Source organism: Streptomyces sp. NPDC046831, from assembly GCF_040645305.1.
Taxonomy (GTDB): domain Bacteria; phylum Actinomycetota; class Actinomycetes; order Streptomycetales; family Streptomycetaceae; genus Streptomyces.
On sequence record NZ_JBEYXZ010000046.1, the window covers coordinates 1 to 48,507 of the forward strand.

General features: G+C 73.6%; 37 protein-coding genes and 3 pseudogenes. 24 read left to right on the forward strand and 16 right to left on the reverse strand.

Translation table 11 applies throughout. The features are described from left to right. Positions 1 to 397: 397 nt before the first annotated feature. The 3 genes from ABZ920_RS27800 to ABZ920_RS27810 form a co-directional block, all read right to left on the reverse strand. Positions 398 to 631, reverse strand: a complete 234-nt coding sequence (locus ABZ920_RS27800; RefSeq protein ID WP_361510614.1) for a hypothetical protein — start codon at positions 629 to 631, stop codon at positions 398 to 400. Between the two features lie 104 nt (positions 632 to 735). Next, positions 736 to 1,542 carry an N-acetylmuramoyl-L-alanine amidase gene (locus tag ABZ920_RS27805; protein WP_361510617.1) on the reverse strand — a complete coding sequence of 269 codons (807 nt, stop codon included), beginning with the start codon at positions 1,540 to 1,542 and terminating at the stop codon, positions 736 to 738. A 181-nt stretch (positions 1,543 to 1,723) separates the two neighbouring features. Next, the gene (locus tag ABZ920_RS27810; RefSeq protein ID WP_361510620.1) at positions 1,724 to 2,224 is read right to left on the reverse strand and encodes a GNAT family N-acetyltransferase; all 501 of its coding nucleotides are present in this window, start codon (positions 2,222 to 2,224) and stop codon (positions 1,724 to 1,726) included. Positions 2,225 to 2,296: 72 nt separating this feature from the next. Between ABZ920_RS27810 and ABZ920_RS27815 the strand changes: the two genes are divergently transcribed. Then, positions 2,297 to 3,193: a TIGR01777 family oxidoreductase gene (locus tag ABZ920_RS27815; RefSeq protein WP_361510623.1), complete on the forward strand. Its 897-nt coding sequence runs from the start codon at positions 2,297 to 2,299 to the stop codon at positions 3,191 to 3,193. 204 nt (positions 3,194 to 3,397) lie between these two features. Then, complete coding sequence (locus ABZ920_RS27820) at positions 3,398 to 4,909, forward strand: FAD-dependent oxidoreductase (RefSeq protein WP_361510626.1); 1,512 nt, start codon at positions 3,398 to 3,400, stop codon at positions 4,907 to 4,909. Positions 4,910 to 5,177: 268 nt separating this feature from the next. On the opposite strand, the gene ABZ920_RS27825 is transcribed toward ABZ920_RS27820, so the two are convergent. After that, positions 5,178 to 6,638, reverse strand: coding sequence for a regulator (locus ABZ920_RS27825; protein ID WP_361510629.1), 1,461 nt, complete (start codon positions 6,636 to 6,638; stop codon positions 5,178 to 5,180). Positions 6,639 to 6,870: 232 nt separating this feature from the next. Between ABZ920_RS27825 and lipB the strand changes: the two genes are divergently transcribed. The 4 genes from lipB to ABZ920_RS27845 all read left to right on the forward strand — a co-directional run bounded on the left by lipB (position 6,871) and on the right by ABZ920_RS27845 (position 10,094). Then, positions 6,871 to 7,668, forward strand: coding sequence for a lipoyl(octanoyl) transferase LipB (lipB, locus tag ABZ920_RS27830; RefSeq protein ID WP_361510632.1), 798 nt, complete (start codon positions 6,871 to 6,873; stop codon positions 7,666 to 7,668). A gap of 119 nt (positions 7,669 to 7,787) precedes the next feature. After that, positions 7,788 to 8,753: a lipoyl synthase gene (gene lipA / locus ABZ920_RS27835; protein WP_361510635.1), complete on the forward strand. Its 966-nt coding sequence runs from the start codon at positions 7,788 to 7,790 to the stop codon at positions 8,751 to 8,753. 264 nt (positions 8,754 to 9,017) lie between these two features. Next, the gene (locus tag ABZ920_RS27840) at positions 9,018 to 9,221 is read left to right on the forward strand and encodes a hypothetical protein (protein WP_361510638.1); all 204 of its coding nucleotides are present in this window, start codon (positions 9,018 to 9,020) and stop codon (positions 9,219 to 9,221) included. 171 nt (positions 9,222 to 9,392) lie between these two features. Next, positions 9,393 to 10,094 carry a DUF4191 domain-containing protein gene (locus ABZ920_RS27845; protein ID WP_361510640.1) on the forward strand — a complete coding sequence of 234 codons (702 nt, stop codon included), beginning with the start codon at positions 9,393 to 9,395 and terminating at the stop codon, positions 10,092 to 10,094. A 608-nt stretch (positions 10,095 to 10,702) separates the two neighbouring features. Here ABZ920_RS27845 and ABZ920_RS27850 read toward each other — a convergent pair. Continuing rightward, positions 10,703 to 11,170, reverse strand: coding sequence for an RDD family protein (locus ABZ920_RS27850; protein ID WP_361510643.1), 468 nt, complete (start codon positions 11,168 to 11,170; stop codon positions 10,703 to 10,705). A gap of 207 nt (positions 11,171 to 11,377) precedes the next feature. Here ABZ920_RS27850 and glnA point away from each other — a divergent pair, with 207 nt between their 5' ends. From glnA to ABZ920_RS27880, 6 genes are all read left to right on the forward strand, one after another. Further along, positions 11,378 to 12,787, forward strand: coding sequence for a type I glutamate--ammonia ligase (gene glnA / locus ABZ920_RS27855; protein WP_361510646.1), 1,410 nt, complete (start codon positions 11,378 to 11,380; stop codon positions 12,785 to 12,787). A 212-nt stretch (positions 12,788 to 12,999) separates the two neighbouring features. Next, on the forward strand, positions 13,000 to 14,178 hold the full coding sequence (locus ABZ920_RS27860) for a PP2C family protein-serine/threonine phosphatase (RefSeq protein WP_361510649.1): 1,179 nt from the start codon (positions 13,000 to 13,002) through the stop codon (positions 14,176 to 14,178). A gap of 94 nt (positions 14,179 to 14,272) precedes the next feature. Continuing rightward, positions 14,273 to 14,530, forward strand: a complete 258-nt coding sequence (locus tag ABZ920_RS27865; RefSeq protein WP_361510653.1) for a hypothetical protein — start codon at positions 14,273 to 14,275, stop codon at positions 14,528 to 14,530. A 213-nt stretch (positions 14,531 to 14,743) separates the two neighbouring features. After that, positions 14,744 to 15,667 carry a zinc metalloprotease HtpX gene (gene htpX / locus ABZ920_RS27870; RefSeq protein WP_361510656.1) on the forward strand — a complete coding sequence of 308 codons (924 nt, stop codon included), beginning with the start codon at positions 14,744 to 14,746 and terminating at the stop codon, positions 15,665 to 15,667. 2 nt (positions 15,668 to 15,669) lie between these two features. Beyond that, the gene (locus ABZ920_RS27875; protein ID WP_361510658.1) at positions 15,670 to 16,254 is read left to right on the forward strand and encodes a hypothetical protein; all 585 of its coding nucleotides are present in this window, start codon (positions 15,670 to 15,672) and stop codon (positions 16,252 to 16,254) included. A gap of 361 nt (positions 16,255 to 16,615) precedes the next feature. Beyond that, positions 16,616 to 17,800, forward strand: a complete 1,185-nt coding sequence (locus ABZ920_RS27880; protein ID WP_361510661.1) for a winged helix DNA-binding domain-containing protein — start codon at positions 16,616 to 16,618, stop codon at positions 17,798 to 17,800. An 804-nt stretch (positions 17,801 to 18,604) separates the two neighbouring features. Here ABZ920_RS27880 and ABZ920_RS27885 read toward each other — a convergent pair. Then, complete coding sequence (locus tag ABZ920_RS27885) at positions 18,605 to 18,919, reverse strand: hypothetical protein (protein ID WP_361510664.1); 315 nt, start codon at positions 18,917 to 18,919, stop codon at positions 18,605 to 18,607. Between the two features lie 162 nt (positions 18,920 to 19,081). Here ABZ920_RS27885 and ABZ920_RS27890 point away from each other — a divergent pair, with 162 nt between their 5' ends. Together ABZ920_RS27890 and ABZ920_RS27895 are read left to right on the forward strand one after the other, a co-directional pair. After that, on the forward strand, positions 19,082 to 19,444 hold the full coding sequence (locus ABZ920_RS27890; RefSeq protein WP_361510667.1) for an arsenate reductase family protein: 363 nt from the start codon (positions 19,082 to 19,084) through the stop codon (positions 19,442 to 19,444). Positions 19,445 to 19,618: 174 nt separating this feature from the next. Continuing rightward, entirely contained in the window at positions 19,619 to 20,341 is a 723-nt protein-coding gene (locus ABZ920_RS27895) for a hypothetical protein (protein ID WP_361510670.1), read from the forward strand. Between the two features lie 26 nt (positions 20,342 to 20,367). Here the strand turns inward: ABZ920_RS27895 and ABZ920_RS27900 are convergent. Then, positions 20,368 to 20,919, reverse strand: a pseudogene (locus tag ABZ920_RS27900) (alpha/beta fold hydrolase); the annotation flags it as partial. A 46-nt stretch (positions 20,920 to 20,965) separates the two neighbouring features. Here ABZ920_RS27900 and ABZ920_RS27905 point away from each other — a divergent pair. The 4 genes and pseudogenes from ABZ920_RS27905 (at position 20,966) to ABZ920_RS27920 (ending at position 25,346) form a co-directional block, all read left to right on the forward strand. After that, positions 20,966 to 21,415 (forward strand): MarR family transcriptional regulator, encoded by a 450-nt coding sequence (locus tag ABZ920_RS27905; RefSeq protein ID WP_361510673.1) that lies wholly within the window; start codon positions 20,966 to 20,968, stop codon positions 21,413 to 21,415. Between the two features lie 408 nt (positions 21,416 to 21,823). Beyond that, complete coding sequence (locus ABZ920_RS27910) at positions 21,824 to 22,489, forward strand: winged helix-turn-helix domain-containing protein (RefSeq protein WP_361510676.1); 666 nt, start codon at positions 21,824 to 21,826, stop codon at positions 22,487 to 22,489. Positions 22,490 to 22,548: 59 nt separating this feature from the next. Beyond that, a pseudogene (locus ABZ920_RS27915) lies at positions 22,549 to 23,560 on the forward strand (SDR family oxidoreductase). A gap of 208 nt (positions 23,561 to 23,768) precedes the next feature. Next, positions 23,769 to 25,346, forward strand: a complete 1,578-nt coding sequence (locus ABZ920_RS27920; RefSeq protein ID WP_361510679.1) for a DUF1996 domain-containing protein — start codon at positions 23,769 to 23,771, stop codon at positions 25,344 to 25,346. A 76-nt stretch (positions 25,347 to 25,422) separates the two neighbouring features. Here the strand turns inward: ABZ920_RS27920 and ABZ920_RS27925 are convergent, their stop codons facing one another. Beyond that, entirely contained in the window at positions 25,423 to 25,845 is a 423-nt protein-coding gene (locus ABZ920_RS27925) for a hypothetical protein (RefSeq protein ID WP_361510682.1), read from the reverse strand. A 146-nt stretch (positions 25,846 to 25,991) separates the two neighbouring features. Between ABZ920_RS27925 and ABZ920_RS27930 the strand changes: the two genes are divergently transcribed. The 3 genes from ABZ920_RS27930 to ABZ920_RS27940 all read left to right on the forward strand — a co-directional run bounded on the left by ABZ920_RS27930 (position 25,992) and on the right by ABZ920_RS27940 (position 29,278). After that, on the forward strand, positions 25,992 to 26,513 hold the full coding sequence (locus tag ABZ920_RS27930; RefSeq protein WP_361510685.1) for a tetratricopeptide repeat protein: 522 nt from the start codon (positions 25,992 to 25,994) through the stop codon (positions 26,511 to 26,513). Between the two features lie 30 nt (positions 26,514 to 26,543). Further along, positions 26,544 to 28,460: a hypothetical protein gene (locus tag ABZ920_RS27935; protein WP_361510688.1), complete on the forward strand. Its 1,917-nt coding sequence runs from the start codon at positions 26,544 to 26,546 to the stop codon at positions 28,458 to 28,460. A gap of 128 nt (positions 28,461 to 28,588) precedes the next feature. After that, on the forward strand, positions 28,589 to 29,278 hold the full coding sequence (locus ABZ920_RS27940) for a TetR/AcrR family transcriptional regulator (RefSeq protein ID WP_361510691.1): 690 nt from the start codon (positions 28,589 to 28,591) through the stop codon (positions 29,276 to 29,278). A 299-nt stretch (positions 29,279 to 29,577) separates the two neighbouring features. Here the strand turns inward: ABZ920_RS27940 and ABZ920_RS27945 are convergent, their stop codons facing one another. The 7 genes from ABZ920_RS27945 to ABZ920_RS27975 all read right to left on the reverse strand — a co-directional run bounded on the left by ABZ920_RS27945 (position 29,578) and on the right by ABZ920_RS27975 (position 42,653). Then, positions 29,578 to 29,934, reverse strand: coding sequence for a 5-carboxymethyl-2-hydroxymuconate Delta-isomerase (locus tag ABZ920_RS27945; RefSeq protein WP_361510694.1), 357 nt, complete (start codon positions 29,932 to 29,934; stop codon positions 29,578 to 29,580). A 216-nt stretch (positions 29,935 to 30,150) separates the two neighbouring features. Continuing rightward, the gene (pulA, locus tag ABZ920_RS27950; RefSeq protein WP_361510697.1) at positions 30,151 to 35,553 is read right to left on the reverse strand and encodes a pullulanase-type alpha-1,6-glucosidase; all 5,403 of its coding nucleotides are present in this window, start codon (positions 35,551 to 35,553) and stop codon (positions 30,151 to 30,153) included. A gap of 193 nt (positions 35,554 to 35,746) precedes the next feature. After that, on the reverse strand, positions 35,747 to 37,129 hold the full coding sequence (locus ABZ920_RS27955) for an alpha-amylase family protein (RefSeq protein ID WP_361510700.1): 1,383 nt from the start codon (positions 37,127 to 37,129) through the stop codon (positions 35,747 to 35,749). A gap of 273 nt (positions 37,130 to 37,402) precedes the next feature. Next, entirely contained in the window at positions 37,403 to 39,142 is a 1,740-nt protein-coding gene (locus ABZ920_RS27960) for a glycoside hydrolase family 13 protein (RefSeq protein WP_361510703.1), read from the reverse strand. Between the two features lie 195 nt (positions 39,143 to 39,337). Then, positions 39,338 to 40,249 (reverse strand): ABC transporter permease subunit, encoded by a 912-nt coding sequence (locus tag ABZ920_RS27965; RefSeq protein WP_361510705.1) that lies wholly within the window; start codon positions 40,247 to 40,249, stop codon positions 39,338 to 39,340. A 13-nt stretch (positions 40,250 to 40,262) separates the two neighbouring features. Then, positions 40,263 to 41,267, reverse strand: a complete 1,005-nt coding sequence (locus tag ABZ920_RS27970; protein ID WP_361510708.1) for a sugar ABC transporter permease — start codon at positions 41,265 to 41,267, stop codon at positions 40,263 to 40,265. Positions 41,268 to 41,381: 114 nt separating this feature from the next. Further along, positions 41,382 to 42,653, reverse strand: a complete 1,272-nt coding sequence (locus ABZ920_RS27975) for an extracellular solute-binding protein (RefSeq protein WP_361510710.1) — start codon at positions 42,651 to 42,653, stop codon at positions 41,382 to 41,384. Positions 42,654 to 43,015: 362 nt separating this feature from the next. Between ABZ920_RS27975 and ABZ920_RS27980 the strand changes: the two genes are divergently transcribed. Next, positions 43,016 to 44,146: a LacI family DNA-binding transcriptional regulator gene (locus tag ABZ920_RS27980; protein ID WP_361510713.1), complete on the forward strand. Its 1,131-nt coding sequence runs from the start codon at positions 43,016 to 43,018 to the stop codon at positions 44,144 to 44,146. A 99-nt stretch (positions 44,147 to 44,245) separates the two neighbouring features. Continuing rightward, positions 44,246 to 45,097, forward strand: coding sequence for a phosphatase PAP2 family protein (locus tag ABZ920_RS27985; protein WP_361510716.1), 852 nt, complete (start codon positions 44,246 to 44,248; stop codon positions 45,095 to 45,097). Between the two features lie 29 nt (positions 45,098 to 45,126). On the opposite strand, the gene ABZ920_RS27990 is transcribed toward ABZ920_RS27985, so the two are convergent. Next, positions 45,127 to 48,132 (reverse strand): bifunctional [glutamine synthetase] adenylyltransferase/[glutamine synthetase]-adenylyl-L-tyrosine phosphorylase, encoded by a 3,006-nt coding sequence (locus ABZ920_RS27990; protein ID WP_361510719.1) that lies wholly within the window; start codon positions 48,130 to 48,132, stop codon positions 45,127 to 45,129. Positions 48,133 to 48,445: 313 nt separating this feature from the next. Here ABZ920_RS27990 and ABZ920_RS27995 point away from each other — a divergent pair. Next, positions 48,446 to 48,507 (forward strand): annotated as a pseudogene (locus ABZ920_RS27995) (response regulator); the annotation flags it as partial.

Sequence of the window (48,507 nt, forward strand, 5' to 3'; positions counted from 1 at the left end):
ACCCCCCAGGTCATCCCTTCGACAGGGGGCAACAGTCATGCCGGGCCCGGAGGCCAGCGGCCCTCTTGCAGGACCGCGAAGAAGATAACGGGGTGGAGCGGCGCGGGGCGGAGCGACTCAGCGCGGGCCGGGGCGCTCCCGCGGAACCGGCGGCTCAGCTCCGCGCGCGGCGGCTCGGCGAGGGGCGGGGCAGGTCAAGACGGGGCGAGGCTCAGCGCCGGATGAGGCGGCTCAGCGCGGGGCCGGCGACCACCGGCCAGCGCGTCTGCCGCTCGGCGACGCCGGGAACGGCCGCCCGCTGTTCGCACGCCTGCCGGCCGGCGGCGCCCCGTGACGGCCGGGCGGCGGCGCCAGCCGCCGCGTGCGTCAGCCGGCGTTCACGGGGCGCCGCCGCGGCTCACGTCGCCGTGCGCCGCCGGTCCGGGTGGGAGGCGAGACATGGCTGCGTCCGGTCGGCCCGCGGCCCGTCGTGCCGCAGCGGGGCCGCGTTGGCGCGGTCGAGGGCGGAGGCGGTGGCCGCCGCCGGCCCGAGGACGACCGTGGCGATCGCGCAGATGACCGTCCAGTAGCCGCGCAGGGCAGCCGCCCAGCCGGCCGGCCCGCTCTCGGCAGCCTCCGTGCCGCCCGTCACGCAGGTGACCGCCGGGCGGCGGGCTGCTAGGGCCCTGCCGCAGCGGTGCGGCCCCGCTGTGCGCCGCCGCCGGGGACCGGGCGCCGACGCCCGGGCGCGCCCGTTCACCGTCGCCCCTGCAGTCGGGCGGCGGCCTGGCGGATCTCCGGCAGCCGGGCTGTCAGGGCCGCGCCCGGGCAGCTGGTCTGGAAGCCGTCCCTGTGCCCGGCCAGGGCGGGCAGGGTGACGGCCGTGCCGGCCTTGTACCGGCTGAGGCTGCTGCTGGAGACCAGGTGGGCGCGGGACCGAGGGTCCACGTCCGCCAGGCCCAGCTTCCAGGCGGCCAGCGCGGCGATCGCGTCGGTCACGGCCCGGGGCACCTCCACCCCGGCCGTGAAGGTCCCGATGGCCGCTATGCCGGAGCTGCGGTGGTTGAACCCCTGGGCGTGCGCGCCGGTGACGGCACGGTCGGCGCCGCCCGCCCGGCCCTCGTAGATGGTGCCGCAGCGGTCGACCAGGAAGTTGTAGCCGATGTCGTCCCACTGGCGGGCGCCCGTCTGTCCCGCGTACAGGTGGCGGATGATCTGCGGGGCGTCCGCGCACCGGTAGCCGTTGGGCGAGTCGGTGTGGTGGACGAACACCGCGACGACCTTGTCGTCGTAGCGCGGGGGCGGCTGCGGACGCGGGGTGGCCGCGGCCGCCCAGACCGACCGCGGCACGATCTTCGGCCGGGGTGCGCGGTGCGGGAGGGCGGTGTGGGCGCTGCGGCGGGCCACCGGGTGCGCCGGCGGGCTCGCCGTCCCGTCGGCGGCCTGGGCGCACAGCACGAGGGCGCCGAAGGCGGCGGTGCCGGGCAGGCAGCCGAGGAGCACCATCGTGGTGCGCCGCAGCCGTCCCGGCCTCCGTCTCTCGTGGAGCCGAGTTCCTGTCATGATCCGCATGAGCTCACTGTCGGGCGGATCGGCTGCGTCCGCGACGTGTGCTGTGCCAGCCGGTGGAACCGCCGCGCGGTCGGCGCGTCCGCGGGGGTGATCGCACGCTCGACCGGGTTTCCGGGCCCGCGAGCGCCTCCGGTCGGGGACCGGGTGCGCCCGAGCGCGGGGCAGGGTGCCGTCAGGCCCCGTCCCGCCCCAGGGACCGGCCCATGAACACGTCGTCGACGTAGGCGCCGTTCAGATGGAACTCCTCCGGCAGCACGCCCTCGACGACGAAGCCCTCGGACTCGTAGAGCGTGCGGGCCGGCGTGTTGTGGCCCAGCACCCGCAGCGTGAGCCGGCGCGCGCCCTGGCGGCGGGACTCCTCGACGGCGGCGCGCAGCAGGGCGCGGGCGACCCCCTTGCCGCGCGCCTTCTCGGCCACCGCCAGTCCGCGGATCTGCCGGACGTGCGCGTTCGACTCCAGCGGAGTGGCGAAGCCGAGGCGGAGGTAGCCGACGACCTCGCCGTCGAGCTCGGCGACCAGGTGGTCCCGGGGCTCCAGACGGTCCGTGAAGAACGGCTCGTCCGGGTACTGCGCGGGCGGCTTGACCGCGTGCAGCGTGGACCAGGTGTCCCGGTCGAGCCGGGCGAGGGCGTCCTCGTCGCCGAGGGTGGCGTGGCGTATGTGCGGCGGCATGGGGGTCACTGTACGGCGCACGTGTGCGGCGTCGTCCAGCGGTTTCCGGGCGGTACGGGGCAGGATGACCGCATGGAACGGACCCGAATCGCGGTGGCCGGCGCGTCCGGTCTCATCGGCAGCGCCCTGGTGCGGTCGCTGGCCTCGGACGGGCACGAGGTGGTGCGTCTGGTGCGGCGTGCGCCCCGGGGTGCGGGCGAGGTCCGGTGGGACCCCGGGGCCCGGTACGTGGACACGGCGGGGCTCGCCGGGTGCGACGCCGTGGTCAACCTGGCGGGCGCCGGGATCGGCGACCACCGCTGGACGGACGCGTACAAGCGGACGATCCGCGACAGCCGGGTGCTGGGCACGGCGGCGCTCGCCGAGGCCGTGGCCTCGCTCGACCGGCCGCCGCGGGTCTTCGTGGGCGGCAGCGCGATCGGCATCTACGGCGACACCGGTGACCGGGCGGTCGACGAGAGCGCGCCGCCCGGGGACGGCTTCCTGCCGTCGCTGTGCGTGGAGTGGGAGGAGGCGGCGGCCGCCGCGCGGGAGGCGGGCGTGCGCACCGTGTTCGCGCGGACCGGGCTGGTGGTGGCGCGCGGGGGCGGGGCCTGGGGGCGGTTGTTCCCGCTCTTCCAGGCCGGGCTCGGCGGGCGGCTGGGCGACGGGCGGCAGTACTGGTCGTTCATCGCGTTGCACGACGAGGTCGCCGCGCTGCGGCACCTGATCGACCGCGAGGACCTGGCGGGGCCGTTCAACCTGACCGCGCCGAACCCGCTGACGAACCGTGAGATCACCGCCGGGATGGGGCGGGTGCTGCGCCGGCCGACCCTCTTCGGCGTGCCCGCGGCCGCGTTGCGGCTGGCGCTCGGGGAGCTGGCCGCCGACGTGCTGGGCAGCCAGCGGGTGCTGCCCCGGCGGCTGCTGGAGTCGGGGTTCTCCTTCGCGTTCCCGGACATCGAGGGGGCCGTCCGCGCGGCGCTGTGACGCCCGTTCCCTCGCCGCACAGCACCCCGGCATATGGCCCTGGCGGACTCCACGACCGTATGCGACCACCGTGCGACCGTGCCCTGTCCATGCGCGACTGCCCATGACCGGTCACGGCCCTAACCTCGTGCCGAACTCGGGTATTCCTGGAGCCGGTTGGGGGCATCACTGCTCCACCGGCCGCGCAACCTCGAGGAGGGGCACGTGCTTGAGCCCGCATACCAGGCGGACGTCGTCGTCGTGGGAGCCGGGGTCGCCGGACTCGCGGCGGCGCATCGGCTGACCAGCGCAGGAGTGAAGACCGCGGTCCTGGAGGCCGCCCCGTACGTGGGCGGCCGCATGTCGACGGAGAAGGTCGACGGGTTCCGGCTCGACCGGATCGGGCAGTTGCTGTCCACGGCGTATCGCGAACTGCTGCTCACCCCGGGCCTCGACGGACTCGTGCTGCGCCCCTTCGCGCCGGGGGTCCTGCTGCACCGTGACGGACGGCACCACCGGACGAGTGCCCCGGCGGGCGGACGGAGCGCGAGGAGCGCACTTCATGTTGTACGCGCCTTCGCGAGCGCCCCCCGACCGCCGGTCCCGCCGAAGCTGCGGGCGGGCGCCCTGCGTCCGGCTCCGCCGTCCCGGACGCGCACGGACGCACCGCTGGACGACGCCGGCCCGGGCCCGCTCGGCGTGTCCTTACCGGACCCCGGCGCTGCGCGGCGCCCGGTCCGGCCCCGGGCGGGCGACCGCGCCCAGCCGTTCGAGCCCTCGCGTGCCCACCCCCTCGGTATCGGCGCGCCGCTCCGGGTCCGCGCCGAGCTGGCCCGGATCGCGGGGACGCCCGTCGACCGTCTGCTCTCGCGCCCCGAAATGCCCGCGCGCCGGGCCCTGGAGGCACGCGGCCTGCCCGCCCGCACCGTCGACGGCTTCCTGCGGCCGCTCCTGGCCGCCCTGTTGTGCGATCCGGACCTCGCCAGCTCCAGCAGGGTCGCGGACCTCGCGCTGCGCGCCTTCGCCGGCGGCCGGCTGTGCCTGCCCGAGGGCGGCGCCGAGGTGCTGCCGGAACTGCTCGCCGGCACGCTGCCGCCCGGCACCGTGCACACCGGCGTCCGTGTCACCTCCGTCTCCACGACGGCGGTGACCACCGCGGAGCACGGCGTGATCCGCTGCCGCGCGGTCCTGCTGGCGACCGACGCGCGCGCCGCCGCCGCGCTGCTTCCCGGCCTGCGCGTGCCGGACTTCCGTCCGGTGACGGTGGTGCACCACACGACGGACGAGCCGCCCGCGACGGGCGGGTTCCTGCTGCTCGACGCGGACCGGGGCGGGCCCGTCGCGCACACCGCCGTGGTCAGCAGGGTGGACCCGGCCCGCGCCCCGGCGGGCCGCACGCTGGTGTCGTCGACGGTCCTGGGCGCGCCCCCGGCCGAGGTCGACCGGGCCGTCCGCCTCCACCTGTCCCGGCTGTACGGCACCTCCACCGCGCGGTGGGAGACGCTCGCGGTGCACCACACCGCCGAGGCGGTGCCGGTGATGCGGCCGCCGTACGACGTGCGGCGGACGGTGCGACTGCTGGCGGGCCTGTACGTGTGCGGCGACCACCGGGACACGGGCACGGTCCAGGGCGCGCTGCACTCGGCCCACCGGGCGGCGGACGCGATCCTGGCCGACCTGGGCGCCGGACGCCCGATGCACACGGCCGAGCCCGTACCGACGGCCCGCGCGGCCTGAGCGACGCGCGGTCCCCGGCGGGCACCGCCCCGGCGGGGACCGTTCCGCCGGGCACCGTTCCGCCGGGCACCGCCCCGGCGGGGACCGTTCCGCCGGGCACCGTTCCGCCGGGCACCGCCCAGGCGGGGACCGTTGCGGCGGGGACCGTACGGCCCCCGCCCGGGCGCCCGCGAGCCGGCCGCCGGGGCCGCGCGCGGGAACGGCGAGGCGGTCGCCGCGCCGCGCGTCCCGGCCCGGCCCGCGCTCCCACCGGTCCCGGCGGCAGGGTTCAGTTGAGGGTCGCGATCCTCTCGCGGTACGACCGGACCGGCGCCGCGTCCTTGTACGGCTCCAGGCGGCGCTCGAAGTCGCGGACGTACTCGGCCGCCCGGACCGAGCGCATCTCGGCGGCCTGGCCCGCGGCCTCGGCGCCCAGCCGGCAGGCCTGGTCCAGGTCGCCGAGGCCGAGGCGGGCGGTGGCGAGGACGACCCGGCAGAACAGGCGGCTGCGGGCGAACGCCGGGGCGCGCAGCTGGAGCGCGCGCTCGGCGTGCTGGGCGGCGGCGCGGTACTGCTGGAGGTCGCGGTGGCAGTGCCCGAGCTCGTCGGCGAGCTGGGCCTCGTCGAAGAAGCGCGCCCAGTGCGGCACGTCGTCGCCGGGCCGGGCGGCCTCCAGGGCGCGCTCGGCCCGGACCAGGGAGGCGGTGCAGGCGCGTACCTCGCCCAGGACGGCGTGCCCGCGCGCCTCGGCCGCGTGCAGCAGCGCCTGCACGGCCGGCACGGCGGAGGTCCCGAGCCCCTGCTGCGCCACCCGCGCGAGCTGCACGGCCTCCCGCCCGTGGCCGAGGTAGACGGCCTGGCGGCTCATGGTGACCAGGACGTAGCCGCCGTAGGCACGGTCGCCGGCCGCCTGCGCGAGCCGCAGCGCCTGCACGAAGTAGCGCTGGGCGAGTCCGTGCGCCGCGATGTCGTACGACGTCCAGCCCGCGAGCCGGGTCAGGTCGGCGGCCGCGGCGAACAGGCGGCGGCCCGTCTGCTCGCCGTAGGTGCCGCGCAGCATCGGCTCGCACTCGTGCTCCAGGTAGCGCACGAGGGCCTGCCGGGCGTGACCGCCGCCGTACATGTCGTCGAGCGTGCGGAACAGCTCCCCCACGGAGCGCAGCGCGGCGATGTCCCCCGCGGTGACGCGCTGGCCGGGGCCGCGCTCGGCCGCCTGGCCGCGCTGGCGGGGCACGGCGGCCTGCTGCCCGGCCGCGGACACGGGCCGGGCGGCCACGCGCGGCGCGGGCGTCTCCTGGCGGGCGACCCGCTCGTCGGGCCGTCCGATCAGCCAGTCGCGGCTGGGCACCACCAGGCCCGCCGGGGTGAAGGCGATCTTCCGCAGTTCGGCGTGGCTGCCGGAGTCCTTGCGCCACAGCCCGCTGACGATGTCCACCGCCTCCTCGGGCGTGGCGGCGAACTCCAGTCCCGCGTACACCGGGGCGCAGGCGTCCAGGCCGAGGTCCTGGGCGGTCAGGCGCCGCCCCAGGCGCCGGGTGAAGACCTCCGCGATGAGCGCGGGCGTGGTGCCCCTGGGCTGCTGGCCGCGCAGCCACCGGGTGACGGAGGTCTTGTCGTATCTCAGGTCCAGCCCGTGTTCGAGGCCGAGCTGGTCCACGCGACGGGCCAGACCTGCGTTGGAGAACCCCGCTTCTGCGATGAGCGCGGCGAGCTGACGGTTGGGGGTGCGCTGCACGGGTCGTTCCGTCATCTGCGGTGCGGTCTCCTGCCTTCCAGGCCTTAGAGGTGTCCGGATTGCCTGTGAGCAGCCCTTATGGCCTCGTGACGGCGCGAATGTAGCGGAGAGTGAGCAGGGGACCGCATATTTCGATCGGCATTCATCCGATCGTGTGAGGATTGCCCGCCGGGCTGACGCGCGACGGCCGGACGTACAGTGGCGTGGGCGCGTCGTGCGCCTTACGACCTTCAGGGAGGCGCTTGCCGTGAGTGAGTTGCGGTTCGTCCGGATGGGATTCGGTGCCGGGGCCGTGGAGTACCAGGCGGCGTGGGACGAGCAGCGCCGCGTGCACGCCGCCCGGTTCGCGGACGAGATCCCCGACACCGTGCTGCTCCTCGAACACCCCCCGGTCTACACGGCGGGCCGGCGCACCGAGGCGAGCGAGCGGCCGCTCGACGGCACGCCCGTCATCGACGTGGACCGCGGCGGCAAGATCACCTGGCACGGTCCGGGCCAGCTGGTCGGCTACCCCATCCAGAAGCTGCCCCGCCCGGTGGACGTGGTGGCCCACGTGCGGCGCCTGGAGGAGGCCCTGATCCGCACCTGCGCGGAGTTCGGCCTCACCACCACCCGCGTCGAGGGCCGCAGCGGCGTCTGGGTGCTCGGCGACCCGGTCGAGAAGCGGCCGTCGCTCGGCGGGCTGTCCCTGGACTTCGACCCCCGGCTGAACGACGAGGAGTTCGATCCGCGCCTGAGCGGCCCGGAGTACGCCCCCTCCAACGCCGGCCAGCGCCGCGAGGACCGCAAGATCGCCGCCATCGGCATCCGCGTGGCCAAGGGCGTCACGATGCACGGCTTCGCGCTGAACGTGAACCCGGACAACGCCTGGTTCGACCGGATCATCCCCTGCGGGATCCGGGACGCGGGTGTCACCTCCCTGGCCGCCGAGCTCGGGCGGGACGTGACGATCCAGGACGTGCTGCCGGTCGCCGAGCGGCACCTGCGGGACGTGCTGGAGAACGCGGAGCCGAAGCCGCGCCGGACCGAGAAGGCCACCGCCTGACCGGATGGGGAACCGGGACCGGGTCCCGGCCCCGCGGGCGGGTCCGCCTCACCGGCCGGACCCGCGGAAGACGGGCGTACCCTGGTGTGCGCCGAAGAATCGAAGCTACAGGAGCCGATGTGTCCGCAGTCGCACCCGACGGACGCAAGATGCTGCGCCTGGAGGTCCGCAACAGCCAGACCCCCATCGAGCGCAAGCCCGAGTGGATCAAGACCCGGGCGAAAATGGGTCCCGAGTACACCAAGATGCAGAACCTCGTGAAGAGCGAGGGCCTGCACACGGTGTGCCAGGAAGCCGGCTGCCCCAACATCTACGAATGCTGGGAGGACCGCGAGGCCACCTTCCTCATCGGCGGCGACCAGTGCACCCGGCGCTGCGACTTCTGCCAGATCGACACGGGCAGGCCCGAGGCCCTCGACCGCGACGAGCCGCGCCGCGTCGGCGAGTCCGTGGTCACCATGGACCTCAACTACGCCACGATCACCGGCGTCGCCCGCGACGACCTGGAGGACGGCGGCGCCTGGCTGTACGCCGAGACCGTGCGCCAGATCCACCGGCAGACGGCCGGCCGCGAGGGCGGCCGCACCAAGGTCGAGCTCCTGGCCCCGGACTTCAACGCGGTCCCGGAGCAGTTGGAGGAGGTCTTCTCCGCCCGGCCCGAGGTCTTCGCGCACAACGTCGAGACCGTGCCGCGGATCTTCAAGCGGATCCGCCCCGGCTTCCGCTACGAGCGCTCGCTGAAGGTCATCACCGCCGCGCGCGACTACGGCCTGGTCACCAAGTCCAACCTCATCCTCGGCATGGGCGAGACCCGCGAGGAGGTCGTCGAGGCGCTCCGGCAGCTGCACGACGCCGGCTGCGAGCTGGTCACCATCACGCAGTACCTGCGCCCCTCCGTGCGTCACCACCCCGTGGAGCGGTGGGTGAAGCCGCAGGAGTTCGTGGAGCTGAAGGAGGAGGCCGAGCAGATCGGCTTCTCCGGCGTGATGTCCGGCCCGCTGGTGCGGTCCTCGTACCGCGCGGGACGGCTGTACCGGATGGCCGTGGAGAAGCGCGGCGCGTTCGTCGCCTCCCAGGCCGTCTGACACGTCGCCGCACCGCCGTGCCCCGGACGGCGGCCGCCAACGTGTGAAATCGCGCACAAGAACCTACCATCGAGTAGTGACCGATTCGACGCGTTCCGGCCGTCGCCGCAGATGAGGGCGCCCGGCGGGATCGCGTCGGTCGTGCGACCTGCGCCGACGGGGCTTCATGGACGTTTGACCGGTCGGTCACGCACTGGTAACACCAATCAGTGACCCTGGCCTTACACCACGTACAGCCGAGCCGCTCCGAGGGGGCCACCCACCATGCAGGCCGCGCCCGTTCGCGCCACCGCGATCCCGTCCGTCACCGACGCGCTCCGTGCCGTCGAGTCCCTGCTGATGAGCGGCGGGCAGCGCACCGCCCGCCGCAACGCCTGGACCTCCGTCCTGGAGGACCGCCGCCGCGCCCGGGCCCGGGTCGAGGCCCAGCAGGTCCTCGACCGGACCTACCGCACCACCGGCTCCTGACCGGCCCGCACGGCCGGTTCCCCGCCGCCCCGCCCGCGCGCCGGAGCACCGCGCGGCCGCGGCGCCGCCGGCCGCTCCTCCCGCGCCCCGCCGGCGGCCCGGCCACCGCCCCCGGCGCTCCCCCGGGCACTGCCGTCCCGGGCGCTCGCCGGGCCACGTAGACTTCGTGGCATGGCGAGGAAGGAAAGCGCAGCGGAAGCTGCCAACCCCGGGCGACTGAAGCAGATCGCTCTGACCTACAAGATGACCAGCAAGGCTGATCCGAAGATCGGTCTGGTGCTCGCGGCTGTCGGAATCGTCACCTTCGGTGTCTTCCTCGCGATCGGCTTCTTGATCGGTCACCCTATTTACCTGGGCGTCCTCGGTTTCCTGCTCGCCTTCCTCGCGATGGCGATCGTCTTCGGACGCCGGGCCGAGCGCGCCGCCTTCGGGCAGATGGAGGGCCAGCCGGGCGCCGCCGCGGCGGTCCTGGACAACATCGGCCGCGGCTGGACGACCACGCCCGCGGTGGCCATGAACCGCAACCAGGACGTCGTGCACCGCGCGGTCGGCAAGGCGGGCATCGTGCTGGTCGCCGAGGGCAACCCGAACCGGGTGAAGTCCCTGCTCGCCGCCGAGAAGAAGAAGATGAACCGCATCGTCGCGGACGTCCCGGTGCACGACGTGATCGTCGGCAACGGCGAGGGCATGGTGGAGCTGAAGAAGCTCCGGACGACCCTGCTGAAGTTCCCGAGGGTGCTGACCGGCCCCCAGGTCACCGCCACCAACGACCGACTGCGCGCCCTGGGCGACCTGATGAGCAACATGCCGCTGCCGAAGGGCCCGATGCCCAAGGGCATGCGGATGCCGCGCGGCGGCCCGAGGACCCGCTGACATCCCACCCGCTTACGGCGAAGGGGCGCCCGGAGTGATCCGGGCGCCCCTTCGCCGTGTGCGGTGGACGGGTGACGCGGTGCGCGGTGGGGCGGAGGGCGCCCGTGGACGGTCGGGCGGACGGCTGTGCGGTGAGACGAGGCGGGTCGGGTGACCGCGGTGCGTGCGACGGCGGGCGGCCTCGTGGGGCTGGGGCGCGGTGGGGGTCCGCTGTCGGCGCGGGGCCGCGCGCGGAGGGCTGTTGCAAGGGACGGCGGCGGGCCGCCGTAGACGCGTGCCCCACACGGAGGCGGCACCGCGCGCGGAGGGCTGTGGCGAGGGACGGCGGCGGGCCGCCGTAGACGCGTGCCCCACCCGGAGACGGCACCGCGCGCGGAGGGCTGTGGGCGAGGGACGGCGGCGGGCCGCCGTAGACGCGTGCCCCAGGCGGCACTGCGCGCGGAGGGTCGCCGCGACGGGCAGCAACGCGCCGTACGTGGGCGACGGCGCCGGGCGTCGTGCGACGGCCGGGTGCCGTGCGGCCGCCGGGCCGCGGCACTGCGTCGCTCAGCAACGGGCCGGTCCGTCCGCAGCCCGTGGTGCGCGGGGCCCGGCGGCCGGCCGGAGCGTCAGATGCGGACCTCGACCGTGCCGGCCAGCCGGTCGTGCAGTCCCCGTCCGTCCCGGTCCCAGACCAGGGCGGGAAGGGCCAGGCACAGCAGCAGCGTGCGCACCAGACCGCGCCCGGGGCTCACCCGGCCGGTGCCCAGCGCGATCACCCGCAGGCCGAACAGGCGCTTGCCCGGTGTGAAGCCGATCGTGCCGACGGTGAGGACGCCGAGCACGAAGAAGACGACCAGCGCCCAGTTGCCCGTCGCCTGGTCGTACCCGTGCGTGATCAGGCTGTAGGCGATCAGCAGGCACAGGGTCCAGTCGACGGCGAGGGCACCCAGCCGCCGGCCCGGACGGGCGAGGGATCCGGGTCCCTGCTCCGGCAGCCCGAGATGTTCGCCCCGGTAACCGAAGTCGGCGCCGGCCTCCTCGGCGGCCGCGCGCGGCCCGGACAGCCACGAGCCCACTACTTGCCTGTTGTCCACCCGTCCACCGTACTGCGACCCTGGAGACGGGGTAGACGGCGGGGTGTCCACAGCCGTGACCGCACCCGGGCCGGTTAACTTCTGCGAAACAAACGGGTCACGCCGGAGAAATCACCCGTCCCTAGGGTCGAGGCAGCGCGTGCCACCGCACTGGCCGCACGAACGATCTACCACCCCGGCGGGACGGTCGGGAGTAGGAGGAGCTGGATGTTCCAGAACGCCGACGAGGCCAAGAAGTTCATCGCGGACGAGGACGTCAAGTTCGTCGACGTCCGCTTCTGCGACCTGCCGGGCGTCATGCAGCACTTCACGGTGCCCGTTGAGGCGTTCGACCCGGACGAGGAGCTGGCCTTCGACGGGTCCTCGATCCGCGGGTTCCAGGCGATCCACGAGTCCGACATGGCCCTGCGCGCCGACCTGTCGACCGCGCGGGTGGACCCGTTCCGCCGGGACAAGACCCTCAACATCAACTTCTTCATCCACGACCCGATCACGGGCGAGCAGTACTCGCGTGACCCGCGCAACGTGGCGAAGAAGGCCGAGGCGTACCTGGCCTCCACCGGGATCGCCGACACGGCGTACTTCGGTCCCGAGGCCGAGTTCTACGTGTTCGACTCCGTCCGCTTCGCCACCAGCGCGAACGAGTCCTTCTACCACATCGACTCCGAGGCCGGCGCCTGGAACACCGGTGCCGTGGAGAACAACCGCGGCTACAAGGTCCGCTACAAGGGCGGCTACTTCCCGGTCGCGCCGGTCGACCACTTCGCCGACCTGCGGGCCGAGATCTCCCTCGAGCTCGACCGGGCCGGCCTGAAGGTCGAGCGCCAGCACCACGAGGTCGGCACCGCCGGCCAGGCCGAGATCAACTACAAGTTCAACACGCTGCTCGCGGCCGCGGACGACCTGCAGCTGTTCAAGTACATCGTGAAGAACGTCGCCTGGCGCAACGGCAAGACGGCGACCTTCATGCCGAAGCCGATCTTCGGCGACAACGGCTCGGGCATGCACGTCCACCAGTCGCTGTGGAGCAACGGCGACCCGCTGTTCTACGACGAGGCCGGCTACGCGGGCCTGTCGGACACCGCCCGCTACTACATCGGCGGCATCCTGCGGCACGCCCCGTCGCTGCTCGCCTTCACCAACCCGACGGTGAACTCCTACCACCGCCTGGTGCCGGGCTTCGAGGCTCCGATCAACCTGGTGTACTCGCAGCGCAACCGCTCCGCCGCGATGCGCATCCCGATCACCGGCTCGAACCCGAAGGCCAAGCGGGTCGAGTTCCGTGCCCCGGACTCCTCCGGCAACCCGTACCTGGCGTTCTCCGCCCTGCTCCTCGCGGGCCTGGACGGCATCAAGAACAAGATCGAGCCGGCCGAGCCGATCGACAAGGACCTGTACGAGCTGGCTCCCGAGGAGCACGCGAACGTCGCGCAGGTCCCGACCTCCCTCGGCGCCGTGCTCGACTCGCTCGAGGCCGACCACGAGTTCCTCCTCCAGGGCGACGTGTTCACGCCCGACCTGATCGAGACCTGGATCGACTTCAAGCGCACGAACGAGATCGCCCCGCTGGCGCTGCGTCCGCACCCGCACGAGTTCGAGCTGTACTTCGACGTGTGACAGCGCCCCGGGCCGGAGCGGGCTGACCGCTCCCCCGGGCCGTCCGTGGGCCGTCGGCCGGCTCTCCCGACACGGGAGAGCCGGCCGACGGCTTTTCCGGCGCCGCGCCGGGCCCGGCTGGTGCCGCGTCCGCCCCCCGGCCCTGCTGATGCCGCGTCGTCGCCGGCGCTCCTGGAGTGGAGGCGTGGGCTCCGGCAAGGCAGGCTGATTGCATGCAGGCGCTCCTGCACTCGTTCCTCCGGCTGGGAGCGGGCGGCCGTGGCCGGCTCCCACTCGCCCTGATGCAGGGTGGGCCCTTCCTGATCGGGCTGGCCGTGCTGGTCATCGAGTTCACGCCTGCCCACATCATCTACACCGGCCCCTTCCTCACCGCGATCCCGGCGCTGGCGGCGGTGACGCTGGGGCCGGGGGGAACCGCTGCGGCGACCGCTCTCGCACTGGCCATCAGCGCGATCACGGCTACCTACAACCACGCGTGGGGCACCCTGCAGGTCTACACCAACCTGCTGGCCCTGGGCCTGGTGTCCGTGGCCGGCTTCATCACGAGCAGCGCCATGCAGACGCGCCGGCAGAGAGAGCTGGACCGCATGCGCCAGATCGCCGTGGCGGTGCAGGAGGTCGTGCTACGGCCCGTACCCGAGCGACTGGGCCCGCTGCGGGCGGCCAGCATGTGCCTGGCGGCCGGGACGGGCGCGCAGGTGGGCGGTGATCTGTACGAGGCCGTGCAGACCCGGTACGGCATCCGGATGATCGTGGGCGACGTCCGGGGCAAGGGGCTCGCCGCGGTGCGAGCCGTCGCGGTGGCGACGGGCGCGTTCCGGGAGGCCGTGCATTACGAGGACGACCTGGTGGAGGTGGTGAACCGCTGCGCGGCCGCGCTTCGGCGGGAAGTCGCCGTGCCGGGGGAGTACGACGCGGACGTCCTGCTGGAGGGGTTCACCACGGTGCTCGTCGCACAGGTGCCGGAGGAACCCGTGGTGCAGCTGGTCAACCGTGGGCATCCGCCGCCGCTCCTGCTGCGCCGGGGCAGGGCCAGGACGCTCCTGCCGGCCTCGCCCTCGCCGCCCGTCGGCATGGAGGACCTCGTCACCGGCCCGCCCCCTGAAACCGAGAGCTACGCGTTCCTCCCCGGTGACCGCCTGCTGCTGTACACCGACGGCGTGATAGAGGCCCGCAACCGGGACAGCGAATTCTTCGCCCTGCCGGAGGCCACGGAGGGGATACACCCCGGCACCACCCCGCCGGAGTTCCTGGAACAGCTGCACCGGGCACTGGTCCGCCACACCGGGGGCGACTTGGCGGACGATGTGGCGATGCTCCTCGTCGACCGGCTCGACGGCGAACCGGAGCCGCCTCCTGGTGGGACGGTCGCGGGGCGGCGGTCGCCGTGAGCGGCGCGTCCCCCCTCCCCCACGGAGGCGGGGTCGCCGCCGGGTGAGTAACCTTCCGTCCCGGCGTTCCGCAGCCGGAAGAAGGTGAACGGGGATGACTGAACGCGACGAGTTTCCACGGGAGTTCGACCACAGATGGGCGGACGCGGCGGAGCACAAGGAGCCCTCGGCACGGGCCCGGATGCTGGCCGCGCGCTGGAAGGACAATCCGCCCGGCCCGGTCCCGTTCCGTGCCGGCCCGGACCCGGTCGCCCCGCGCCGCTCGTCCTGGGTGTCCACGGTCGTGGTGCTGGGCTGCGTGGCCGTGGTGATAGTGCTGCTCGGCTGGGCCGAGATGCGCGCCTACCACTGAGGCCGGCCGGCCCGCTCCCCGGGCGGCGGGCCGGCGGGCCGCCGGGGGCAGCGGGCGTCTCCGGGTGCCCGCCGAACGCTCCGCCGGGGAACGCGGCGGGCCCGCCCGCGGGGGCCCGCCGCCCGCCACAGGGGTCGCACGGCCCCCTCGCCCCGGCGTGGCGCAGGTGCACACTGGACAGCGGGACGGGTGCCCGACTGCGGGGTGATGCAGATGCAGAGCCGTTTCCGGAGCGATCGGCGGCTGACCGCGCGCATGGCGGTCACGCTCTTCCTGCTGGGCCTGCTGTACGTGGCCTTCGTCGCCGCGCTGATCGTGCTCCTGAAGTCGTGGGTGCTGGTCGTGGTGGTCGCGGCGGGCCTGCTCGCGGCCCAGTACTGGTTCTCCGACCGGATCGCGCTGTTCGCGATGCACGGCCGGGTGGTGGAGCGGGAGCAGTACCCCGAGCTGCACGCGGTGGTGGACCGGCTGTGCGCCCTCGCCGGCATGCCCAAGCCGGTCGTCGCCGTCTCCAACATGGACATGCCGAACGCGTTCGCCACCGGCCGCAACCCCGACAAGTCCGTGGTGTGCGTGACCACCGGGCTGCTGCGGCGGCTGGAGCGGCCAGAGCTGGAGGGCGTGCTCGCGCACGAGCTGTCGCATGTGGCGCACAAGGACGTCGCGGTGATGACCGTCGCGTCCTTCCTGGGCGTGGTCGCGGGCCTGATGGTCCGCTTCGCCTTCTACTCGGAGCTGTTCGGCGGGCGCGCACGCCGGGACCAGAACACCGTCGCCGTCTTCGCCGCCGTGATGGGGGTGTCGGCGGCCGTGTACGCCCTCAGCTTCCTGCTGATCCGGGCCCTGTCCCGGTACCGGGAGCTGGCCGCCGACCGGGCGGCGGCGCTGCTCACCGGGCGGCCGTCGGCGCTGGCCTCCGCGCTGACGAAGGTCACGGGCGACATCGCCCGCATCCCCACGCGCGACCTGAGGACCGCGCAGGCCTTCAACGCCTTCTACTTCACTCCCGCGCTGGGCTCCGGCCCCTCCCTGTCACGGCTGTTCTCGACCCACCCGAGCCTGGAGCAGCGGCTGGAGCAGCTGGGCCGGATCTCCGCCGAGCTGGGTGAGGCCGTGACGCCCGGGAAGGCGGGCTGAGCATGGGTCTGCTGGACATCCTGCTCGGCCGGACCAGGCCCGTCGCGCCCGACCTCGACCAGCTGTTCGCACTGCCGTCGGCGGCGCTCACGCTGGAGGCGGCGTCGGGGTTCACACCGACCGGGCAGGGCGCCGTGTGCTTCGCCACGGTCGAGGGCGGGGCGTTCGAGCAGACGCACCGGGAGGTGCAGGCGCTGCTGGACGCCGACACCGGACGCGCGGGCCGGCCCGTGGAGCTGGTACGGGACGACTACGGCTACTCCTGGCTGGTCTCGCGCCGGGCGCCGGGCCAGCTGGTGGAGCTGGTCAACGACCTGCACGCCGTCAACAGCGTGCTGGAGGCCAACGGCTTCGGCCCCCAGCTGCTGTGCTCCCTGGCGGGCTTCCGGGACCGCACGGACCGCCGGCTGGCCCTGGTCTACCTGTACAAGCGGGGCGCGTTCTACCCCTTCGCGCCGCTGCCGGGCGGGCACCAGCGGCGCGACAACGCGCTCGAGCTCCAGGTGCGGGCGGCCCTGGCGAACGACCTGCGGATCGAGGAGGACCTCAGCCGCTGGTTCCCGGTGTGGGGCGCCCCCGGCCTGTGACGCGGCCGGGCGGGGCCCGCGCCGCCCGGACAGCTCCCCGAACGGTCACGCCGGCGACCGCGAAGTGCGGTGGACGCGGTGCCGGGGCGGGCGGCACCGCGCGCCCGCCCCGTCCGCCGTTCCGGCACGCCGTGTGACCACGCCCGGCCGCGCGACGGCGGCGCCGGGGCGGGCCGCGGGTCATGGCCCGCGGCGGTGCGAACGGCGCCGGATGCCCGCGGGGCGGGGCGGCGGCGGCCCGCGGGCCGGCGGCGGCGGAACGGGTGACGGGCCGAATGCCGGGCCGGTGTCGGTGGCGTCGGCGAGGATGCCCCTGCACGTGGTGGCACACGGAGGACGACGCGAACGGGTGGAGGTCGGCATGAGTGCAGCACCCCGGCACATCGGCGTACCGGAGCGACGGGCCAGGCTGGCACGGCGGCACCGTCTGCTCCCCGCGACGCGCGCGGCGGCGCCCGAGGAGGTGGCGGACTCCCTGGTGGCGCTGCACGGCACGGACCCGGCGACGGTCTACCTGGGCCTGGGCGCGCGGCTGGCGGAGCCGGTGAAGACGGTGCCGGAGACGGAGCGGGCGCTGTACGAGGACCGGACGCTGGTGCGCATGCACGGGATGCGGCACACCGTGTTCGTGTTCCCCGCGGACCTGACGGCGGTGGTCCACGCCTCCACCGGCAAGGTGGTCGCCGCCCGTGAGCGGGCCGCGCTGGTCAAGCACATGGCGGCGGCCGGGGCCCCCGGCGCCGCCTGGCTGGCCGAGGTCGAGGAGGCCACCCTGGCGGCGCTGGCGCGGCGCGGGCAGGCCACCGCGGCCGAACTCGCCCAGGACGAGCCGCGGCTGAGGGAGCGGTTCGTGTACGCGGCCGGGAAGAGCTACGAGGGCGTGCACACCGTCTCGACGCGGTTGCTGAAGGTGCTGGGTGTGGAGGGCAAGGTGGTCCGGGGCCGGCCGCTCGGCTCGTGGACGTCCAGCCAGTTCCGCTGGGCCCCGGCTCCCGAGCATCCCGAACTGGACGTCGCCGAGGCGCAGGCGGAGCTGCTGCGCCGCTGGCTGACGGCCTGCGGCCCGGCCGCCGAGGCCGACCTGAAGTGGTGGACGGGATGGCGGGTTACGGAGGTCCGCGAGGCGCTGCGGGCGATCGGGGCGCAGCGGGTGACCGTGGACGAGGGCCCGGCCTTCGTGGCCGGCGGCGACGACGGCCCGGTGGCGGAGCCTGCGGAGCCGTGGGCGGCCCTGCTGCCCGCCCTGGACCCGACGGCGATGGGCTGGCAGCAGCGGGACTGGTACCTGGCTCCGGAGTGGCGCCCCGCGCTGTTCGACCGCAGCGGGAACGTGGGTCCGACGGTGTGGTGGGACGGCCGTGTCGTCGGCGCCTGGGCCCAGCGGCCGGACGGCGAGGTGGTCTGGCGGATCCTGGACGCCGAGGGCGTGGGCCGGGAGGCGCGGGCCGCGATCGCGGCGGAGGCGGAGCGGCTGCGGTCCTGGCTGGGCCCGACGAGGGTCACGCCCCGCTTCCGGACACCGCTGGAGAAGGAGCTGGCCGCCTGAGCGGCTCCTGCGGGCCGAGGGTGCCTTCCTTCCGGCCCGTCCGGAGCTCCGTGGGACGCGGCCGTCCGGGCCGGACGCGGATCCGGAGCACCGGCGAACGCGCCCGTCCGACCGGCCGCGGGCCCGGAGCCGACAGACGCGGCCCGTCCGACCGGACACGGAGCCCGGAGCACCAACGGACGGTGCCCGTCCGACCGGCCGCGGATCCGGAACACCGACAGACGCGCCCATCCGACCGAACACGGAGCCCGGAGCACCAACGGACGGTGCCCGTCCGACCGGACACGGAGCCCGGAGCCGACAGACGCGGCCCGTCCGACCGGACACGGAGCCCGGAGCGCCAACGGACGGTGCTCGTCCGACCGGCCGCGGATCCGGAACACCGACAGACGCGCCCATCCGACCGGACACGGAGCCCGGAGCACCAACGGACGGTGCCCGTCCGACCGGACACGGATCCGGAACACCGACAGACGCGCCCATCCGACCGGACACAAAGCCCGGAGCACCAACGGACGGTGCCCGTCCGACCGGCCGCGGATCCGGAACACCGACAGACGCGCCCATCCGACCGAACACGGAGCCCGGAGCGCCAACGGACGGTGCTCGTCCGACTGGACGCGGGCCCGGAGCCGACAGACGCGGCCGGTCCGGCCCGGACGCGACGCGGATCCGGAACACCGACAGACGCGGCCCGTCCGGCCCGGACGGCGGGCGGGCGCGGGCCCGGCGCATCGCCGCGGGCCGTGACAGCGGCGCCGGGTGCCGGGCGACCGTACGCCGCACGGCACCCGGCGCCCGGGCTCACCGGCTGTACCGCAGCAGCGCCCGCACCATGTGACAGGTCGTGTCGGACGGCGGATGCACCCCGATGCGCTCCGCGGTGCTCCGTATCGTCTCGTCGCGGGCCTGACCCGGCAGGTAGACCCCCGAGTCGAGCAGGGCGATGGCGAGCCGCATCGCCTTCAGGCGGCGGTTGTGCGTGACGTACCACTCGCGCGGACGCCCGGCCGGCAGCGGCCGCTTCGCCACGGGCTCGTACGGCGAGTCGAACAGGACGGCACGCTTCGCGGTGGACTGGGTCGGCAGCGGTTTCGGCTTGAGTGCGGCAGCGGGCACAGGCATCCTCCTGTCGCGGTCAGGGTGCCGCCGGACGCCCCGGCGACACCCTCGAACACTGCTTCTATTCTACTGCTCCGCACTGACAAAAGCCCCTGGCCAGAAGGGCTTTCGGGACTGCTGTGACTGGGGCGGCGAACGGGTTTCGGCTACCGTGGCGCCATGGAGATCTGGATCAATCCGGCCTGCTCGAAGTGCCGCAGCGCGATCACTCTGCTCGACGCCGAGGGCGCCGACTACACCGTCCGCCGCTATCTGGAGGACGTACCGACCGAGGGCGAGATCCGCGACGTGCTGACCCGGCTCGGACTGGAACCGTGGGACATCACCCGCACCCAGGAGGCCGCCGCCAAGGAGCTCGGGCTGAAGGACTGGCCCCGGGACGACTCCGCCCGCGAGCGCTGGATCGAGGCGCTCGCCGCGCATCCGAAGCTGATCCAGCGCCCGATCATCACGGCCGACGACGGCACCGCGGTGGTGGCCCGCACGGACGAGGCGGTACGGGAGGCACTCTCCCGCGGCTGAGGTGTTCCCGCGCGGCCGGGCGCCCGTCACCCGCCGACACCGCCGGGCGCCCGCACCTGCCGCCAACTCGTCTGTGACGCAGGTTACTTCGCTGATCCATGCGACGGCTGAGCAGTCCCGTTCGGTATCTCGTACATAGCGGCGTACGCTCCCCTACCTCTTCAGGAGGCGCGCATGTCGCGCAGGAGAACTCTCAGCACGAAGAAGAAGGTCGCGCTGCTGACGGCGGCCGCGGCCATGGCGGGTGGCGGCGCCTTCGCCCTGGCGGCGACGTCGAACGCGTCGCAGCCGCAGTCCGCCGCGGACTCCGTCGCCTGTCAGGGCCTCGCGACCGCCCTCGGCAACAACCAGCGGTTCATCGAGGACCAGCGGGCCAACCCCGACGCCCAGTCGGAGGCGCGGATCGCCAACCGGCAGGCGGTCGTCGAGGAGATCAAGCGCAAGCAGGCCGCGTCCGGGTGCGTGGTGGGGGAGTCGGCTCAGGACTCCCAGGCCGCGCAGCCGGGCAACGCCGGCGGGCAGGCCGGGCAGCAGAACGGCGGAGAGGCCGGCCAGCAGGCCGGTGGCGCCGGGCAGGCCGCCCAGCCCGCCCCGTCCCAGCCGCCCCAGGCCGGCGACGCCGGGAACGGCGGCGGTGCGGCCGCCTCCGGGGAGCAGGTGTGCAAGGGCTCCACGGTCACCCTGTCCGGTGAGGGCGGCGCCCCGGCGGCGTCGTCGAACCAGTTCCCGGCCGGCACGACCCTGAAGGTCACCAACCTGGACAACAACAAGTCCACGACCGTGCAGGTCACGTCGGTCTCCGGTAGCTGCGTGCTGCTCAACAACGCCGCCTTCGAACAGGTCAGGGAGCCGGGCAAGTTCCTGATCCGGCGGGCGGTGATCGAGAAGGTGGGCTGAGGCTCAGCCCACCAGGAAACCGGTGAGGCGGGGGCCGCATGCGGCAGCGCGTGGTGCGAGACGTCCGGCAGGACCTCGACCTCGGCGCGCGGCAGCGCCCGGCCGGCCCGGTCCGCCACCTTCCGGGGATCGTGGGTCCTGCTGCTCCCGGCCAGGAGCAGCGGGACCGGCACGTCGAGTGCCCGCAGCGCCCGGGGCGCCACGCGGGGCGGTCACCGGCTTCACGGAGGGGAAGCCGGCGGCCGCCTCCTCCAGGCGCAGCCAGTCGGGGTCCAGCGGCACTCCCCCGGTCTCCCACTCCGGGAAGGCGCGGACGCGGCCGGGCGAGGGCCGCAGCAGCATCGGCAGCGCGCGCAGCAGGTAGGCCGCCTTGAACCCGGCGAAGCACTGGGTCGGGTCGAGGAGGAACAGGCGGCGTACCCGGGAGGGCGCGCACAGTGCGTAGTGTGCAGGGCGATCCAGCCGCCGCAGGAGTGGCCGCCGACGTCGGCGGCGCTCAGCCCGAGGCCGTCGAGGAGCGCGTCCAGCCAGCCGGCCAGGTCGTCCACCGTACAGAGGTGGCGGTCGCCGGCGGGGGTGCCCGCGGCGCCGGCGCCGCGGGCGAGATGGTAGCGGAGGACGGACGTGGAGGCGCGTGACCCCGAGCTGGAGACCGTCCACCTGCTGCGCGCGACGACGGTCGAACTCGGCCTGCACAGCGCCCGGTTCGCGTACCGCAACGACATGCACCCCACCGACGTCCGTGCGCTGATCGCGCTCATGGACGCCCGCCGGGCGGGCGAGGAGACGACCGCCGGGCGGCTCGGTGCCGCCCTCGGCCTCAACTCGGCCGGCACGACCGCCCTGATCGACCGTCTGGAGCGGGCCGGCCAGGTGCGGCGGGTGCGCAGCGGGGCCGACCGGCGCAGGGTGCTGATCGAGCCGACGGAACGCGCGGTCGAGCTCGGCTGGTCCTCCTTCGGCCCCCTGATCGCGCGGGCCGTGGAACTGCTGCGCGGGTACGACGCGCACCAACGGGCCGCCGTCCGGGACTTCTTGGAGGGGATGCGCGAGGCGGCCGCCGGCGGCGGGTGACCAGCCGGCCCCGCGGTCGGGTGACCCGGCGTCGCCGCCCTGCGGGCCGCCCGTCCGGCACCGCCGGCCGGGGGGTGTCCGGCCGGGCGGGGCGTCCAGCCTGTGAGAGGAGGCTGCTGCGGAGGACCGGTGTCTGCTTCAATGGGGGCATGGCCGGCTTCCACACGCACAGCGCGACGGGTCGCCACGACCTCCAGCCGTTCTGGCCTTCCCGTCAGCACGACGACTTCGACCGGGTGTGTTGCCGCGCGACCGACGCGCGGGCCCTGTAAGGCCGTATCCCCGGCATCACGCCGTACCTGCGGCCCCGGCCAGCGCGACACGACGTACGTCCCCGACGGCACCGACCACGAACTCGCGGCCGTCGCTCCTGCCGACGCACACCTCGCGCGAAAGAGCTGACCTCTCATGGCGACCACCCGTTCTCTCTCCACCGCGGCAGTCACCGCTCCCGCCGCCGTCTCCCACCCCGCCTTCACCGGCCCGTCCGCCGGCGGCCCGCGCCACCGGCTGCGCGCGGTCGAGCGGGACGAACCGGCCGACGTCACCCACCTCCTCCCGCCGGGGGCGACCTGGCTGCCGGCTCCGCAGCACACCTTGCCCAGCCTGCCGGGCCGGCCGCCGATGGTCGGCTACCTGCTGCTCGTCCCGGCCGGTCAGCAGCCGCCGTTCCTGCCGGCGGCCGCCGACCACACCCTGACGGCTCCCGCGGACGCCACCGCCCCGGCCGGCTCCGGCGGCCCGGCGGGCGTGACGGCCGCGCCGCCCGCCGGCACCGGTGATCCGCTCGTCCGCATCGACGCGGCGCGGCGCACCGCCGAGGTGGCCGGGCGCCCGCTGGACCTGACCTACCTGGAGTTCGAGCTGCTGGCGCACCTGGTGGCCCATCCGCACCGGGTGCACACCCGCGACCAGCTGGTCACCACGGTCTGGGGCTACGGCCACGTGGGGGACGGCCGCACCGTCGACGTCCACGTCGCCCGGCTGCGCCGGAAGCTGGGCCCGGAGCACCGCAGGACGATCCAGACGGTGCGCCGCGTCGGCTACAAGTACACGCCCCCGACCGGCGACTAGCCCTCTGCTGACGGCAGAGGGCGGTACCGTTCCGCGGCCGACGCGGGCACAGTCGGCGCATGAGACTTCTGGTGCTGGGCGGTACGGAGTTCGTGGGGCGGGCCGTCGTGGAGGCGGCGCTCGGGCGCGGGTGGGAGGTGACGGTGTTCCACCGGGGCCGGCACGAGCCCCCGGCCGGGGCACGGGTCCTGCGCGGCGACCGCACCGCGCCGGACGGGCTCGCCGCCCTCACGGACGGCACCTGGGACGCCGTCGTCGACACCTGGTCCGCGGCGCCGCGCGCCGTACGGGACGCGGCGCGGCTGCTGCGGGGCCGCGCCGCCCGGTACGTGTACGTCTCGAGCTGCTCCGTGTACGACTGGCCCCGGCCCGCCGGGTACACCGAGGACGCCCCCCCTCGTCGAGGACGCCGCGGCCGGGGCCGGGCCGAGCGACTACCCGCGGGACAAGCGGGGCGGCGAGCTGGCGGCGACGGAGGCCTTCGCGGACCGTGCGCTGCTGGTGCGCTGCGGGCTGATCCTCGGGCCGTACGAGAACGTCGGCCGCCTGCCGTGGTGGCTGAGCCGGATCGCGCGGGGCGGTCCCGTCCTGGCGCCGGGGCCGCGGGAGCTGCCGCTGAGCTACGTCGACGTCCGCGACCTGGCCGGCTGGGTCCTCGGGGCGGTGGAGCGGGAGCTGGGCGGGCCGTACAACCTCTGCTCCCCGCGGGGCCACGCCTCCATGGGCGCGCTGCTCGACGCGTGCGTGCGGGTCACCGGGTCGGACGCCGAGCTGCGCTGGACCGACCCCGCCGCCGTCCTCGCGGCGGGCATCCAGCCGTGGACCGAGCTGCCGGTGTGGGTGCCGCCGGGCAGCGACCTGTACGACGGTGTGCACACCGCCGACGTCTCACGGGCCGTCGCGACGGGCCTGCTCTGCCGGCCCGTCGCCGAGACCGTCGGCGACACCTGGAGCTGGCTGCGGACGCTGGGCGGCAGCGCCCCGCGGCGACCGGACCGGCCCGCCGCCGGCCTCGATCCGGCGGTGGAGGCGCGGGTGCTCGGTCTGCGGCCGCCGGCCGGAGGGCTGTGACCCGCGCCGGGCGGCGCACCGGCCGCCTCGGTGACGTCACGGCAACTCAGCGTGCGCGAGGGGCAGTTGGGGCGCCGGTGGCACGGGGCGCGTCGAAGAAGTTCCCGCGACGGCTGAACACCCGCGAGACCACGTCCGTATGGAAGGGAGCCGCTTCACTCCTGTCGGGCGCCTCGATGCTGCCCCGCAAGGAAGTCAGAGGAGTTCCATGGGACGCAACACACGAAAACGCCGCACGCCGCTGGCCACGAAGGCCATAGCCGCATCGGCGGCCCTAGCGCTCGGTGGGGGCGGGCTGATCTGGGCGAACTTCTACGCCTCTGCCCACGAGTCGGGCAACGACACGTGGCAGAACCGCACGAAGTCCGCCAGTGCGCAGGTGGCGACGATCGCGTGCCCGGACGTGGGTCAGAGGATGACGGACGTTCCGCGCGGCGCGCGCGCCGGTGTCGACAGGGAGCTGGCGAACCTCGACAAGCAGATCACCGACGCCTACGCCCGCCTCGCCTCCACCCGCCAGACCCAGGCGAACGACGCGAACTTCGTGCAGAACGCGATCGTCGGGCCGCTCAAGGAGAAGCGGGCGGCGACCATCGACCGGATCAGGATCACCATCCAGCGGGCCGGCGGATCGTTCTCGACCTCGCTGTCCCGGCTCGCCGGCTGCACGACCCAGAGCGCCGACCAGAACCGGACCGACGCGGGCGGCCAGAACGGCAACGGCGACCAGCAGCAGAACGGCGACGGCCAGAACAACGACGGCCAGAACAACGACGGCCAGAACAACGACGGTCAGAACAACGGTGACGGCCAGAACGGCGGCGGCCAGAACGGCGGCGGCCAGAACGGCGGCATCGGCGGCCAGGCCGGCAACGGCCCGACCGCGGCGGACTTCGTCGACATCACCCAGGTCCAGCCGAACGTCAAGGCGAAGCCGCGCCAGAGCCGCAACGCCTCGACCGGTACGTTCACCACCCGGTGCGGCGTGAACGCCAACAAGAACTACAACACCGACAACGTCATCGTGGCGCCCGGTGTGACCAACGGCGCGCACCACACCCACGACTACACCGGCAACCAGAAGATCAACGCGTTCTCCAGCAACGACACGTTCCTGCAGGGCGGGACGAGCTGCCAGAACAAGAACGACCTGTCCTCCTACTACTGGCCGGTGCTCCGTGCGCAGGACGGCACGCAGGAGTTCGACCAGAACCAGGACGGCGGCGGCAAGGAGGGCAACGTCGGCCGGATCCTGACCGCCAAGCAGGTTGAGATCAAGTACGTCGGCAGCCCGAAGAGCAAGGTCGTGGCGATGCCGCAGTTCCTGCGCATCATCACCGGCGACGCCAAGACCACCACCAACGGCCTGGCGAACGCCAACGCGCACTGGAGCTGCACCGGCTTCGAGAACAAGGTGCAGCTGACCGAGCAGTACCCGATCTGCCCGGAGGGCAGCCAGGTGGTCCGCTCGTTCGCCTTCCAAAGCTGCTGGGACGGCCAGAACACCGACAGCGCCAACCACCGCTCCCACGTGGCCTTCGCCGACGGGAACGGCAACTGCCAGAACGGGTTCAAGGCGATCCCGCAGCTGACGATGCGCCTGGTGTACGACGTGCCGCGGCCGGTGATCGAGAACGGCCAGGTGAAGAACGCCTACGCGGTGGACGGCTTCCCGGAGCAGCTGCACAAGGCGGCCACCGACCACGACGACTTCATCAGCATCACGACCGGCAACCTGGCGAACAAGATCGCCAACTGTGTCAACAGCGGCCGGAAGTGCCAGTGACGCACTGAGCGGTGACCGGTGAGGGAGGCCGGCGGCGGGAGATCCCGCCGCCGGCCTTCGCCGTGTGCGGGGCGGCTCAGCCCGCGTGGCCGCCGTGGGCGCCGTGGGCGCTGTGGTCGGTGCCGTTCTCCACGTCCCCGCCGAGCCGGCCGCGCAGCGCCGTGACCACCCCGTCGTCGCCGACGGCCACCCACTTGCGGCCCACGAGGTAGTGACCGCCGTAGTCCTTGGCCTCGTTGATCCACTCCCGCTGGCCGCGGTCGGTCGAGAAGGTGGCGAGGACGAACCTGCCGTCGGGGTTCCGGCACAGGGCCTGGCGGATCTCGTCGGCGTCCGTCTGCATGTCCGGCGTGCACTTCACCCGGGCAGCCAGGCTCTCCAGGCTGCCGGTCGCCGTCGGCGGCACCTTCGCGGCCGCGTCGCCGCCGGAGCCGCAGCCCGCCAGTACCAGGACCGCCGCGGCGCCGGCCCCCACGAGCATCGGTCGGGTCAACCTCATCTGTTCCTCCGGTCCCTTCCGGCGGCACTGGGCGCAAGCATGCCGCACGAGGCCCCCGGGAGGGGGCCCGCCCTTCGATACGGGCGGGATCCGCGCGCTGCTCAAATGCGGTGCGGCGGCGGGCACCCGTGTGTGAGGGTGGGCGCATGGACAAGGACTGGGAGACCCGTGTGGCCGCCGCCTGGGCGACCCTCGACGACTACGCTGCCAGGGGCGACGAGGCCGCCTTCCGCGCGGTGATCGACGCGCTCGCCGCCGAGCTGCCGGACGGCAGCCCGCTCGGCCCGTTCGAGCGGGCCTGCGCCTGGGACTCCACCGGCCACTCCGACAAGGCGGTGCCGCTGTACCGGGAGGCGCTGGCGCGCGGGCTGTCCGGCCACCGGCGGCGCCGGACGACGATCCAGCTGGCCAGCTCGCTGCGGAACACCGGGCGCGCGGAGGAGGGCGTCGAGCTGCTGACGCCGGAGCTGGACGCCCCCTCGGACGAGCTGGACGACGCCGTGCGCGCCTGTCTCGCCCTGTGCCTGTCCAGCCTCGGCCGCGACCGGGAGGGTCTGTCCCTCGTCCTCGGCGCACTCGCGCCCCACCTGCCCCGCTACCAGCGGTCGATGGCGGCCTACGCGCGGCTGCTGGCCGCCCCGGAGGGCGAGGACGCCGCGCGGCGGTGACCATTCGACGGTCCGTTCGTTCTGCTGAGCGTGCAGTCACAGGATGTCGCCCCGCACTCCCCCTCGGCCCCGGCCGACCCCGTCATCGACGTCGAACAGGCCGAGGCCGCACTCGTCGAGCACTACCCGCGGCTGGTCCGGCTCGCCTATCTGGTGCTGCCGCCGGGCCCGGGCCGCAACCGGCGCGTCCTGACGGCGCACGCCCTGACCCAGCGGGCGCTGCCCCGCGGACGCTCGTCGGCGGCCGCGATCCCGGCCCAGTCCAGCAGGCGCGACGCCGATCCCGGCTACGCCCTCATCCGGCTCCAGGTGCTCCGTTCGGCGCTGGCGGCGGGCCTGCCGCGCAAGGGCGGGTGGTGGCCCCGGCGCGCCCAGCTGCCGCCGCTGCTGCCCCAGGTGTGGGGGCTGCGGCTCTTCCCGCGCTCGGGCGGTGCCGACGAACTCGCGCTGGAGCAGCAGCTGTCGGCCCTGCCGGCCGCGGCCCGCGCCGCCTACGTCCTGCGCGGTCTCGAGGAGCTTCCGGACGCCACCGTGCGGGAGGTGCTGACGGCCGCGGGTGTGGAGGACGCCGACGAGGCCCTGCGCCGGGCCGACGACGTCCCCGCGAGCCCCGCTCTCCTCGACTCCTCCGAGTTCGACCCCTGCTCGCTGCAGGCCCGGCCCACCGACCTGAAGCGGCGCAGGCGCCACACCAAGGCCGTGCTGGCCGCGGCCGCCGCCCTCGCCGTGTCCGGGGCCCTCGTCGCCCTGCCCGGCGACGGCTGGGGTCCCGACGGCGCGGCCGCCCCCGCCTACGCGGAGAACCCGTCCGCCAGGGCCGCGCTCGACCCGGCACGGCTGACCAGGGCGGCGCCCACCGCCTGGAAGACCTCCGCACGTCTGGACTTCTCCGTGTGGCCGGCGCGCGGTGCGCTCACCCGGGACACCGCGCTGCTGCGCCGCGCCCTCGCCGTGTGGGCCCGCCCCGGCCGGGGCGTCCGCGTCTCGACGACCCCCGGCACCCCGTCGGGCGGCCCCGCCGGCCCGCCGCGGCTGCTGTACGCGGGCGAGGTCGACGGCGCCCGCGTGGTGGTCCTGTACGACGGTCTGCGCATCGCCCGCTACGCCGAGCCGAAGGACTCCACGGCCGGCGCGGCGCTGGACTTCGCCCGGGTCGACGGCGCCACCGGTGCGGAGGCGAGCGCGGTGGTCCTCGGCCGCGCCGACGGCAACGTCCGCTATCTGACGGCCCCGTGGGTGCGGACGGCGGCCGAGCGGGACCTGGTCGACCCGGACGCGCAGGCGACCGGCCTCCCCCTGCGGGACGGCGTCACGACACCGCTGGCGAGCCCCGCGCAGGCCACCGGCGCCTGCACGTCGTGGCACGCGCTGCAGCTGAGGGACGACTCGGGCCGGCATCTGCTCAGCGACCTCGGCGAGCTGGTGCCCGCGCACCTCACCACGGGCCGCCCGGCGGCACCGCGCGAGGTCTCCGGCAAGCGGCTGCGCGCCTGGGCGCCGTTCGCCTGCTCGCTGGGCAGCGTGCGCACGCAGGGTGTGCGGTCGGTGAACGCCTGGCAGTACGCCGGGCAGCCGCTGCCCGACGGGAGCGGCACGGCGGCGTGGGTGTGCACGCGGGCCGAGACCTGGCGCGGCGACGGGACGCGCGTACTGGCCCAGTTCCGCTCGCCGGCCGGGAAGTACGGGGCGGTCGCGGCGCAGGCCGAGAACGTGCCGCAGTGCGGGCCGCGCGTCCCCCACGTGCTGGCCGGGGTGCTGTGGAAGGGGCGGACGGGTTCCTGGTACCTGCTCGCCGCGGGCGACGGCGACACCGCGTCGATCAGCGCGACGGGCGAGGTCACGGGGTCCACGCAGGGCAACCTGCTCACCGTCCGGGGCAAGCGGGGCGCGCAGGTGAGCCTGAAGGGGGTGCTGGAGGACGGGACGCCGCTCGGCGTGCTGCGGTAGGCCCGGCAGGGCCCGCGCGGGCCGCCGCGGGAAGGAGGCCACCGTGCCCGCGGGGCTGTGGCGGGCGCCTGCGAGGACCGCGCCCGCTCCGTCCGGTCGCGGCCGGATTCGATCGGTAAGGTGTTCGCATGACTACCGGGGTTCGCCGCAGGATGGGAGTCGAGGAACGGCGGCAGCAGTTGATCGGCGTCGCCCTCGAACTGTTCAGCCGTCGTTCGCCCGACGACGTCTCCATCGACGAGATAGCGTCGGCCGCGGGTATCTCGCGGCCGCTGGTCTACCACTACTTCCCCGGCAAACTCAGCTTGTACGAGGCCGCGTTGCAGCGCGCCTCCGACGATCTGGCGGGCCGGTTCACCGAACCGCGCGAGGGTCCTCTGGGCGCGCGGCTGCTGCGGGTGATGGGCCGGTTCTTCGACTTCGTGGACGAGCACGGTCCCGGTTTCTCGGCGCTGATACGCGGCGGACCGGCGGCCGGTTCGTCCACGACGAACGCGCTCATCGACTCCGTGCGGCAGGCCGCGTACGACCAGATGCTCGCGCATCTCGGCGTCGAGGACGCGCCCGCACGGCTGGAACTGGTCGTCCGCTCGTGGATCTCGCTGACGGAGTCGACGGCGCTGATCTGGCTGGACGGCCGGCGCATCCCGCGCGAGGAGCTGGAGCGGCAGCTGGTGCACGACTTCGCCGCGCTGCTGGCCGTCGCCGCGGCCCACGACGAGGAGTTGGGCGCCCTGGTGCGCCGGACGCTCCGGGACGAGCCGGGCGACGGCCCGTTCGCGGACCTGGTCACCCGGCTCGTCGCCCTGGCGTCCTGACCGGCTGACGCCGCACCGACGGCCGGTCCCTCGGGCTCCGCGGGCGCGAACCGCGCCGCAGACGCGAACCGTCCCTCGGGCGCCACGCGCGGGAACCGCCCCTCGGGCGCCACGCGCGCGGCAAACGGCCCCTCGGGCTCCGCGGGCGCGAACCGCGCCGCAGACGCGAACCGCCCCTCGGGCTCCACGGGCGCGGTCGGCCCCTCGGGCCCGCGAACGCGGACGGTCTCTCGGGCGCCGCGAGCGCGCCCGGCCGGGGACCGGCTTCGAGGCCGGCGCCCGGCCGGGCGGGCCGGGTCTCAGGCGTCGAACTTGCGGTAGGACGCGTCGAGGTCGCGGACCTCGGCCGAGGCGTGCAGCGCCAGGCCCCCGGCCGGCTTCACGAACCGGCGCAGCAGTTCGAGCGTCTCCTCGGTGAGCCGGGCCTTGGCCTCGTCGGTCCGGCCGGCGAGCAGCCCGACGGTGACGTGCACGACGGCGTGGCCGCCGGTGTCCGGTCCGACCGTGGTGTCCCCGGCCGGGCGGAACTGCGTCTTGCACGCCTCCGGCTTCGCGGCCACGATCTCGACCGCCGCGGCGTGCAGCGCCTGCGCGAACCCGGGCCGGTCGAAGCCGTCCGCCAGGGACTGCGAGTAGTCGACGGTGATCTGCGGCATGAGGCACTCCTGTTCTACGGCAACGGGATCACCCTAGGCGGTGCGTGCGCACCGGGCCGGATCAGGCCACGGCGTCGGGCGCCGGGGCTGCCTCCCGCACCGTTCGGGTCCTGGGGCGCGGGTGCCCGCCGCGCCGTCCACACCGTCCGGCACACCGGCGAACGCGAGGTGGGGCGGGCCCCGTGCGGGCCCGCCCCACCTCTTCGGACACCGGCGTCAGCCGGCCCGGAACACCGCCACCGTGCGCGCCGGGACGGTGAAGGTCCCGGACTTCGCGTCGTAGGAGGAGGTCTTCACGACCGTGTCCGCGCCGGAGGCCTGCACCGGGTGCAGCCGCAGGTGGGCGCCGGCGAGGGAGCCCACACGCTGCTCCTGCCGCGCGGGGGTCGCGTTGAAGACGACGACCAGGTCGCCGAGCCGCATGGTGATCACCCCGGGGGTCTCGTCCTTCCCGGACAGCGGGAAGGACAGGCGGGACTGCACCTGCTCGGTGGTGGCCAGGGAGAACGCCTTCTCGGTGCTGCGGATCCGGAGCAGGTCCCGGTACGCGGCCGAGGCGCCGTCGATCTGCGGGCAGCCGACCCGCACGGAGCCCAGCAGGGGTCTGGCGTACGGCCACTTGGACTCGTTGTCGGCCGCCGGGGGCAGCCCGCGGCCGAAGCCGTTGCCGTCCCGGCAGTCCCAGTGGATGGCGTTGAACCAGTCGCCGCTGTCGAAGGAGTTGCGGTCCAGGGACTTCGAGCGCAGCAGGTCGGTGCCCGCCTGGGACAGCGCCGGGCCCTGCGACAGGGTCGCCGTCGCCATGGCGAGGACCTGCATCCGCGCCCGGTCGTCCGCCGGGGTGTCCTTCGGCAGCTTGTAGGTGAGCGCGTCGAACAGCGACTCGTTGTCGTGCGCGTCGACGTAGGCGAGCGCGTCGCCGGGGGCGTCCGCGTATCCGGCGGGGGCGCCGTTGTAGTCGATGTCCGCGCCGGTGACCTCCCTGCCGTCCGAGGCGGTGAACCGGTACCCGGCGAGGTTGCCGGTCAGGCCGACCTTGATCAGGTCCTGGTAGTGCAGCAGGCGGGCCTTCTGCTCGGCCGTGGTGCCGTTGGCCTGGGACGCGTTGGGGTCGGTGTACAGGCCGGAGGCGAAGCCCTGGACACCGGGGTCGGCGTCGAAGGGGCCGCCGCCGCGCACCGCGTCCCGGGCCCGGTCGGAGAAGGTGGCGACGCCGGTGCCGGCCATGTTCTTCTGCGTGGCCTGCGGGAAGCGGGCGTCGTCGGCGACCTCGCCGAAGTTCCAGCCCTCGCCGTACAGGATGATCTGCTTGCCGTCGACGCCGTCCTTGCGCGGGGTGAGCGCGTCGAGGGCCTTGCGGACGGCGAGGATGTTGGCCTTCGGGTGGTGGCCCATGAGGTCGAAGCGGAAGCCGTCGACCTTGTACTCCTTGGCCCAGGTGACGATCGAGTCGACGACCAGCTTGCCCATCATGGCGTTCTCGGGCGCGGTGCCCGCGCAGCAGGTGCTGTTCGCCACCGACCCGTCCGCGAGGAGCCGCTGGTAGTAGCCGGGCACGATCCGGTCGAGCACGGAGGTGCCGGCCTGGCCGCTCGCCGCCGTGTGGTTGTAGACCACGTCCATGACCACCCGCAGGCCGTCCCGGTTGAGCGCCTGGACCATCCGGCGGAACTCGACCGTGCGGGCGGTGCCGTCGGGGTCGGTCGCGTAGGAGCCTTCGGGGACGGTGTAGTGGTACGGGTCGTAGCCCCAGTTGTAGGCGTCCTTCGCGGCGGTCTTCGCCACGCACTCCTGCTGCCTGGCGGAGTCGGCCGGGTAGGAGGCCAGGTCGCAGTCGGTGGTCGCCTGGTCGGCCTTCCGCTCCGGGATGGTGGCGATGTCGAAGGCGGGCAGCAGGTGGACGTACGACGTGCCCGCCCCGGCCAGGGTCCGCAGGTGCCGGGAGCCGTCGCTGTTCTTGTCGGTGAAGGCCAGGTAGGTGCCCCGGTCCTCGGCCGGGACGGTCCTGTCCGCGACCGAGAAGTCACGGATGTGCAGTTCCTGGATCTGCGCGTCCTTCAGCGGGACCGCCTTCGGCTTGCGCAGGGTCGACCAGCCGCTCGGCTCGAGGGCCCCGTCGTCCAGGTCGACGACGAGGCTGCGCTCGGAGTCGGCGGTGAGGGCGACCGAGTACGGGTCGGTGACCTTGTTGGTGACCAGCTTGCGCACGCTGGGCGCCCACACCTTCACGACGTACCGGTAGGACCTGCCCTTCCAGGACGCGGGACCGGTGACGGACCAGACGCCGGTGGCGGCGTTCCGGTGCATCGTCACGCGGTGCCCGTCGAGGTCGAGGTGGACGGACTGGGCGGTGGGCGCCCACACCGACAGGGTCGGTCTGCCGTGGTGGAAGACCGGGCCCAGCTCGGCCTCGGTCGCGCCGCGGTACAGGTCGTCCAGCACTCCGGCGATCTGCACGCCGGTCGCGGCGAGCACGGCGCCGTTGGCGGCCCGCTGCGAGGCCACGATCTGCCCGCTGAGCGCCTCGCGCACCCGGTCCCGGTCGCGCGGGTCGACGGACCAGGCGGTGTAGTCCCTCAGGTGCGGGAACGCGGCCTTCTGGGCGCCGGTGAGGGTGGTCTTCGCCAGCCGGAGCCAGCGCTCGTCGTCGCTGGTCAGCGTGGCGTCCTTGACGGCGATCGAGCCGTCGTGGGAGTACAGCAGCTGGGTGGAGGCGGCGCCTTCGGCACCGTTCCACGCGACGGTGTTCCGGTCGATCCAGACCGCCTTGGAGGTGGTGAGGTCGAGCGCGGCCGCGCTGCCCGCCGGCTGCGGCAGGAGGTGCTTCTCCTGGCCGTTCAACAGCCACACCTCGTAGCCGCTGGTCCTGAGGTCCAGGGACTGGTCGGTGGCGAGGTCCTTCTCGTCGCCCTTGTGGAGGATGTAGCTGAGGCTGGTGGCACCCTCGGAGAGCGGCACCTCGTAGACCGCGCCATAGGCGTCAGTCTTCACCGGCTTCAGCGGGTTCGACCAGTCGGTGGGGTTCGCCGCGCCCGTCCAGACGTGCAGGCCCCAGCCGTCGTAGTCGCCGTCGGCGCGGTGGTAGTGGATGACCGCCTTGGTCCTGTCCTGGGCCGGGTGCTCGGGGTTCTCGGTCGCCACGTCGGCCTTGCCCTGCTCGATCCAGACCTCACCCGTCCTGGTGACGTCGATGCTCCGGTCGGCGGAGACGTCCTTGTCGCCGTCCTTGTCGATGACCAGGAAGCCGACATCGGAGGCGCCCGGCTTGAGCTTGACCCAGGCGAACGCGCCGTAGGCGTCGCGGCCGGTGAAGGGGTGGCTCGCGGGCCAGTCCGTGGCCTCGCCGTCGGCGATGTCGCCCCAGGCGTACAGGCCCCAGTCGGCGTAGTCGCCGTCGGTGCGCTTGTAGTGGACGACCGCGTAGTCCCGGGAGGAGGCCCTGGGGACCTCGGGCGCGGGCGGGGTGCCGGTGGTGCTGCTCGCCGTGGCGCTCGCGGTGCGCCCGGCGGAGTCGATCACGACCGCCTTGTAGCGCAGGGCGGTGCCGGCGGGGACGTCCTCGCCGAGGGTCTGGGTGACCTTGTAGGGGGCGTGGTCGGCCGAGCCCAGCACCTTCCACGCGCCGTTGCCGACCTGGGCGGCGAAGACGACGCGGTCGAGGCCGCGTCCGGAGACGCCGGCGCCCAGCTCGACGGTACCGGTGGCGCCGGCGGCCGGGGCCGTGAGCGTGATCGCCGGCTCGGCCGCCGGGGCGGCGGGCCGGTGCGCGGCCCGGTAGACGACGGCGGATCCGGCCGGGACGGTGACGGTGACCTTGCGGTCGGCGCCGGAGGTCACGGCCACCCCGGTCCCGTAGACGCCGCGGTAGGTCATGCCGGCGGAGCCGGCGGCGAAGGTCGCCGTCCTGGCCTGGCCGGCGTTGTTGAAGGCGACCAGGTACTCGGTGCGGTCCCGGCCGGTGCCGTTGCGGGAGAAGGCGTAGACGCCCGCGCCGTCCGCCGCGTAGCGCTCGGTCTGGACGCCGTCCGTGAGGGCCGGGTGGTCCTTGCGCAGCTTCGCGAGCGCGGCGATCTGCCGGTACAGCGGCGCGCGGGTGTCGTAGGCGTCGGCGGCGTGGGTGCGGTCGGTGCCGATCTCGTCGTCGTCGAGGTAGTCGGCGACCTGGGAGGCGAACATCGTCTGGCGGGCGTCCTTGTCGCCGCCGGAGCCGGTGAAGCCCTGCTCGTCGCCGTAGTAGACGACGGGGTTGCCGCGGCTGAGGAACATCAGCTCGTTGGCGAGCATGTCCTTCTTCAGGATGTCGGCGTCCGTGGCCTTCGGGTTGTCCTGCTTCAGGAAGTACCCGAAGCGGCCCATGTCGTGGTTGCCGAGGAAGGTGACCTGCTCGTACGCGTTGGCCTTGTCCGTCGTGTACTTGTAGTCGTCACCGAAGACGCCCGCGAGCCTCTTCGCGCTGCCGCCCTGGGAGGCGTAGGCGCGGGCCGCGTCCTGGAAGGGGAAGTCGAGCGTGGCGTCGAGGCGGCCCTGGGTGACGTAGGGGGCCGTGACGTTCGTGTCGGCGGAGTACACCTCGCCGAACATGAAGAAGTTCTTCCGCCCGTGCGCGGCGGCGTACCGGTCGAGCGCCGTGGCCCACTGGGTCCAGAACTCCATGTTGACGTGCTTGACGGTGTCGATCCGGAAGCCGTCGATGCCGAAGTCGCCGACCCACCGCTGGTAGATCCGCTCCATGCCGTGGACGACCTCGGGACGCTCGGTCCACAGGTCGTCCAGGCCGGAGAAGTCGCCGTGGGTGGTGGACTCGCCGGCGTACGTCGAGTCGCCCCGGTTGTGGTACATCGCCGGGTCGTTGAGCCAGGCCGGGACCTTGGGCTTCTGGGCGGCCTGCGGGGTGCGCGGGAAGGAGCCGGCGTCGACGGCCGGGAACTTCCGCCCGCCGTCCGCGTAGTCGGCGTCGTCGAAGGGCCGCCCGTCCTTCGTCAGGTAGGGGAAGGCGCCCTTGGACAGGTAGTCGTAGGACTTCTCCTGGTAGTCCACGACGTCGGCGGTGTGGTTGGTGATGACGTCGAAGAAGACCTTCATGCCCTTGGCGTGCGCCTTGGAGATGAGGTCCGCCAGGTCCTTGTTGGTCCCGAAGTGCGGGTCGACCTGGGTGAAGTCGGTGATCCAGTAACCGTGGTACCCGGCCGAGGTGTTGGCGCCGGTGCCCTGGACGGGGCGGTTCTTGAAGATGGGCGCCATCCAGATGGAGGTGGTGCCCAGGCCCTTGATGTAGTCGAGCCGCTCGGCCAGGCCCTTGAGGTCCCCGCCCTGGTAGAAGCCCTTGTCGGTGGGGTCGTAGCCGGTGCTCAGGCGCGAACCGGCCAGGCCGCCCCTGTCGTTGGCCGTGTCCCCGTTGGCGAAACGGTCCGGCATGACGAAGTAGAACTGCTCGCGGGTGGCGTCGTGCCGGGCGGGCTGGGCGGCGAGCGCGGCGTCCGAGGGGGGCGCCGGCGGGGTGTCCGCGTGGGCGGCCACCGGTTGCACGAGGGCGGCGGCGAGGGCGGCGGCGGTGACGGCCGCGGCTCTCCTCCGGTACGGGGTACGGCGCTTCGAGGGCGCCGGCCATCTCGGTATCACAGGCGGGAACTCCTTGCGATTACGGCTCTTCTGGGTCCGGCCCCACGCCGCGGCTCGGCTTCGGTTCCGGGCGCCCGCGTGACCGTAACGCTGACGAAAGGTTTACAGCAAGAGGCTTGAAAACATCGGTAAGACTTTTCAACCACGGCGCCGGCCCGCGCCGCGGTGGGGCGCGGCGCGGGCCGGCGCGGCATCAGCAGCTCGACCTGCCCGCGTAGACGGCGAGGGCGGTGTGGGGAGCCAGGGCGGCGGTGAGCCGGCCGCTGGAGTCCACCGTCACCGTGGTGTTGTTCTGCACGTTGCAGTACGTGCCCGCCGGCAGGGAGGTCTGGTAGGTGCGGCTCAGGCTGGAGGACTCGTGGTTGATGGCCACATAGCCCTTGCTGCCGCGGCCGAAGGCGATGGCGTCGCCCCCGTTGTCCCACCAGTCGGTCACCGCCTGGCCCCGGGCGGCGTTGCGGAAGGCCACCATCGACTTGATCTCGGGCCACTTGTGCTGGCACTTCCAGCCGCTCTGCCAGCAGGCGTCGACCCGGCCGCCGTTCGGCGGGCCGGCGTCCGGGTCGGACCACTCGTAGCCGGAGTTGACGTCCGGGGCGCCGTAGGGCCAGGCGAGCATGAAGACGTTGGCCAGGGTGTAGGTGGCGCCGTCCTTGTAGTCGAGGGTGGAGCCGTTGCGTTCGGTGTCGTGGTTGTCGACGAAGACGCCGGCCACCGAGCTGTTCAGATAGCCCCACCCCTCGCCGTAGTTCTTCAGGTGGGCGAGGTTCTCGTTGGTGAAGACCCGCTTGAGGTCGTAGGCGTAGCGGAACTCCTGGACGTCGCCGTTGCCCGTGTACTCGCCGGGCTGGACCGCTTCGCCGGAGCCGAAGATGACCTCCTGCTTCCAGTAGGCGGAGGGTTTGCCCAGGCGGCTCTTGATGTCGGCCAGGTCGCCGGCGTCGATGTGCTTGGCCGCGTCGACGCGGAAGCCGTCGACGCCGAGGGAGAGCAGGTCGTTCATGTAGCCCGCGACGGCCTTGCGGACGTACTCCTCGCCCGTGTCCAGGTCGGCGAGGCCCACCAGTTCGCAGTGCTGGACGTTCCAGCGGTCCTGGTAGTCGCTGATCTGGGAGGTGCAGTCGTCGAAGTCGTACGACGAGTACAGGCCGGGGTAGGAGTACTTCGTGTACGACGAGCCGCCGGTGCCGGTTCCGGCGCCCGCCGACATGTGGTTGATCACCGTGTCGACGACGACTTTCACCCCCGCCGAGTGGCAGGTGTTCACCATGTTTTGGAAGGCCGCCCGGTCGCCCAGCCGGCCGGCGATCCGGTAGCTGACGGGCTGGTACGACGTCCACCACTGCGAGCCCTGTACGTGCTCGGCGGGCGGGGAGACCTGGACGTAGCCGTAGCCCGCGGGACCCAGGGTGTCGGTGCACTCCCTGGCGACGGAGGCGTAGTTCCACTCGAAGAGGACCGCGGTGACGTCCTTGGTGCCGGGCGGGGAGGCGTGGGCGGTGCCGGCGGGGACGGCGACGGCGACCGACGCGGCCGCCGCGAGGGCGAGGGCGCCGGAGAGGGTTCTGCTGGCCATGTGGGGGTTCCTTCTCCGTTGAAGGATCGGCTGGAAGGGTCCGGGAGACCCGTTGAAGGCACTTGCTGCAAGCTTTCAACCACTTGCGGTGGAGCAGACCGTACGAGGCCCGCCTCCGGCGGTCAATACCCTCGACATGTTCCTGTCATCCCAGCGAAATACGGCTGCACCAGGGCCACTTGAGGTGGTCAGGCCGCGGCCCGCACGCGGCGGGGCCCGCCGTCCGGTGCGGACGGCGGGCCCCTGAAAGACGACGAAAGGTCTTGCGGCGCGTCAGGCGGTGGTCCACCACACCGTCGTGTCGGCGGGCACCTTGGTCTCCCCGCCGGCCTCCGCGACCTCGTCGCTGGCGATCAGGACGCGGCCGTACGCCGGGGCGGTGACGGACTCGCCGGTGGTGTTGGCCACGCACACGAACTCGCCGCGCCGGAAGGCCAGGACACCCTCGGGCGCCCGCAGCCACTCCACCGCGTCGCCCGCGCCCAGGTCCGGGTGCGACCGGCGGACGGCCAGCGCCGCCCGGTACATCTCCAGGGTGGAGCCGGGCACGCCCCGCTGGGCCTCGACGCTCAGCTCGCCCCAGTACGCCGGCTGCGGCAGCCAGCTGCCGCCGTCGCCGAACCCGAAGGAGGAGCCGTCGCGCGTCCACGGGATCGGCACCCGGCAGCCGTCGCGGAAGCCGTCCTGGCCCTCGCCGCGGAAGTACGCCGGGTCCTGGCGCACCTCGTCCGGCAGGTCGACGACGTCCGGCAGGCCGAGCTCCTCGCCCTGGTACACGTAGGCCGAGCCGGGCAGGGCCAGCATCAGCAGCGTCGCCGCGCGGGCCCGGCGCAGGCCCGTCCGCCGGTCGCCGGCGGTGCGGATCTGGGTGCCGAGGCCGGGCGGGTTGGCGAAGCGGGTGGCGTGCCGCGTCACGTCGTGGTTCGACAGCACCCAGGTGGCGGGGGCGCCGACGGGACGCATCGACTCCAGGGTGCGGTCGATGACCGCGCGCAGTTCGGCCGCGTCCCAGTAGGCGCCCAGGTACTGGAAGTTGAAGGCCTGGTGCAGTTCGTCGGGGCGCACGTAGTGGGCGGTGCGCTCGATGGTGGGCGTCCACGCCTCGGCGACGAAGATGCGCCCGCCCGTCCCGCGCCGCCCGTCCGGCGACGACGCGCCGGGTCCGGTGCCGCTGCCCGCGTACTCGTCGAGGATCAGCCGCCACTGCCGGTAGATCTCGTGCACGCCGTCCTGGTCGAAGAACGGCATGACATCGTTACCCAGCAGTTTCAGCTGGTCGTGGGTGCCGAGGTCGGGCAGGCCGTCCGCCTTCACCAGGCCGTGGGCGACGTCGATGCGGAAGCCGTCGACGCCCATGTCGAGCCAGAAGCGCAGGATGGAACGGAACTCGTCGCCGACGGCCGGGTGGTCCCAGTTGAAGTCGGGCTGCTCGGGGGCGAAGAGGTGCAGGTACCACTCGCCGGGCGTGCCGTCCGGTTCGATGATCCGGGTCCAGGCCGGGCCGCCGAAGATGGACTCCCAGTCGTTGGGCGGCAGTTCGCCGTCGCTCCCCTTGCCCGGGCGGAAGTGGTAGCGCTCGCGCAGCGGGGAGCCGGGGCCCTCGGCGACGGCACGCTTGAACCACTCGTGCTGGTCGGAGGAGTGGTTCGGCACGAGGTCGACGATGATGCGCAGGCCCACGCCGTGGGCGTCGCGGATGAGCGCGTCGGCGTCCAGCAGGTTGCCGAACATGGGGTCGACGGCCCGGTAGTCGGCGACGTCGTACCCGGCGTCGGCCTGCGGGGAGGCGTAGAAGGGGCTGAGCCAGACGGCGTCCACGCCCAGGTCGCGCAGATACGGCAGGCGGGAGCGCACGCCTTCCAGGTCGCCCATGCCGTCGCCGTTGCTGTCGGCGAAGCTGCGGGGGTAGACCTGGTAGATCACCGCGTCCCGCCACCAGTCGCGGCGCGGGGCGACGGTGGCGACAGCCGCTTCGGAAGAGGGGGATTCGGCCGAGGTGTGCTGCAGGCTCATGGCGTCCTTGAGGCGGTCGGGGATCCCCCGGCCGGGCGGGGCCGGGCTCGGGGGGAACGGTCGTGAGTCGGGTACGGGGCGGCCGCGGTGACAGCGGCGTTCGGGGTTCCCTCCCCCGCCCGGTGGGACCGGGGAGGGCACCGCGGCCGCCGTCCCGCGCGTCCGGGCGCGCGGGAGCCCCTGTGCGGCAGGGGGTCAGCCCTTGGTGCCGCCGGCGGTGAGGCCGGTCACCAGGTTCCTCTGCACGAGGTAGAAGAACGCGGAGACGGGTATCGCGATCAGGACCGCGGTGGCGGCCATCAGATTGCGCTGGGCGTCGTGTTCGCTGACGAAGCTCTGCAGGCCGACGGCGAAGGTGTACTTGGAGTCGTCCAGCATGAACGTCGAGGCGAAGGCGACCTCGCCGAAGGCGGTGATGAAGTTGTAGAAGGCGGCGACCGCCAGGCCGGGCTTCGCCAGCGGCAGGATCAGCCGGGCGAAGGTGCCGAACGGGGTGAGCCCGTCGACGCGGCCCGCCTCGTCGATCTCGAACGGGATGGTGTCGAAGTAGCCCTTCAGCAGCCAGGCGCTGTAGGGGACCGCCGTCGAGCAGTACACCAGGATCAGGCCGAGGTAGCTGTCGATGAGCTCCAGGTCCGACAGGATCTGGTACATCGGCACGATCAGCACGGCGATCGGGAACATCTGCGTGACCAGCAGCACCCACATCAGCTTCCGGTAGCCCGGGAAGCGCATGCGGGAGACCGCGTAGCCGGTGGTGGCGGCGACGAGGACGCCGACGACCGTGGTGCCGAGCGAGACGATCAGCGAGCTCTTCAGCCAGTCGAAGAAGTTCGTGTGCCGCAGGACGAAGGCGTAGTTGTCGAACGTCATCGTGTCCCAGATGCGCCCGGGGTGCAGGTAGTCGTCCTTGTCGGGTCCGAGGGACAGGAAGACCAGCCAGGCGATCGGGAACAGCGCGATCAGGCTCGCCACGATCAGCACGCCGTGGGAGGCGACGGAGGCCGCGGGGCTCCGCCTGCCGCGTGGGCGCGCCGGGCCCGGCCCGCCGGCCGCGGAGCCCCGCCCGGTCACCGCGGCGGGGGTCTCGACAGTGGTGGTGCTCATGGGGACTCCTGCCTCAGATCGCGAGCTGCTGCTCATTGCGGTTCAGCCACCGGCGGTAGAACGAGGTGAAGACGATCAGGATCGCCAGCAGCAGGATGCCGTAGGCGGCCGACTGCGCGAAGTCACGCGGCTGCTGTCCGAAGCCGAGGTGGTACGCCCAGGTGACGAGGATCTGCGCGTCCGGGGCGCTGTTGCCGAACAGCAGGAAGATCACGGCGAACTGGTTGAAGGTCCAGATGATGCCCAGCAGGACGACGGTGGAGCTGACGGACCGCAGGCCGGGCAGGGTCACGTGACGGAAGCGCTGCCAGGCGTTGGCGCCGTCCATCTCGGCGGCCTCGTAGAGCGAGGAGTCGATGGACTGCAGGCCGCCGAGCAGGGAGACCATCATGAACGGCACGCCGCACCAGGTGTTGACCATGACGGCGGCGAACCGCTGCCAGAAGGTGTCCTCCAGCCACAGCGGCGCCGGCAGGTGCAGGGTGTCCAGCGCCGAGTTGATGATGCCGCCGTCGGCGAGCATGAAGCGCCAGCCGAACACGGTGACGAACGTGGGCACGGCCCACGGCAGGATCAGCAGCAGCCGGTAGAAGGTCCGGCCCCGCAGCTCCTTGTTCAGCAGCAGCGCCAGCCCGAGCCCGATCGAGTAGTGCAGCGCCACGCACAGCGCGGTCCAGACGATCGTCCAGATGAAGTGCGACCAGAACCGGTCGTAGGACGTCGGGCCGAACAGGATGTCCCGGTAGTTGTCGAGCCCGATGAACTCGTACGTGGCGTCGATGTGGTTCACGCCGATGGTGCGCGCGGTGTTCAGGCTGTTGGCGTCGGTGAGCGTCAGGTACAGGCCGTACACCAGCGGGTACAGCACGAGCACCCCGAGCACGACCGCCACCGGGGCGATCATGGCGTACGCGTACCAGTGCCTGTGGTACCCGTGCTTCAGGCGCCGGCCCAGCCCGGGCCGGGGTCCTCGCTCACCGCGCCGCTTGCCGGTCGCTCGGTCGATGGCGACTGTCATGGTTCGACAACCTTCTCGAGGGTTCGAAGATCAGGGGGTGGGCCGGGGCGGCAGGCCGGCGGCCGCCGGATCCGCCCGCTCGCTTCGAGGGGCGGATCCGGCGGCCGGAGGGCCTCACTTGCCGAAGTCGGGGACCAGCTTGGTGAAGGCGAGCTCGACGTTGCTCAGCCCCTTGTCCAGGGACTCCTTGCCGCCGGCGATCTTGGGCAGCTCGGTGTCGAGCGGAGTCCACAGGGAGCTGTACTCGGGCAGGGCCGGGCGCGGCCGGGCAGCGGCGAGCACGCCCTGGTAGCCGGCGATGCCGGGGTCGGCCTTGACCTGGGCGGTGTAGGCGTCCGCGCGCGTGGGCAGCGTGGAGTTCTTCAGCGCGATGGTCTCCTGCGACTTCGCCGAGGTCATGAAGTTCACGAACTTCAGCGCCGCCTCCTGGTGGGCCTTGTCCGAGCCGGCGTAGACCGAGAGGTTGTGGCCGCCGGTCGGGGCGCCCGGCTTGCCGGCCGAGCCGGCCGGGACGGTGGCGATGCCGAGGTTGGCCTTGTCCTTGAAGGCGGCGCCCTTGTAGAAGTTCGTGATCTCCCAGGGGCCCTGGATGATCGCGGCGACCTTGCCGTTGACGAAGGCGTCCTGGATGTGGGCGTAGGCGTCCGCGGTGGTGTCCGCCTTGTGCAGGCCCTTGCCGGAGAACAGGCTCAGCCAGGTGCCGTAGGCCTTCTTGGCGGGCGCCGAGTTCACCGTGATCTTCTTGGCGGAGGCGTCGACGGTGTCGGTGCCCTCGCCGTAGAGGAAGGTCTGGGCGTAGTAGCCCTGGGTCGAGCCCCAGTAGCCGTCGACGCCCGTCTTGTCCTTCACCTTGGCGGCGGCGGACTTCAGCTCGTCCCAGGTCCGCGGCGCCTCGGTGACGCCGGCCTTCTGGAACAGCTGCTTGTTGTAGACCAGCGCGAGGGTGTCGGTGACCAGCGGCGCGCCGTAGGTCTTGCCCTGGTACTGGGCCTGCTCGATCAGGCTGGACTGGAACTGCTTCTGGTCCGCCAGGGCCTCGGTGCCGTCCAGCGGCAGGAAGAAGCCCTTCTTGGCGAAGGCGGGCGTCCACCCGACCTCGGAGCGCAGCACGTCCGGGGCGCCCTTGGAGCCGGCGGCCGTGTCGAACTTGTTCTGCGCCTGGTCGAAGGGCACGTTGACGTACTTGACCTTGATGTCCTTGTGGGCAGCCTCGAACTGCTTCACCAGGGCCTGGTACGTCGGCGCCTCGTTCGTGGCGTTGGAGGTGTCCCACCAGGTGATGGTCACCGGGCCGTCCGACTTGCCGTCGCTGTCGCTCCCGCCGCACGCCGTCGCCGCCAGGGCGAGGGACGCCACCAGCGCGGTGGCCGCTATGCCACGCCGCATGAGTTCTCCTTGAGGGTGAAAGCCCGTGAACAGGGGGCGGGCCCGTCCGCCGCCCCTGCCGACTTGCCGACTGCGCCGGTGGGGGTCCCCGCTCGGGCGAGGCCGAGAGGGGGAGGCAGCCGGGCGACGGTGAACGTAACAGCGATGTAAGCGCCGCGAAAGACCTTGCAGCAAAAAAGTGCAAGAGATCGAGGGAGTTACCGGTCCGTGACCTCCCCTCCTCGTGCGCGTCCTCCTGGTTTCCCGCCGTTCAGCGGGCCACTGGACACTTGTGCAAGACTCTGCAAGCTCTTGCCATGCCGCCGCGACGGGGAGACCATCGCCTTGCGGACGGGACGCCGACCAGAACACGAGGGAACGCGATGACGCAGCAGCCCGCAGCGGGCCGCACCAGGGCCCGCGCCAGGCGTGCGGTCGGTGGGCAAGCCCCCATACGACCGGTACAGTCCAATTCCGTGACCACCACACGGCTTGCCGACATCGCTGCTCAGGCGGGGGTGAGCGAAGCGACCGTCAGCCGCGTCCTCAACGGGAAGCCGGGCGTCGCCGCCACCACACGCCAGTCCGTGCTGGCCGCCCTGGACGTGCTGGGCTACGAGCGCCCCGTCCGGCTGCGGCAGCGCAGCGAGGGCCTGGTGGGCCTGATCACCCCGGAGCTGGAGAACCCCATCTTCCCGGCCCTGGCCCAGGTCATCGGGCAGGCGCTGACCCGGCAGGGCTACACCCCGGTGCTCGCCACCCAGACGCCGGGCGGGTCCACGGAGGACGAGCTGACCGAGATGCTGGTGGACCGCGGCGTCGCCGGCATCATCTACGTCTCCGGACTGCACGCGGACACCACCGCCGACATGGAGCGCTACGAGCGGCTGCGGGCGCAGGGCGTGCCCTACGTCCTCGTGGACGGCTTCTCCCCGAAGGTGCAGGCGCCGTTCATCTCCCCCGACGACCGGGCCGCCATGACGCTGGCCGTCACCCACCTGGTGTCCCTCGGCCACACCCGGATCGGCCTGGCCCTCGGGCCCAAACGGTTCGTGCCCGTCCAGCGCAAGATCGAGGGGTTCGTCCGCGCGGTGCAGGACCAGCTCGGGCTGAGCGCCCAGACGGTGGAGTCGGACCTCGTCCAGCACTCCCTCTACACCCTGGAGGGCGGCCAGGCCGCCGCCGCGGCGCTCATCGACCGGGACTGCACGGCGGTGGTGTGCGCCAGCGACATGATGGCGCTCGGGGCCATCCGGGCGGCCCGGCAGCGGGGCCTGGAGGTGCCCCGGGACGTCTCGGTGGTGGGCTTCGACGACTCCCCGCTGATCGCCTTCACCGACCCGCCCCTGACGACGATCCGCAAGCCCGTCCCGGCGATGGGCCAGGCCGCGGTGCGCACGCTGCTGGAGGAGATCGGCGGAACCCCCGCGCCGCACAGCGAGTTCGTCTTCATGCCGGAGCTCGTGGTGCGCGGTTCGACGGCGTCGGCCCCGGGCGACCGGCATCGCCCCTGATGCGGAGGGCCCCGCGTCGGCGGGACGGGGCCGTACGGCCGCGGAATCCGGCCAGGGGATGATCGGGGGGCGGCGGCTTTTCTGGCAGACTCTGTACCCATGGGTGAGACGACCGTGACGCGACCGGAAGGCCCCGAAGAGGCCGTTCCGCACCCGGTCACGGAGCAAGCCGGGCAAAGCGTCCTGCACCGGCTGCGCACACCCGGCCGGCCCCGGCTGTGGGTCGAGATCCTGCTGATCGCGGTGAGTTACTGGACCTACTCGCTGATCCGCAACGCGGTCCCGGAGCAGAAGGCCGAGGCCCTGCGCAACGCCTCCTGGATCTGGCGCGCGGAGCACGAGCTCGGCATCGCCGTCGAACGGTCCGTCAACCACGCCGCCGACTCGGTGACTTGGCTGATCGTCGGGATGAACTACTACTACGCCACCCTGCACTTCGCGGTGACCCTCGCAGTCCTCGTGTGGCTGTACCGCGGCCATCCCGGACGCTACGCGGCGGCCCGACTGGTGCTGTTCGCGACGACGGGTGTCGCCCTGGTCGGCTACTACCTGTACCCGCTGGCCCCGCCGCGGCTGATGAGCGGGGGCGGCTTCGTCGACACCGTCCAGGTCCACCGGACGTGGGGCTCGATGGCCTCCGGCGACCTGAAGCACATGTCCAACCAGTACGCCGCGATGCCGTCGATGCACATCGGGTGGTCGCTGTGGTGCGGCGTGACCGTCTTCGCGCTGGCGGCCGTGCCGTGGGTGCGGGTGCTGGCGCTGCTGTACCCGGCGGTGACGCTGGTGGTCATCGTCGCCACCGCCAACCACTTCTGGCTGGACGCCGTGGGCGGCGCGCTGTGCCTGGCGTTCGGCTTCACGGTGGCGTTCTGCTGGTACGGCGCCCTCCCGCACGCCCTGCCCCGCCCCGTCCCGGCGCCGAGGACCGCGCTGCCCACCCGGGCGTGACCCCCGGGCGGCGCGCGGGCCCGGGGACGTCAGCCGCCGTAGAACAGCTCCTCCACGACCGCCCGGGCCCGGCGGGCCGTGCGGCGGTAGTCGTCCAGCATCTCCCCCACGTGCCCCGGCCCGTATCCCAGGTACCGCCCCACCGCCGCCAGCTCCCGCGGCTCCGTCGGGAACGTGTCCCCCGCCCGGCCCCGCACGAGCATCACCGCGTTGCGCACGCGCGTCGCCAGCACCCACGCCTCGTCGAGGATCGACGCGTCCTCCTCCGACAGCAGCCCGGCCTCCCGTGCCGCCGCCAGCGCCGCCCGGGTCCGCGTCGTGCGCAGCGCCGCCCGACCCGCCCCGTGCCGCATCTGCAGCAGCTGCACCGTCCACTCGACGTCGGACAGCCCGCCCGGCCCCAGCTTGGTGTGCAGCTTGGGGTCGGCGCCGCGCGGCAGCCGCTCGGACTCCATCCGCGCCTTCAGCCGCCGGATCTCCCGCACCGCGTCCTCGTCGAGCCCGCGCTCGGGATACCGCAGCGGATCGACCAGCTCCACGAACCGGCGCCCCAAGTCCTCGTCCCCGGCGACGGGCTCGGCCCGCAGCAGCGCCTGCGCCTCCCACACCAGCGACCACCGCCGGTAGTACGCCTCGTACGACTTCAGCGTCCGCACCATCGGCCCCGACCTGCCCTCGGGCCGCAGGTCCGCGTCGATCAGCAGCGGCGGGTCCGCGCTCGGGATCTGCAGCAGGCGCCGCATCTCGGCGACGACCCGGTTCGCCGCCTCGGCCGCCTCCCGCTCCTCGACGCCGTCCTGCGGCTCGTGCACGAACAGCACGTCCGCGTCGGAGCCGTAGCCCAGCTCGTGCCCGCCGAACCGCCCCATGCCGATGACGGCGAACCGGGTCGGCAGCGTCTCGCCCCAGCCCTCGCGCACGACCGCCCGCAACGTCCCCGCCAGCGTCGCCGCCGTCAGGTCCGACACCGCGCCGCCGACCCGGTCCACGAGCGCGCCCTGGTCGGCCTCGGCCGGCTGGGCCTCGGTGCCGTACGAGCCGACGACGTCGGCGGCGGCGGTGCGGAACAGCTCCCGGCGCCGCACCCCGCGTGCGGCCGTGACCGCCTGCTCGGCGCTGCCCGCCCGGCGCACGGCGGCGAGGATCTCCTGCTCCAGGTGGGCCCGCCCGCGCGGCTCCAGTCCGCTTCCGTCGCCGTCGCCGAGCAGCGCCACGGCCTCCGGCGCCCGCATCAGCAGGTCGGGGGCGAGCCGGCCCGCCGACAGCACGCGCGCCAGGTTCTCCGCCGCGGCGCCCTCGTCGCGCAGCAGCCGCAGGTACCAGGGCGTCTTGCCGAGCGCGTCGGACACCTTGCGGAAGTTCAGCAGGCCCGCGTCCGGGTCGGCGGAGTCCGCGAACCAGCCCAGCAGCACGGGCAGGAGGGTCCGCTGGATGGCGGCCTTCCGGGTGACGCCGGAGGCCAGCGCCTCCAGGTGGCGCAGGGCCGCGGCCGGGTCGGCGTAGCCGAGGGCGACCAGCCGTTCGCGGGCCGCCTCCGGCCTGAGCCGCGCCTCGCCGGGAGCGAGCTGGGCGAACGCGTCGAGCAGCGGGCGGTAGAACAGCTTCTCGTGCAGGCGACGCACCACGGACGAGTGCCGGCGCCACTCGCGGGTCAGCTCCCCGACCGGGTCGGTGCGCAGGCCGAGGGAGCGGCCGAGGCGGCGCAGGTCGGCCTCGTCCTCGGGCAGGAGGTGGGTGCGGCGCAGCCGGTACAGCTGGATGCGGTGCTCCAGGGAGCGCAGGAAGCGGTAGGCGTCCTCCAGCTGCACCGCGTCGGCGCGCCCGACGTAGCCGCCCGCCGCCAGGGCCTTCAGCGCGTCGAGGGTGGTGCCGCTGCGCAGGGAGGCGTCGGTGCGGCCGTGCACCAGCTGCAGCAGCTGGACGGCGAACTCCACGTCCCTGAGGCCGCCCGGCCCCAGCTTCAGCTCGCGCTCGACCTCCGCGGCGGGGATGTTCTCGACGACCCGGCGGCGCATCTTCTGCACGTCGGCGACGAAGTTCTCGCGCTCGGCGGCCTGCCAGACCAGGGGGTCGAGGGCGCGGACGTACTCCTCGCCGAGCTTCGCGTCGCCGGCCACCGGGCGGGCCTTGAGCAGCGCCTGGAACTCCCAGGTCTTGGCCCAGCGCCGGTAGTAGGCGACGTGGCTGCTGAGGGTGCGCACCAGCGGGCCGTTGCGGCCCTCGGGGCGCAGGTTGGCGTCGACCGGCCAGATGGAGCCCTCGACGGTGGTCTCGGAGCAGATCCGCATCAGGTGCGCGGCGAGCCGGGTCGCGGCGCGCAGCGCCTTGCCCTCGTCGGCGCCCTCCCCGTTCCCTGCGGGCTCGCCGACGAAGATGACGTCGACGTCGGAGACGTAGTTCAGCTCGTGGCCGCCGCACTTGCCCATCGCGATGACGGCGAGCCGGCAGGCCGCGGCGTCCTCGGGCGCGGCGTCGCGGGCGATGCGGAGCGCGGCGCGCAGGGTGGCGGTGGCGAGGTCGGCGAGTTCGGCGGCGGTCTGGGCGACGTCGATGGTGCCGCACACGTCGCGGGCGGCGATGGACAGCAGGCAGCGCCGGTAGGCCACGCGCAGCGACACCGGGTCGTCCGCCCCGGCGAGCCCGCGTTCGAACTCCTCCAGGCCGGGATGCAGGTCGTGCGGCTCGTAGGTGACGAGCGCCCGCCAGTCGCCGGTGTGCCGGGCGAGGTGGTCGCCGAGCGCGGCGGAGGCGCCGAGCACGCCGAGCAGCCGGTCGCGCAGCGGCTTGGCCGCTATCAGCGTGTCGAGCAGTTCCCGCCGGGCCGTGGCGTCCGGCTGGGCCTCCAGGAGCCGGACCAGGCCGCCGAGCGCGAGGTCCGGGTCGGCGGTCGCCCCCAGCGCCTCCAGCAGCACGGGGTCGTTGCGCACGGGGGCGAGTTCCGGCGCCTCGAGGAGCCGTTCGGCGGCGGCGGCTTCCGTGAAGCCGTGCCGCAGCAGCCGTGTGAAGGTACTGCTTCTGCGCCCCGGCGCCGTCATCCCGGCCTCCCGTCGGATCAGGTTCGTCCTGGCCAGAGCCTAGCCCGACTGCCCGGCGCAGGCGCCGGGGCGGGGCCGGGCGGGGCCGGGCGGGGCGGGGGCGGTGGGCTTCCGCATGGCGGCGGGGCAGGGTGGTGGTTCTGGGGCCGGGCTGGTCGTCTGCGGTGGCGCCGGGGCGGACCGGGGGCCCGGGCTGGTCGTCTGCGACGGACCGGGGCGGACCGAGGTCCGGGCTGATCGTCTGCGCTGGGGGCGGGAGGGTGGCCTGGTGGTGAGTCCGCAGGGGCGGCGGTGGCCACCGCCTGCGCCGAGGCGGGGCTACGCGGCGGGCGCGGTGGACTACATCTCCAAGCCGTTCGACCCGTGGGTGCTGCG

Bases quoted from the DNA above. Each gene is read 5' to 3' on its own strand.
- ABZ920_RS27865 (WP_361510653.1), top strand. From the start codon at position 14,273: ATGACTGAACGCGACGAGTTTCCACGGGAGTTCGACCACAGATGGGCG.
- ABZ920_RS27810 (WP_361510620.1), bottom strand. From the start codon at position 2,224: ATGCCGCCGCACATACGCCACGCCACCCTCGGCGACGAGGACGCCCTC.
- ABZ920_RS27940 (WP_361510691.1), top strand. From the start codon at position 28,589: ATGACTACCGGGGTTCGCCGCAGGATGGGAGTCGAGGAACGGCGGCAG.
- ABZ920_RS27840 (WP_361510638.1), top strand. From the start codon at position 9,018: ATGCAGGCCGCGCCCGTTCGCGCCACCGCGATCCCGTCCGTCACCGAC.
- ABZ920_RS27955 (WP_361510700.1), bottom strand. From the start codon at position 37,129: ATGGCCAGCAGAACCCTCTCCGGCGCCCTCGCCCTCGCGGCGGCCGCG.
- ABZ920_RS27980 (WP_361510713.1), top strand. From the start codon at position 43,016: ATGACGCAGCAGCCCGCAGCGGGCCGCACCAGGGCCCGCGCCAGGCGT.
- ABZ920_RS27975 (WP_361510710.1), bottom strand. From the start codon at position 42,653: ATGCGGCGTGGCATAGCGGCCACCGCGCTGGTGGCGTCCCTCGCCCTG.
- ABZ920_RS27945 (WP_361510694.1), bottom strand. From the start codon at position 29,934: ATGCCGCAGATCACCGTCGACTACTCGCAGTCCCTGGCGGACGGCTTC.
- ABZ920_RS27910 (WP_361510676.1), top strand. From the start codon at position 21,824: ATGGCGACCACCCGTTCTCTCTCCACCGCGGCAGTCACCGCTCCCGCC.
- ABZ920_RS27925 (WP_361510682.1), bottom strand. From the start codon at position 25,845: ATGAGGTTGACCCGACCGATGCTCGTGGGGGCCGGCGCCGCGGCGGTC.
- ABZ920_RS27805 (WP_361510617.1), bottom strand. From the start codon at position 1,542: ATGACAGGAACTCGGCTCCACGAGAGACGGAGGCCGGGACGGCTGCGG.
- ABZ920_RS27880 (WP_361510661.1), top strand. From the start codon at position 16,616: ATGAGTGCAGCACCCCGGCACATCGGCGTACCGGAGCGACGGGCCAGG.
- ABZ920_RS27930 (WP_361510685.1), top strand. From the start codon at position 25,992: ATGGACAAGGACTGGGAGACCCGTGTGGCCGCCGCCTGGGCGACCCTC.
- ABZ920_RS27825 (WP_361510629.1), bottom strand. From the start codon at position 6,638: ATGACGGAACGACCCGTGCAGCGCACCCCCAACCGTCAGCTCGCCGCG.
- ABZ920_RS27890 (WP_361510667.1), top strand. From the start codon at position 19,082: ATGGAGATCTGGATCAATCCGGCCTGCTCGAAGTGCCGCAGCGCGATC.
- ABZ920_RS27965 (WP_361510705.1), bottom strand. From the start codon at position 40,249: ATGAGCACCACCACTGTCGAGACCCCCGCCGCGGTGACCGGGCGGGGC.
- ABZ920_RS27990 (WP_361510719.1), bottom strand. From the start codon at position 48,132: ATGACGGCGCCGGGGCGCAGAAGCAGTACCTTCACACGGCTGCTGCGG.
- glnA (WP_361510646.1), top strand. From the start codon at position 11,378: ATGTTCCAGAACGCCGACGAGGCCAAGAAGTTCATCGCGGACGAGGAC.
- ABZ920_RS27875 (WP_361510658.1), top strand. From the start codon at position 15,670: ATGGGTCTGCTGGACATCCTGCTCGGCCGGACCAGGCCCGTCGCGCCC.
- ABZ920_RS27920 (WP_361510679.1), top strand. From the start codon at position 23,769: ATGGGACGCAACACACGAAAACGCCGCACGCCGCTGGCCACGAAGGCC.
- ABZ920_RS27845 (WP_361510640.1), top strand. From the start codon at position 9,393: ATGGCGAGGAAGGAAAGCGCAGCGGAAGCTGCCAACCCCGGGCGACTG.
- ABZ920_RS27970 (WP_361510708.1), bottom strand. From the start codon at position 41,267: ATGACAGTCGCCATCGACCGAGCGACCGGCAAGCGGCGCGGTGAGCGA.
- ABZ920_RS27895 (WP_361510670.1), top strand. From the start codon at position 19,619: ATGTCGCGCAGGAGAACTCTCAGCACGAAGAAGAAGGTCGCGCTGCTG.
- ABZ920_RS27860 (WP_361510649.1), top strand. From the start codon at position 13,000: ATGCAGGCGCTCCTGCACTCGTTCCTCCGGCTGGGAGCGGGCGGCCGT.
- ABZ920_RS27985 (WP_361510716.1), top strand. From the start codon at position 44,246: ATGGGTGAGACGACCGTGACGCGACCGGAAGGCCCCGAAGAGGCCGTT.
- ABZ920_RS27815 (WP_361510623.1), top strand. From the start codon at position 2,297: ATGGAACGGACCCGAATCGCGGTGGCCGGCGCGTCCGGTCTCATCGGC.
- htpX (WP_361510656.1), top strand. From the start codon at position 14,744: ATGCAGAGCCGTTTCCGGAGCGATCGGCGGCTGACCGCGCGCATGGCG.
- ABZ920_RS27960 (WP_361510703.1), bottom strand. From the start codon at position 39,142: ATGAGCCTGCAGCACACCTCGGCCGAATCCCCCTCTTCCGAAGCGGCT.